The following is a 57,671-nucleotide window of genomic DNA, read 5'->3' on the forward strand; positions in this document are numbered from 1 at the left end:
CTCCTGTCGGTCCTGCTGGTCCCGCTGGCCCGGTTGCTCCTGTATCTCCTGTCGGTCCTGCTGGCCCCGCTGGCCCGGTTGCTCCTGTGTCTCCTGTTGGTCCCGCTGGCCCCGCTGGTCCCGCTGGCCCGGTTGCTCCTGTGTCTCCTGTTGGTCCTGCTGGTCCCGCTGGCCCGGTTGCTCCTGTGTCTCCTGCTGGTCCCGCTGGCCCAGTTGCTCCTGTGTCCCCTGTCGGTCCTGCTGGTCCCGCTGGCCCGGTTGCTCCTGTATCTCCTGTTGGTCCTGCTGGTCCCGTGGCTCCTATGTCTCCTTCCGGTCCAGGCGGTCCTGGTGGCCCGACTGGTCCAGGTGCTCCGACTACTCCTCTTGGGCCACGCGGGCCGGGTGGTCCGACCGGCCCTGGTAAACCGTCTCTTCCTCTTGGACCCGGCGGTCCAGCCGGTCCTATGTCGCCTACCTCTCCCGGTGGCCCCGCTGGTCCTCGAAATCCACGTGGACCTCTTGAAACGGGAAAATCTTTTACACAACATTCGAGGGTTTTACCACACTCACATTTGCAGTTAATCTCAACTGATTTTTGTTTTTCCCTTTTTCTTCTGCAACGAGCACAATTACATTTATTATTACTCATTAAAGGTACTCCCTTCTACCCCCTTTCTAAACCTTATGATTTATATGTAATTAATGAAGCTTGTCCCTCCTATGTTTGTACGAAATGGGAACTTCTAGGACAATGAGTTAGTTAAATATTCTTTCTATCCACTATTTATCAGCAAATACAGAGACATTAAAACTATACATCACCATATGATAGTTGTTCAGATTTTGCCAAAGAAATTTCAATACTTCAACAACGCATTTTTATATACAAAAAAGACCCCCAACCAAATTGATTGAGAGCCTTGGAGCGTAATTGCATTAAATTAATATCTTGAGAAATATCCTTAACAAGGTTGTTGAGCGTAGCCTAAAAGCATTCCATTTTATCAATATTTTTGTTTCCATTAAAAAAGATAGCAAAAACGCTCTTATAGTTAGTACTTGATCCTGTATAAACCAATAAACATTTGCTAGTTGACCAGATATAATTAATGCCTAATAGCTAATTGTAAAAAAATTTTCAGCAGAACATACTTTATATAAGTCTTTAACACGAGCACAAGGAAGTTCTCTGTCTGAGTATTTACAGTGATTTAGATGAAAATATGATTTAAATGTTGCTTTTTTGGCGAAAACGACAAGTTCAAATTCATTCTCCCTATCTATCATCATCAAAAATAACTGACCTCTTATCTACCGGCGCCGTATTTAAATTAAATAACTCTAGAAATTTCTCTTCATTAATTCTCAAGATTTTATTATCTCCGTTTTTATAAGTCCTTTTCCAATTTTAAAAATGGTGAACAGTTAAACACACTGATTAATAAAATAGTACAGTAGAAATAACTCTGCATTATAAAACAAATGTAAATGGGAGTGTTATTATGGGAGCTATTACTGGAACTGATTTTATTAAACGCTTAAATCAGCTGGATACTGAAATTTGGCTGGACGGAGAAAAGATTAAGGGGGAAATTTCTGAACACCCAGCATTCAAAGGAATTCTTCAGACAAAGGCTTCCCTATATGATATGCAACATAATCCGGAAATTAAAGAGGAGATGACGTTCCATTCTCCAGAAACGGGGGATGCTGTGGGGCTTTCTTTCCTGCAACCCAAAACAAAGGATGACTTAATAAAAAGACGAAAGGCAAGTGAACACTGGGCTAAACGTACAGGTGGATTGATTGGAAGAAGTCCCGATTACCTCAATACCGCTATAATGAGTTTCGCCTCTTCTTCTCCCTTATTAATTGGAAGAGCCAACTGTTTTCCAGAAAACATCCAATCTCTTTATGAATTGGCGATGAAAAAAGACCTTTCATTTACCCATACATTTGTTACACCTCAAGTAAACCGTTCCGAGTCATACTTAGAATCCTCTGAGGAAGAACCGATTGTAGCCCGGGTGGTTGATAGGAATGAAGAAGGGATTGTAATTAAAGGGGCACGCCTCTTAGCTACTCAAGGTGGGTTAACCGATGAAGTATTAGTTATTAGTACTCCTAAATTTTTGCTAGATGAAGATGAAGCTTTTGCTTTTTCCATCCCATCAGATACGAAGGGGTTAAAATTCATTTGTAGAGAGCCGTTTGTTGGTGGAGATTCTCTTTTTAATCATCCCTTAAGCTCTCGATTCGAGGAGATGGATACCATCCTTGTTTTCGACAATGTACTCGTTCCGTGGAATCGAGTATTTTATTATGACAATGCGATTGTAGCTGCAGACTTCTCCTTCCAAAGTTCTTTTCACAATTTTACGACCCATCAAGTCATAACAAGGCAAATTGCCAAAACCGAATTCATTTTAGGTCTCGCTGAGCTCCTTGTAGAGACGATAAACGTCAGAGAGTATCAACATATTCAGGAAAAGCTGTCCGAAATCATTATTGGTTTAGAAACAATGAAAGCTCTATTGGAAAAGTCGGAGAACGATGCGGAGTTGGATCAGTGGGGAGTCATGCGGCCGAATATTGTTCCGCTTAAGGTCGCCAATAACATCTTCCCTAAAATTTATCCCCGCTTCACCGAAATTATTCAATTAATTGGCGCAAGTGGTTTGGTTAGTCTGCCTACTGAAAATGCATTCAATTCCTCTATTCGAAATGATCTCGATCATTATCTTCAAGCAGCAACCAGTAACGCAGAGGATCGGGTAAAAATATTTAGATTAGCCTGGGACCTGACAATGAGTTCATTTGGTACGAGACAAACCCAATATGAGAGGTACTTTTTTGGAGACCCAATCCGATTATCCGGCCGTCTATACAATGCATATCCACTAGATGATTATGTAAAAGAAGTTAGGGATTTTTTAGACTTGGAAACGGAAGAATAACGAAATATCATTAAGAATTTAAGGACCAAATCAAAGGTTTCTAGCCAAGTCTGTTCTTTTAGATTTTAAATATAAAGGCAGTGTTTATTGCTAACCTAGGTTATGTTTTACTTTACAGAAAAATGAGGTATATTGTATATAGATAGTAATAAGATAATAAAAGACCGTCCATGGTGGTACATGGACCGGCCTAATGTGTAAAAGCCCTCCAAGGGGGCAGCTCACGATTTGAGTTAAAAAAGTAACCAACCCCAAAGCTTGCTAGGCGTTTAATGAGTGGTTACTTTTTTTGTTGTGACAGTATAGCTATTATTAAGGTTCCGAAAGATATCATCACCATTAATGTTTCAAATACTGTCATAGTATCACCGCTTTCCTAAAAAGGGGTGAACCACTCCCATGAAAGCCTTATTAAACTTTAATAAGGATAGATTTAATCCTTTATTACACTACAAAAAGACCCCCAGCCAAAATAGCTGAGAGCCTTGAAACGTAAATATGAAATTAACGTTTTAATAAGTATACTTGTCTATTTAAAGTATATTGAATCCACGATAGATGTTAGTTGAATACAATACTAAGTATTATATTACTTCTGACCATGGCTTATAAATTCTGATGTTTTCATATATTTCTCTACATAAACGATTAAGCTTTTCTTCTTCTCAAGAAGAGGAAGAACACGCCACTTAACAAAAGTAAAAACCCTGCTAATAAGTACTGATAGATCGTGGTGGCAGTTTCCGGTAGCTTTTGTCCTTCTTGTCCGTCTTGTTCTTTTTGTCCGTCATCCGTACCAGGCTGCTGTTCTATTGCTTCCTGTTCAAATACGGTATAGGTGCTAAAGTGATCGGTTTGTGCCGTCACCTTTCCATCTTGCCATTCTCCGCCAAATGCTTCCCATTCTTCAAGTTCTGGGTTCAAATAAAACAGTTGTACCTGGTCTTTATCATTTACTTTATCGCTATCAACAGAAAAAGTCAGCGTCACTTTTTCTTCAAAGGTATTTAATTGTTTTTCGCCTTGTTTGATTTCAAAGTCATAGACCACACTCAATGCTTGATCAATGTCATCTAAACGCTCTAACTGGATTGTTGCAGCCTCGGATACATTAGTGAAATTGGAGGCAGCTAGTTGCAAGCTGACATTTTTCAACTGAATGATGATCGTTATTCGATGCTCCTTCAGCCATTTTATCTGGTCAGAAGTAAAGGCGAGATTAATAGAATCATTATGTTCAAGTAAATCTATCCATAATTCACCTTGATCAGCTAGCTGATAGAGCGAGTCTGTTTCGATCGTTGCTTCGCCATTGATAACGTCAGGCGTTACGGTAACACGGGGTTGTTTCTCTGGGTCTGGGTCTTGTGAGTCCTCCGGGTCTTCGGGATCGACAGGATCTTTTGGATTTTCATGATCTTCCGGATCTTCCGGGTCTGGTGTACTTGGATCAGAAGTACCGACTGTTTTGATATGTGCAACGATATTATTATTATCATAAGTGACATTTACCTCATAATCATCTGCTGTTACATTATTAAATTTACCTTCCACCTTGTCAGCAGTCATTATCGTAATATTTGCAGCCTTGTCTATTTCATAATTAGAAAGATCCAAATTCAGATCCCCACCATCAAGATATACCAAGCCATCTACATTTAGTTGAGTTTGGTCATTATCCATAGCAATATCTAGGCTTCCAGCTTCCATTGTTAAGTTCCCATTTAAATTCAGAGGTTCATCTACATTAACTAAAACAGCACCATTTTCTACATAAAGATCACCTTCACCATAAGCAGTCGCAGAAGTAGCTTCTAACGTCCCTCCTTGCAGTAATGTGCCTCCCGTATAACTATTATTTCCTGTCAAAGTAAGTGTTCCTGTCCCTTGCTTGGTAAGCATACCACTGCCAGTTATATCATTTCTCCACCAATCTTGGGCATTAAATCTTCCTTTTGAAGCGTCCATATCCACTGTTACATTGCTTAAAAACGCACCATATCCATCAGACGCTGTTACCAAATCAATTCTTCCCCAACCATTTGATTCATCTATTACAGGGTAGCCTGAGTCAATTTCTGTCGTATATAACACTTCTCTACGTTGTTCATCAGGCAAATAAGGTTGGCGAGTTTCTAACAAAACTTCTGCCCCTGTAGGTACTACAGGAGCTAAACCTTTTACGCCCGTTTGAGGTAAACCGTATGTGAGCTTTTCCCGATAGAATGCTTTATTTGCTTCATGATCTTCCCACTTTTGTTCATCGTACGCACTTTCAAACGTATAATCCTCTGTTACTGTATGTGCATATTCGTATAAACTCATTTCTTTGGATGCAGCTAATTCACCGAATACTTCTCCAGCATTGTTATATGCCTTATCCAATACTTTTTGATTTTCTGAAAGATTGTATGCATAAGCAGTCATGGCAGTAGATTGTATTCTTCCCCCTATAATATCAAGTGGAGAGTGCATACCAGTCACTATTCTATTTTCTCCCATTTGAGCTGCTCTTGTTAAAAATTCAGTATATCTTTCCGGTGTTGCGTATGCAAATCCGAATGTTGACAAATAAGACGCACTTGTATGCCCGCTTGGAAAAGCTCCGTCTTTACCTCTCCCGTCTTCCGCTATTCTTTTTACATATTCTAATGCAGGAATTATTTCCACATTCGTTTCATATTGTTGGTAATGTCTTTCCCCTGTTTCTTTTTTTCCACCTGAAGGTAATTCTTCTACTACCTTCTCGCCGCTACCGATTGTTTCCCATTCAGGTAACCCATTCTCATCAACAACTTCTATCACTTCTCCATTTGAATTCATTCTGTAAGGTCTTGGAGAAGAGAAAAAGTACTTAGAAGGATTGGAAGAAGAAGGATTTCTAAACCTAATTAAATGAACTAAATCCAACGCATCTGATAGTACAGTTTCCTCCCACTGTCCCATTCCTTGGCTTTGGTCTTCAACAGTCGTTTCTTCCAATATCTTATTCATGTCCTCAGTCGATCTTACTACACTTGTGGTCGGATTAACGATATCTACATAGGTATTAGCCAAAGGCCCATAAGCTTCCATCATACTATATATCTTATCTCTTTGATCATCATAATAGGCTGCTAACGCCTCTTCATCTGTTCTGTTTTTGGTAACATCTTCAACATATTTAATATTAGCTTTCCAAGTCTCTAGATCTCTGATTTCTACGTTAGCATATGTATTCTTATCTGCTACTACTTTTGTCTTATCATTTTTATATCCATCAAAATAAACGGTAGGTCCGTCACCATAGTTAGCAACTTCCCCATTTGCACCTGGTATAGTTAACGCTGTTCCGTCTCTCCAATCTGGTTGATTCATAGACCACACTTGATCAAACCCATCCAAAACACTTATAAAAGGGTTAGTCGCAGCTATATTCTTTAATTGTGAATCATTGGCATTTCCGCCATTATCCAATGCTGGTAAAGGTTGCTCAACGTTAGGAGGATCTGTATTTACTTTTTCAGTAGTTCCTTGTGGCTTTGAGGGTTTAGAATGCTCCTTTTCTGAATATTGACTAGCAGCCTGAACAGGAAGCTCAAAATTTGTCATAATTAGCATTGCAAGTAGTAATATTATCGACGCTTTTTTCATGAATTTCATACTTTTTTATTTCCCCTTTTCTGCTGCATTTTAAAATAACTTAACCTCACTAGTTACACTTTAAGGACAGTATGTTAAATGAATGTAGGGAAACTGTTAAAACTTCGTTAATTTTATGTAGAAGGGCAAAGAAGTATGACGAAAATCACGGGTTCAGTTTTAGTCGAAGCAGGCACGGATCCTAACAAAGAATATTTCATTACTAACCATGAAAACGTCAAAATGCTATTACTATGACAAGTGGGGAAAGTGATGGAATACTCATGTTACCGATGAAGCGAAGGAGAAAACAGGCGAGTTGATCCAAAAGTAGCCCGGGGTAGTCAACTCCAAATTTGGACATAAAAAAACCCTCTCTGCTCCGTAAGAGCAAAGAGGGTTAACCTTTTGTATAAAAGGTTTATTAACGTTTTGAGAACTGTGGTGCACGACGAGCGCCTTTAAGACCGTATTTCTTACGTTCTTTCATACGAGCGTCACGAGTTAGGTAGCCTTCTGATTTAAGAGACCCGCGGTATTCTGGATCTGCTTCAAGAAGTGCGCGAGCGATCCCGTGGCGAATTGCTCCAGCTTGTCCTGTGAATCCTCCACCATGAACGTTTACTAAAACATCATAAGTTCCTTGAGTTTCAGTAGCAGCTAGTGGTTGGTTCAAGATTAAAAGCTGTGTATCGTATGGGAAATAGTCTTTCGCTTCACGACCATTAATTGTTACATTACCTGTACCTGGTACTAAGCGTACACGTGCAGTTGATTTTTTTCGACGACCTGTGCCGTAGTATTGTACTTGTGCCAATTGATTAACCTCCTTTTAATTACCCGCGAAGTTCGTAAACTTCAGGTTGTTGTGCTTGGTGATTGTGCTCAGAACCTCTGAATACATGCAATTTCTTACCCATTTTACGGCCAAGAGAACCTTTTGGAAGCATTCCTTTGACAGCAAGTTCAAGCATTTGCTCAGGGTATTTAGTACGCATTTCATATGCAGTACGTTCTTTCAATCCACCTGGGTGGTTTGAGTGACGGTAGTAGATCTTGTCATTGATTTTGTTACCAGTTAGTTCGATTTTCTCTGCGTTAATGATGATTACATTATCGCCAGTGTCAGCGTGTGGTGTGTAAGTTGCTTTATGCTTTCCGCGAAGGATTGCAGCAACCTCACTAGCTAAGCGACCAAGACGTTGGCCATCAGCATCCACAACAAGCCATTTGCGTTCGATATTAGATTCATTCGCCATGAAAGTTGTGCGCATGATTGTTCCCTCCATAATTAAAAATTCATTTTAAAATTCGTTTCGCTATTTCTATATTCAACACAATTAGATTCCGGGGCTAATCGTGGTTTCAGAAATAAATTGCCATAGATCATAATATACCAAAGTATAGGGATTTGTCAAGGGGATGAGCAAATGATTTGCGTAAATCCTCCATTTACATTATGAAGGCTCTTCTTCATAGACAACATTCCACAAATAAAGCCCCTGTGGTGGAATGGTTTCGCCCACAAGCTGCCGATCCTTCTGTTTCAGCAATTCATTTATGTTTTCAGGGTTACGCCGCCCCTGTCCAACATCTAGGAGCACTCCAACAATGATGCGCACCATATTATATAAAAAGCCGCTCCCCCGAAAAATAAATTCCAGCTCTGTCCCCTGCTGTTCGCAGCGTACCTGAAATAGAGTCCTTTCCTTACTTCCTTTCGTCGTTGCTTTCGCAGATGAAAAGGTTGTAAAATCATGTGTCCCTTCCAGGTAAGTGCACGCCTCTTTTATTTTCGAGACATTAAGCGCGTAGGGAAAATGATAGCTGTACTGACGCTTAAACACATCAGGCTCTTTTTCATTTGTTACGTAATAGCGATACTCTTTTTCTACTACATCATAGCGAGCATGAAATGTTTCCGAGACTTCTGTCACGTCCTTAATATAAAGATCATCCGGCAATAAAGTATTTAACGCAAGCTTCCAGTTCCCTGTTGGAATCGTATAAGGGGAATCAAAATGGATTTTTTGTCCTTTTGCATGCACACCAGTGTCGGTCCGGCCAGATGCCTGGATCCGAATGTTGCTACCCTTATGCATTTTCTTCAACGCTTTTTCCAACTCACCTTGAATTGTTCGCTTTTTGGGTTGTATTTGGAAACCGGAAAATTGGGACCCATCGTAATAAATGGTACATCGTAGTCTTACCATCGTGCTTCAGCCTTTCCTTAATAGCCTCTTGTTAGCAGCAGGCCTGCAATGACAGCGATAAATAGTAGATAAACGGCGATATCACGTGCGTTTATCTTTAATTCTCTTAATTTCGTACGTCCCTCTCCACCTTTATAACCACGAGCTTCCATCGCCATAGCCAGCTCTTCCGCCCGCTTAAAGGCACTAACAAACAAAGGAATCAGCAATGGAACCACCGCTTTTGCTCGATCTTTGATAGAGCCAGTCCGAAAGTCAACTCCGCGTGAAGCCTGAGCTTTGGAGATTTTTTCTGTTTCCTGCATAAGTGTTGGGATAAACCGAAGAGAAATAGACATCATCAGTGCAAGCTCATGAACAGGGAACTTCACTTTCTTTAATGGATGCAACATATCCTCAATAGCATCGGTTATCTCAATTGGTGTTGTGGTTAAAGTTAAAAGAGATGTAATGAGAATAAGCAAGAAGAACCGCAATGAGATAGCAATTCCTTGAAATACCCCACCAGAATAAATCTGAAAGGAGTATACCTCCAGCCATACGGTGCCTTCCTTCGTTACAATGATATGCAAGATGAACGTGAAGACAATCAGGAACCATACAGGTGTCAGCCCCTTCATAATAAATCTTATAGGTACACGAGATGTGACCATACTGGCCAGTGCAAACAATGTTAGAACACTATAACTCACTACATTATTGGCTAAAAATACGATGAATACAAAAAAGAAAATAAGTGTAATTTTAGTTCTTGGGTCTAATTTATGAACAAGGGAGGTTCCTGGTACATATTGTCCGATAATCAGGGCGTTATTCATCTATTCTGCCCCCTTGCACAACACGACGGATGTCCTCAGCCATTTCATCAACCGTCTGACCTTTAAAAGGCAGAGAGTACTTAAATCTCTCTTCAAACTTACTTAGGAATGCAACACTCTCTGGTACATCTAATTGCACCTTATGCAATGCATCCTTTTGGGTGAAAACTTCAACAGGGTTTCCCTCCATATACTTTTTCCCTTTGTTCATGATCAACACGTGGTCAGCATATTTCAGTGCATCCTCCATGCTATGGGTAACGAGAATGGTAGTAAGCCCCTGTCTTTTATGAAGCTCGTAAAACATTTGCAAAATCTCTTTCTGACCTCGGGGGTCTAAACCTGCCGTAGGTTCATCCAAAACAAGTACTTCTGGCTGTACAGCCATAACACCTGCAATCGCCACTCTACGCATTTGCCCACCACTCAAGTCAAATGGAGAACGCTCTAATATATCCTCAGATAACCCAACAGCTGGAATGATGTCTCGAATTCGCTCCTCGATTACCGCTTTCTCGACACCGAAATTTTCTGGACCAAAGGCGATATCTTTTGCAACGGTTTCTTCGAATAGCTGGTGCTCGGGATATTGGAATACGACACCTACTTTGCTACGCAGTTCTCGCATGTTCTTCGGCTTCTCTTTTGCTTTTAGGTGAAAATCACCAATCGTTACCTCGCCTCTTGAAGGCATGGCTAGACCATTTAAATGCTGGATCAGGGTCGATTTACCGGAACCAGTATGACCGATGACAGCTACAAAGGAGCCAGATGGGATATGAAAACTTAAATCCTCAATCGCCTTATGAGCGAAGGGGCTATTTTCTTGATATATATAGCTTACGTTGTTGAATGTAATGTCCATAATTCCTCCAGCAGCTCTTCATGGTTTAATGGTTCCTTTGTTAAAGCTAGTCCCTTTTCCTGCAACTCATCAGCCAAAATGGCGACAAATGGCACATCAAGGCCGATTTCTCGAAGCGCATGTTTTTTAGCAAAGATTTCTCTAGGTGTGGCTTCATCCCAAATCTCTCCATGGTTCATGACAATAACGCGATCTGACTGCACGACTTCATGTAAGTCATGCGTTATCGTGATGAGAGATAGATTATTTTTTTCTTGCACTTGATTTAATGTGTTCATAATTTCCGTTCTACCTTTAGGGTCAAGCATCGCTGTCGCTTCATCTAATATCAGGACTTTTGGGGAGACTGCCAGTACACCTGCTATGGCGACACGCTGTTTTTGACCACCTGAAAGCCGGTGTGGCTCTGTTAAATGGTAATCCTGCATACCCACGGCTGTTAAGGATTCCTCGATACGGGATATCATTTCTTCTCTTGGAATACCTCTGTTTTCCATCCCAAAGGCTACATCATCCTGGACGGTGGTACCCACGAACTGATTGTCAGGATTTTGAAAAACCATCCCTACATCTTTTCTAATATCCCAGATTGTCTCCTCTGTTACAGGTTTTCCAGCTATTAAAATCTCGCCTTCTTGAGGAAACAGTAAGCCATTAATTAGCTTTGCTATTGTAGATTTACCACTTCCATTATGGCCAATGATAGCAATAGATTCATCTTCATAGATTTCAAACGAACAGTGTTTCAAGACCCAGGGGTGCTCTTCTCTATATCGAAAGGATACATTTCTAAACTCTATTAGCTTCTCTCTCATTCTAATGCCTCCTCTAGCTCTTCTCTCCCCCTGAGGTGTGTTTGTAGGGGCAATGGATTAAATAATGTCAGAAGGGCTTTAAAAACGCTTCTGTGAGGTTATACTCTATGATGTCTCTTCCATCTAGTTGGATACAAGGCATAGTAGGCTTAAACACCCCTCAAGCAACATTAGCCAGCACTAGAGTGTTACAAGCCCACTACCTTTTTAAATTACAAAAAAAGGGCTTGGCTTCACCTCATGAAGAGATTCAGTCCTGCCCTCGACGCCTTTTTGTAAAATTAAACTAATTCTACAATTGCCATTTTTGCTCCATCACCTTGGCGTTCACCTAATTTAAGAACGCGTGTGTATCCACCTTGACGGTCTTCATAGCGTGCAGCAACGTCATTGAAAAGTTTTTGAACAACACTTTCATTTTCGTTAGCTTCTTTGTTATACAAGAATGCTGCAGCTTGACGACGTGAATGAAGATCACCACGTTTTCCAAGCGTAATCATTTTATCTACTACAGATTTAAGCTCTTTCGCTTTTGCTTCTGTTGTTTCAATCCGTTCATGAATAATCAAATCAGATGCAAGATTACGAAGTAGAGCCATACGAGAATCTGTTGTACGACCTAGTTTTCTAGCCATGGACTATCCCTCCCTTTCTTGATGACTACAGACTAAATTTAAAAATGCGAAAAACCGCAAAGAAAACCTGCGATACCTATTCTTCCTAACCTGCGTATGTCCCGGTTCCGGGACCAGGTTAAATGGGAATAGGAATGCTGGTAAAAACAATGATCAATCGTCATCACGTAAGCCTAATCCAAGATCAATTAGTTTTACTTTTACTTCTTCTAATGATTTACGACCTAAGTTACGAACTTTCATCATGTCTTCTTCCGATTTGTTTGCAAGTTCTTGAACCGTGTTAATTCCAGCACGTTTCAAGCAGTTATAGGATCTGACAGAAAGATCAAGCTCTTCGATTGTCATTTCCATTACTTTTTCTTTCTGGTCTTCTTCTTTTTCTACCATGATTTCGGCCTTTTTGGCTTCATCAGTTAAACCAACAAAAATATTAAGATGCTCCGTGAAAACTTTAGCTCCAAGAGAAACTGCTTCCTCTGGGCGAATGCTTCCATCTGTAGAGACATCCAACGTTAGTTTATCAAAATTAGCTACTTGCCCTACACGTGTATTCTCAACTTGATAGGTCACACGGGAAACGGGAGTAAAAATAGAATCGATTGGCACAACACCAATAGGTTGGTCATCTTTTTTATTCGCTTCAGCCGGACGGTATCCGCGACCACGTTCTGCGGTGATTTTCATACGCAAATTACCTTTGCTATTCAATGTAGCAATAGGTAGTTCCGGATTTAATACTTCCACATCACTATCGTATGTCAGATCAGCGGCCGTAACTTTCCCTTCCCCCTGTACATCCACTTCTAAAACCTTTTCTTCATCAGAATAGATTTTCAAAGCTAGTTTTTTCAAGTTCAAAATGATAGACGTTACGTCTTCAACAACACCATCAATTGTTGAAAATTCATGAAGCGCCCCATCAAACTGAACGGATGTAACAGCAGCACCTGGAAGTGAGGATAGTAGGATACGACGCAAGGAGTTTCCTAGAGTGGTACCATATCCACGTTCAAGCGGTTCGACTACGAATTTACCAAACGTAGCATCCTCGCTGACTTCTACCGTCTCAATTTTTGGTTTTTCAATTTCGATCATTCAATAAAACCCTCCTTTAAAACGTCGAAACCCCGGTTAGACACCGCGTCTAACCGAAATTCCTCAAATAGGCAGTTGGCGTTTCTGCACTACCTGCAATACTTTCGTACTTCTTGTCTCTCGAATGCTGTATGGTAAAGGGCGGACCTTTACATTTTTAGCTATCATAACCCATTATAGACAGGGTGACAAATTCTATACGGTATAATTATACGCGACGACGTTTTGGTGGGCGACAGCCATTGTGTGGAACAGGAGTTACATCAACAATTGCTGTTACTTCCAGACCAGCTGCTTGAAGAGAACGAATCGCTGCTTCACGGCCAGCCCCAGGTCCTTTAACTGTTACTTCTAGAGTTTTCATTCCATTATCTACAGCAGACTTCGCTGCAGTTTCTGCTGCCATTTGAGCAGCAAATGGAGTAGACTTACGAGATCCTTTGAATCCTAATGATCCAGCAGAGCTCCAGCCAATCGCATTACCTTGCGCATCTGTAATTGTAACAATTGTGTTGTTAAAAGTAGAACGGATATGTGCAATACCGGTTTCTATATTCTTTTTCACACGACGTTTACGTGTATTAGTTTTACGTGCCATTAATTAGCTTACCTCCTTCACGTTATTTTTTCTTGCCTGCAACTGCTCGACGAGGTCCTTTACGAGTACGTGAATTGTTCTTAGTTTTTTGTCCACGAACTGGCAACCCACGACGGTGACGAACACCTCTGTAAGAACCAATCTCGATTAGACGTTTGATGTTAAGGGAAATTTCACGACGAAGGTCCCCTTCAGTTGTATAAACATCGATTACTTTACGGATTTTACCAAGCTCATCTTCTGTTAGATCGCGTACACGAGTGTCTTCTGAAACGCCTGCTTCTTTAAGGACTTTCTCTGCGGTCACTTTGCCAATTCCATAAATGTAAGTCAATGAAATTACTACACGTTTGTCACGTGGAATATCAATACCTGCAATACGTGCCATAAGATTGTAACACCTCCTATTAGTTTAGCCTTGTTTTTGCTTGTGTTTCGGGTTCTCGCAAATAACCATAACTTTACCTTTACGTTTGATTACTTTGCATTTTTCACAAATTGGTTTAACAGATGCTCTTACTTTCATCTCATCTTTTCCTCCTTTTATATCGGAGCTCGCTTATTTATAACGGTACGTAATTCGTCCTCTAGTTAAATCATACGGAGAAAGTTCAACCGTTACTTTATCACCTGGCAGAATGCGGATGAAATGCATACGAATCTTGCCTGAGACATGGGCCAAAACTGTATGGCCATTTTCAAGCTCTACATTAAACATCGCATTCGGCAATGTATCGGTTACGGTACCTTCAACTTCAATTACATCGTCTTTCGCCATCGTGTTGATCTCCCTTCTTCAAATCAGTCACAACTTCATTGATAAATTTAGCTATGGCAAACCGTAGCTTACCATTTGTGACACGACCAGTTTCTAGAAGGCTTTTCTGGACTTCAGGAGAAATGTAGTCCATAACTTCAATATGATGCAAGTTCTTTTTCTTTGGTCGATCATATTTACGTTTTTCCCCATCTGCAAGCAAGACATACCGATCTTCAAGTAATTTTATGATAACCGCATATTGTCCTGCTTCCCGTCCCTGCATAATACGAACAACTTGACCTATTAGCGGAATCGAATCATCTTCGTTCAACAACGATCACCTTCACTTAGGCTATAGTTTATACTGCCACCCTACTAAATAGGGGTTATCGCTTATCCAATCCTGTGTCACTTAACTTTGAAGCAATGCACGTTCAAATGTGATTACTCCATTTTATTATAACTTTTCATCCAACGGAATGCATCCGTTGGCTATGCAACAGTTATAATAAAAGATTATTTATCGATCTTGTTTTGAATATCTTCAAAAACCTGATCAATATCTTGGTCACCGTTAACAGATACTAAGTATCCTTTGTCCTCGTAAAAGTCCAATAACGGTTGAGTTTGCTTTATATTAACTGCCAAACGGTTCTTCACTGTTTCGGCCTGATCATCTTCTCGCTGAATTAACTTGGAACCATCTTTGTCACAGATCCCTTCAACCTTTGGTGGGTTGTAAAGAACGTGATAAGTAGCTCCACATGTCGGACAAATTCTACGACCCGTTAGACGCTCCACTAATTTTTCTTTTGGTACATCTACATGCAGTACATAGTCAATGGATTGATTTAAATCGGAAAGAAGATCTTGTAAAGCTTCTGCCTGGGCAATGGTTCTTGGAAATCCATCCAATAAGAACCCTTCCTTGCAATCTGCTTTACTTAAACGTTCTTTCACAATCCCGATTGTTACTTCATCCGGAACAAGCTCACCTTGATCCATATATTCTTTAGCTTTCTTTCCAAGGTCTGTACCCTCTTTTATAGCTAATCGGAACATATCTCCTGTTGAAATATGAGGGATGTTATATTTTTCGTTTATCTTTTCGGCCTGAGTACCTTTGCCGGCACCAGGAAGACCCATTAAAATCAAATTCAACAAATTTCCCCTCACTCTCATTGGCAGCAGGATCCTACTTGATAAAACCTTTGTAGTGTCGTTTAACCAACTGGCTTTCCAGCTGTTTCATTGTCTGTAATGCTACTCCAACAACAATCAGTAAGCTTGTGCCACCAATTTGAACTGCGGTAGGTAAACCAGCCAGCCCACCCAATAGGATAGGGAGCACAGATACAGCCGCCAGGAAGAGAGCACCGACAAAGGTTAAACGGTACATCACACGTGTTAAATACGTTTCAGTATTTTTACCAGGTCGGATACCTGGAATATAACCGCCTTGTTTCTGTAAATTCTCAGCCATTTGTTCAGGATTAACCTGTACAAACGTATAGAAATATGTGAAGGCAATAATAAGCGCTACATATAAAACCATACCGATTGGCTGTGTGTAGTCAAAAATCGTTGTGATCGTTGATGCGATTTGGCTTCCTTCAAAGAAGTTAGCCACCGTACTTGGTGCAACCATAAATGCTATCGCAAAGATTACCGGGATAACTCCTGCAGCATTTACTTTTAACGGTAAATGTGTGGAATGTCCGCCAACCGGAGAGCGATTAACAAGTTTTTTTGCATATTGTATTGGTATTTTACGAAGTGCCTGCTGGATGAAGATAACTCCAACCACTACAGCCACAACTACCAAAGCAATCAAGGCAACAATTACAATGTTGATAAACAAATCATCACCAGGATTAACAAAATACTGACTGTAAAGTTGTTGAATCCCGTTTGGAACTGCGGCTACGATACCCGCAAAGATAATAATTGAAATCCCATTTCCTACACCATTTGCTGTGATCTGTTCTCCTAACCACATAAGAAATGCAGTCCCACTTGTAAGAACAATCGCTATTATGATGAACGTTAGTACACCTGGATCGGTAATCAACATACCCCCGGCCATTGCATTAAATCCAATGGACATCGCAATCGCCTGAATGAATGCAAGAACGATCGTACCATAACGCGTGATCTGTGCCAACTTCTTACGTCCCGCATCACCTTGCTTCTTCCACTCGGCAAATTTAGGAACAACATCCATTTGCAATAGCTGCATAATAATGGACGCTGTAATGTATGGCATGATCCCCATGGCAAAAATGGAGAAGTTTTGTAGTGCTCCTCCACCAAATGTGTTCAGGAAACCAAATACATTTTGTGAGTTCATGAAATCAATTGCTTGCTTATCTGTATAAGGCACAGGAATAAATGTGCCTAGACGGAAGACAACCAACATCAACAAAGTGAAGATTATTTTCCGTCTAATGTCACCTACGCGCATAAAATTGGAGATTGTACGGAACATTAAATCACCTCGGTTTTACCGCCCGCTGCCTCTATTGCTTCAATTGCTGAAGCAGAGAACTTATGAGCTTTTACTGTAAGTTTTTTTTCGATAGCACCTTTGCCAAGTACTTTAATACCAGCATTAAGCTTGCTTACGACACCTTCTTCAAGTAATAGCTCAGGTGTAATTTCTGTGCCGTCTTCAAAACGATTTAGCGCATCTAAGTTCACAATAGTAAATTCTTTACGGTGAATGTTTGTAAATCCACGTTTAGGTAAACGTTGGAATAAAGGCATTTGACCACCTTCAAAGCCCGGACGAGTACCGCCGCCTGAACGTGCTTTTTGACCTTTATGTCCACGGCCGGAAGTTTTTCCGTTACCAGATGACATACCACGACCTACACGGTTACGATTTGTGCGTGTTCCTTCTGATGGCTTCAATTCATGAAGTTTCATTCGAGCACCTCCTCTTTACGCAATTATATAATTAAAGTTCTTTAACCGCTACTAGATGAGATACTTTGTTAACCATACCGCGAACGGCATCAGTATCTTCACGTACTACGGATTGACGAATCTTTCTAAGTCCTAATGCTTGAACAGTTTTCTTTTGTACATCTGATCCACCGATAACACTACGCGTGAGGGTGATTTCTAATTTTTTAGACATAACAGTTCCCTCCTTATCCTAACAGTTCTTCCACAGACTTTCCACGTAGTTTTGCTACGTCTTCTGCGCGCTTCAAGTTTGTTAAACCGTTTAATGTTGCACGAATCATGTTAATTGGTGTATTTGAACCAAGTGATTTTGTTAAAATATCACCAACACCCGCAAGTTCAAGGATGGCACGAACCGGTCCACCAGAGATAACTCCAGTACCCTCTGCTGCAGGTTTCATCAATACATTACCAGAACCAAAACGTCCATTAATTTGATGAGGAATAGTAGTTCCGACGATCGGTACTGTAATCAGATTTTTCTTCGCATCATCAACTGCTTTTTTAATTGCTTCTGGTACTTCTTGTGCTTTACCTGTACCAAATCCTACATGGCCATTTTTATCACCGACAACTACTAAAGCAGCAAAGCGGAAACGACGTCCACCTTTAACTACTTTTGCAACACGGTTGACCGTAACAACACGTTCTTCAAGATCTAATTTGTTCGGATCGATGTTTGACATCATGTATGTCCCTCCTTTATCTATTAAAATTCAAGACCTGCCTCACGGGCAGCATCTGCTAATGCTTTTACACGTCCATGATAAAGGTAGCCTCCGCGATCGAATACAACCGATTTGTAACCTTTATCTTGGGCACGTTTCGCGATAGTTTCTCCGACTTTCACGGCAGCGTCAAGGTTGCCAGTAGCTTCTACTTTTAATTCGTTATCTTTAGTTGAAGCACTTGCAACTGTTACACCATTATTGTCATCAATTAACTGTGCATAGATGTGTTTATTTGAACGATATACGTTAAGACGCGGGCGTTGCTCCGTACCAGAAATGTTTTTTCTTACACGTGCATGCCTTCTTTTACGTACAATATTTTTGTCAGGCTTTGTGATCATTTAGGTCACTCCTTTCTGCTCCCTAACTAGTCTTACTTAGCAGTTTTACCTTCTTTACGACGTACATATTCACCTTCGTAGCGAATACCTTTTCCTTTGTAAGGCTCAGGTGGTCTGATTGCTCTAATATTGGAAGCAACTGCACCAACAAGCTCCTTATCAATTCCTTTAACAATTACTTGCGTGTTTTTAGGAACGTCAATTTCAATGCCGTCAATTGTATCAAGTTCAACTGGGTGTGAGTAACCAGCGTTAATCACAACTTTGTCTCCTTGTTTTGTAGCACGGTAACCAACCCCAATGATTTCAAGGGATTTTTCGAACCCTTTGCTTACACCTTCAACCATGTTGTTGATTAAACTACGAGTAGTTCCGTGCAGGGCACGATGGTCTTTGTGGTCACTTGGACGTGCAATTGTAACAACATTATCTTCAATATTAATATTCATATCCTGGTGTACGTTTCTTGTTAACTCACCTTTAGGTCCTTTCACAGACACTGTAGTTCCGTTAAGTTTAACTTCTACACCTTGTGGAATTTCAATCGGCTTAAGTCCTATACGAGACATTCCATACACCTCCTCATCAAAAAATGTTAATTACCAAACGTATGCTAGAACTTCGCCACCAACAGCTTGTGAACGTGCTTCTTTATCAGAAAGCACACCTTTTGATGTTGAGACAATAGCTATACCTAAACCATTAAGTACACGTGGTACTTCATTAGCTTTAGCGTAAACACGTAGTCCTGGCTTACTAATACGTTTGATACCTGTAATTACTCGTTCTTCGTTTGTACCGTATTTAAGGAAAATACGCAAAACACCTTGTTTGTTATCTTCAACAAACTCATAATCTGAAACGAATCCTTCACGCTTAAGGATGTCAGCGATCTCCTTCTTCATTGTTGAAGCCGGAAGCTCTAACTTTTCATGGCGTACCATGTTAGCATTACGAATACGAGTTAGCATATCTGCAATTGGATCTGTCATAACCATTACTAATTACCTCCTTCCCGAATCGGGGTTTACCAGCTTGCTTTTTTGACACCAGGAATTTGACCTTTGTAGGCAAGTTCACGGAAACAAATACGGCAAAGTTTAAATTTACGGATTACAGAATGTGGACGGCCACAACGTTCGCAACGTGTATATTCACGTACTTGATACTTTTGTGGGCGTTTTTGTTTCGCAATCATTGATTTTTTAGCCACAATTTTCCCTCCTTGTATTAGCTCTAAGCTTATTTTTGGAAAGGCATGCCTAGCTGAGCTAAAAGTTCACGAGCCTCTTCGTCAGTATTGGATGAAGTTACAATAACGATATCCATACCACGTACCTTGTTCACTTTATCATAATTAATTTCCGGGAATATTAGCTGTTCTTTTACACCTAATGTATAGTTTCCACGACCATCAAAAGCTTTTTTAGAGATACCACGGAAGTCACGTACACGTGGAAGTGATACCGAAACAAGCTTTTGAAGGAATTCGTACATACGCTCACCGCGAAGGGTTACTTTTGCACCGATCGGCATTCCTTCACGAAGGCGGAAACCAGCGATTGATTTCTTAGCACGAGTGATCAATGGTTTTTGACCAGAAATTAACGCAAGCTCTTCAACAGCGCTATCTAATGCTTTAGAGTTTTGAACTGCATCACCGACACCCATGTTGATAACAATCTTCTCAACAGCTGGTACCTGCATTACAGACTCATAATTAAATTTATTCATCAAAGATGGTGATACTTCATCTTGGTATTTTTTTCTTAATTCATTCATCAATGTCGCCCTCCTTTCGTCGCTAAATTATTTATCTATTGCTTCACCGGATTTTTTAGCGATGCGGACTTTCTTTCCGTCACGTACTTCATACCCAACGCGAGTTGGTTCACCGGATTTAGGATCTATTGGCATTACGTTAGAAGCGTGGATTGGAGCTTCTTGGTTTAGGATTCCACCTTGTGGATTTTCCTGTGAAGGTTTCGCATGTTTTTTCATCATGTTAATGCCTTCTACAAGAACGCGCTCCTGAGCTGGGTTCACTTCTAGGATTGTGCCTTCTTTACCGCGGTCTTTACCGGATATTACTTTAACTTTATCACCTTTTTTTACATGCATGCTTGACGCACCTCCTTGCAAGGCTAATTTTAGCTTATAGAACTTCTGGAGCTAGAGATACGATTTTCATGAATTTTGCATCACGTAATTCACGTGCAACTGGTCCGAAGATACGAGTACCTCGTGGACTTTTATCATCACGGATAATTACCGCTGCATTTTCATCAAAACGAATGTATGAACCATCTTTACGACGTGCACCAGATTTAGTACGTACGATGACAGCTTTAACAACTTCACCTTTTTTGACAACGCCTCCTGGTGTTGCTTGTTTGACAGTACAAACAATTACATCACCAATATTGGCAGTTTTACGGCCAGATCCGCCTAACACTTTAATAGTTAAGACTTCACGTGCGCCAGAGTTATCTGCAACTTTTAAGCGAGTTTCCTGTTGAATCATATCGCTGTGACCTCCCTTCGGATACCTTCCGAGCGAACTTTATTATATAATTACCGCTTCTTCAACGACTTCAACCAAACGGAAACGTTTAGTTGCTGATAGCGGACGAGTTTCCATGATACGCACAACATCTCCAGTTTTTGCCTGGTTGTTCTCGTCATGTGTTTTGAATTTCTTAGAGTATTTTACACGTTTACCGTATAGTTTATGAAACTTATAAGTTTCAACTAATACTGTAATTGTTTTATCCATTTTGTCTGATACGACACGGCCTGTATATACCTTACGATCATTACGTTCAGTCATTCGAGGCTAACCTCCTCTCAGATTTCTAGTTATTTACGCTAACTTCGCGTTGACGTACTACTGTTTTCATGCGAGCAATTGACTTTCTCACTTCACGAATACGAGCAGTGTTTTCCAGTTGACCAGTTGCAAGCTGGAAGCGCAAATTAAATAGTTCTTCTTTTAAAGATTTTACTTTTTGTTCAATTTCGGCAGTGGTTAGTTCTCTGATTTCATTAGCCTTCATTGCTTTCACCACCAATTTCTTCACGTTTTACGAATTTAGTTTTGATCGGCAGTTTGTGAGATGCTAGACGTAGCGCTTCACGAGCAACCTCTTCGGGAACTCCTGCGATTTCAAACATGATTTTTCCTGGTTTTACTACTGCTACCCAGCCTTCTGGAGCACCTTTACCGGAACCCATTCGAACTTCTAGGGGTTTTGCAGTGTATGGCTTATCAGGAAAGATTTTAATCCAAACTTTACCGCCACGTTTCATGTAACGAGTCATTGCAATACGGGCAGCCTCAATCTGACGACTAGTGATCCATGAAGCTTCTGTTGCCTGTAGGCCGTATTCACCAAAAGCTACTGTAGTACCACCTTTAGCTTGGCCTCTCATTTTACCACGATGTTGTCTACGATATTTTACGCGTTTAGGCATTAACATAATGCATTGCCCCCTTCCTTATTTGTTTGATTTAGTTGGAAGGACTTCCCCACGATAGATCCACACTTTAACACCTAGTTTACCGTAAGTAGTATCTGCTTCAGCTGTACCATAATCGATATCAGCACGCAATGTGTGTAGTGGTACTGTTCCTTCACTATAATGTTCCGCACGAGCGATATCTGCTCCACCAAGACGTCCGGAAACTTGTGTTTTGATTCCTTTTGCTCCTCCGCGCATTGCACGTTGAATTGATTGCTTTTGTGCACGACGGAATGAGATACGGTTTTCTAATTGACGAGCAATGTTTTCAGCAACTAGTGTTGCATCAAGATCAACTTTCTTAATTTCAACGATGTTGATGTGTACTCGTTTACCAGTCAAGCTGTTCAATGATTTACGTAGAGCTTCTACTTCAGAACCGCCTTTACCAATTACCATTCCTGGTTTCCCAGTGTGAATAGTGATGTTTACGCGATTAGCTGCGCGCTCGATGTCGATAGAAGAAACAGCAGCAATGCGCAAACGGTTTTCAAGATATTCTCTGATTTTAATATCTTCATGTAGTAAGTCTGCATAGTCTTTACCAGCATACCATTTTGACTCCCAGTCTTTAATGATGCCGACACGAAGACCCGTTGGATTTACTTTTTGACCCACTGACTATCCCTCCTTCTTTTCTGTTACAACCACTGTAATGTGGCTAGTGCGTTTGTTAATTTTACTTGCACGTCCTTGTGCACGTGGACGGAAACGTTTCAATGTAGCACCTTCATTTACAAATGCTTCGGAAATCACTAGATTGTCCGGGTCCATTTCGTAGTTGTGTTCTGCGTTTGCGATAGCAGACTTCAAAACCTTCTCTACGACTGGAGAAGCACCGCGTTGTGTGTGGCGTAGAATTGCAACTGCTTCGCCAACGTTTTTTCCTCGAATTAAATCAACGACTAATCGTACTTTACGAGGAGCAATACGAACCGATTTCGCCATGGCTTTAGCTTGCATACTTAGTGCCTCCTCTCATTAGCGTTTAGTTTTCTTATCATCGCCACCATGCCCTTTATACGTGCGAGTTGGCGCGAATTCACCTAGTTTATGACCGACCATGTCTTCTGTGATATAGACTGGTACGTGTTTACGTCCATCATATACAGCAACAGTGTGACCAATAAAAGTAGGGAATATTGTTGAACGACGTGACCAGGTTTTTACTACCTGTTTCTTGTCGTCTTCATTTAATTTCTCGATCTTTGACAATAGATGGTCATCTGCAAAAGGTCCTTTTTTCAAGCTACGACCCATGGATAAACCTCCTTCCGCAATTGAGAGACGGGTATATAATCCCGTCCACTACTTTCGATTATTTTTTACGTTTACGAACGATATATTTATCAGTCGGCTTATTACGTTTACGAGTTTTGTAACCAAGTGTAGGTTTGCCCCAAGGTGACATTGGTGATTTACGTCCGATTGGCGCACGTCCTTCACCACCACCGTGTGGGTGATCGTTAGGGTTCATTACAGAACCACGAACTGTAGGGCGTTTGTTTAACCAGCGTGAACGACCAGCTTTACCGATACGAATAAGCTCATGTTCTAAGTTTCCAACCTGACCAACAGTTGCGCGACAAGTTGTAAGAACTAGACGAACTTCACCTGATGCTAAACGAACAAGTGTGTACTTTTCTTCACGACCAAGAATTTGTGCTTCCGCACCAGCAGAACGAGCTAATTGACCACCGCGTCCTGGCTTTAATTCAACGTTATGAATAATTGTACCAACTGGAATGTTAGCAAGTGGAAGTGCGTTACCTACTTTGATATCCGCATCTACACCAGATTCGATTTTTTGTCCTACTTTTAGTCCTTTCGGAGCCAAAATGTAGCGTTTTTCACCATCAGCGTAATTGATTAGTGCAATGTTAGCTGAACGGTTTGGATCATACTCAATAGTAGCAACGCGTCCTGGTATACCATCTTTATCACGTTTAAAGTCGATAATACGGTATTGACGCTTATGACCGCCACCTTGATGACGAACAGTTAGTTTCCCTTGGTTGTTACGACCACCACGTTTGTACAACGGGCTTAAAAGGGATTTCTCTGGAGTGTCTGTAGTGATTTCCGCGAAATCGGACACTGACATATTACGTCTTCCGTTAGACGTTGGTTTGAATTTTTTAATCGCCATCTTGTTTTCCCTCCTTCACGAGATTTTCTAGTTAACCTTCGAAGATTTCCAGATCTTTACTGTCTTCTGAAAGTTGAACGATAGCTTTTTTGCGGTTTGGACGGTAACCACCGTATCTTCCCATCCGCTTAAATTTACCTTTAAGGTTCATTGTGTTTACTTTATCTACTTTAACGCCAAATACAAGTTCAATAGCATCTTTGATCTCTGTTTTATTGGCTTTAGTACTTACTTCAAACGTATATTTCTTTTGTTCCATTAAGTCAGCAGAATTCTCTGTAATGACAGGGCGCTTTATAATATCACGTGGATCTTTCATTATGCAAGCACCTCCCCTGCTTTTTCAGCTGCATCCTTCGTTAGGATCAGCTTGTCATGCGTAAGCAAATCTAGAACATTTACTTCTTCAACAGTTAGAACTTTAACAGATTGAAGGTTGTTTGCGGAACGGATAACCGTTTCGTCTTTCTCAGCAGTTACGATCAATGCTTTTGTATCCACATTAAGTGCTTTAAGCATGCTCACTACTTCTTTTGTTTTTGGAGCATCCATCGCTAGACTTTCCAATACTACTAGATTTTCTTCTTGTACTTTAGAAGAAAGTGCAGATCTTAGTGCTAGACGACGTACCTTTTTAGGTAGTTTGTAGCTGTAGCTGCGTGGTGTTGGACCAAACACTACACCTCCGCCTACCCATTGTGGAGAGCGAATAGAACCTTGACGCGCACGGCCAGTTCCTTTTTGACGCCATGGTTTACGACCACCACCGCGTACGTCAGAACGACCTTTAACTGCATGAGTTCCTTGACGCATAGATGCACGTTGCATTACTACTGCTTCATGTAAAACATGTGTATTTGGTTCAATTCCAAATACAGAATCATTTAATTCCAGATCACCAGCTTGTGAACCGTCTTGTTTTAATAGTGCTACTTTAGGCATGACATATCCTCCCTTCGTGTGTGTGATTAGTTAGCCTTTACTGCACTCGTAATTTTTACGAATGATTTTTTTGCACCTGGTACATTACCTTTGATCAATAGCAAGTTGCGTTCAGCATCTACACTAACAACCTCAAGGTTTTGAATTGTTACTTGTGTTCCACCCATTTGACCTGGTAGTGGACGTCCTTTGAAGACACGCATTGGGTCAACCGCACCTAGTGAACCAGGGCTTCTGTGGTAATGAGAACCATGGGACATTGGACCACGTTGTTGATTGTGGCGTTTAATAGAACCTTGGAATCCTTTACCTTTGGTTGTGCCTGTTACGTCGATCTTGTCTCCTGCTTGAAAAACTTCAACGCTGATTTCTTGACCAACTTCATGTTCGTCAAGCTTCGCGTCACGGATTTCACGAACGTAGCGCTTAGGGGCTGTGTTTGCTTTGTCAGCATGGCCTTTTTCCGCCTTGTTAGTACGTGATCCTTTTTCATCAGCAAAACCGATTTGCAGTGCTTCATAGCCATCATTTTCTAATGTTCTTTTTTGTAGAACTACGTTTGGCTCAGCTTGAATTACAGTCACAGGTACTAATTCACCAGTTTCAGAAAATAGCTGAGTCATGCCGATTTTACGACCTAAGATTCCTTTCGTCATCCGTTACACCTCCTATAGTAAAACATTTATTTATAATTTAATTTCAATGTCAACACCTGATGGTAAGTCAAGACGCATTAGTGAATCAACTGTTTGTGGTGTTGGGTTAACAATATCGATAAGACGTTTATGTGTACGCATTTCGAATTGCTCACGTGAATCCTTATACTTGTGCACCGCACGTAGTACTGTGTAAACCGATCTTTCTGTAGGTAATGGAATCGGACCAGACACACTAGCACCTGAACGTTTCGCAGTATCTACGATTTTCTCAGCTGATTGATCTAAAATACGGTGATCATAAGCTTTCAAACGAATTCTAATCTTCTCTTTTGCCATTATTTTCCCTCCTTCTCGCCCATATTATTATAGACATTCTCCACGAAAATATCTCGACAACCCGCCATGGCAAAGGGGCCGGGTGTGCCAACAACCTTCCGCTTCATCGCCTTTGATGACCAACATTCTTATTATATAGAATTTATACGGTCATTGCAACCCTTTTTGTAAAAAACATTCATTGGGTCGCACATCTATGTATTATACTAACTATCGCTACTAAATGCAAGGGTGTGTGGAAATCTCTTTAATAAATTTCTTATGTGGTATACCTTATCTTTTTAAGGGGGAAGAGAAACTAACAACTGGTACCTTTAGTTAGTTATGGATGGGCCTATTACAATGAGGTTTGTGGTATTTTACTAAGTACATCTATATACATTGGATCGCCTTATGGTTATTTAAAAATAAGTGCTTGGTTGTTTAATAGGTATTGTACCATTTCCTACGAAGATTGAATTCTTGTTTATAACCAAAAAAGGACCGCGCATAGTGCGCAGTCCTTTTGAAAAGGTATTATTTGTTGATAGAAGAAACAACACCAGATCCAACAGTACGTCCACCCTCACGGATAGAGAAACGAGTACCGTCTTCGATAGCGATTGGCGAGATCAATTCTACAGACATTTCGATGTTATCGCCAGGCATTACCATTTCAACGCCTTCTGGAAGTGTAACAACGCCAGTTACGTCAGTTGTACGGAAGTAGAACTGTGGGCGGTAGTTACCGAAGAATGGAGTATGACGTCCACCTTCTTCTTTTGACAATACATAAACTTCAGCTTTGAAGTTAGTGTGTGGAGTAATTGAACCAGGCTTAGCAAGCACTTGTCCACGGTTGATGTCTTCACGTGCTACACCACGAAGAAGTGCACCAATGTTATCTCCAGCTTCTGCATAGTCAAGAAGCTTACGGAACATTTCAACACCAGTTACAGTTGTTTTAGAAGCTTCTTCATTGATACCAATGATTTCAACTTCGTCCCCAACTTTAACTTCTCCACGTTCAACACGGCCTGTTGCTACAGTACCACGACCAGTGATTGAGAATACATCCTCAACTGGCATCATGAATGGTTTGTCTTTGTCGCGATCTGGAGTAGGGATGTACTCGTCAACTGCGTCCATAAGTTCAATGATTTTTGCTTCGTAGTCTGCATCTCCTTCGATTGCTTTAAGAGCAGAACCTTTGATTACTGGTACGTCATCACCAGGGAAGTCGTATTCAGTTAATAGGTCACGTACTTCCATTTCAACTAGCTCAAGAAGTTCTTCATCGTCAACCATATCAGTTTTGTTAAGGAATACAACGATTGAAGGTACACCTACGTTACGAGATAGTAGGATGTGCTCACGAGTTTGTGGCATTGGACCATCTGCAGCAGATACTACAAGGATAGCTCCGTCCATTTGTGCAGCACCAGTGATCATGTTTTTAACATAGTCAGCGTGACCTGGGCAGTCAACGTGTGCATAGTGACGAGTATCTGTTTCGTACTCTACGTGAGAAGTCGCGATTGTGATTCCACGTTCTTTTTCTTCTGGTGCGTTATCAATTTGGTCATATGCCATTTGAGTACCTTTACCAGATTTCTTGTGCATTACGATTGTAATAGCAGCAGTTAAAGTAGTTTTACCATGGTCAACGTGTCCGATAGTACCAACGTTTACGTGACTTTTTGAGCGATCAAACTTTTCTTTACCCATTTATAGTTCCTCCTTTAAATAAATAAAAGTATTTGTAAGATTTTATGTGTGGCTAAGAAACAATACTAGATTATTTCTTAGCCTTCACTAAAGTTATACTTTAGTTGCAGAAAAAAATCAATTATTCACCTGCATTTTTCTTGATAATTTCTTCAGAAATGCTTTTCGGCACTTCTTCGTAATGATCAAAATGCATTGTGAAGACTCCGCGTCCTTGCGTGTTAGAACGTAATGCAGTTGCATAACCGAACATTTCAGATAAAGGAACAAATCCTCTTACTACCTGTGCAGTTCCGCGTGCTTCCATACCTTCCACACGACCACGACGACTTGTTACGTCACCCATGATATCACCAAGGTACTCCTCAGGGATAACAATTTCTACTTTCGCGATTGGCTCAAGTAAAACTGGGTTACATTTGTTTTTCGCTGCTTTCAGTGCCATTGATCCAGCAATTTTAAATGCCATCTCGTTGGAATCCACATCATGGTAGCTTCCATCATATAGAGTAGCTTTAACATCGATTAGTGGATATCCAGCTAGGACACCATTTTCCATTGATTCTTCAATACCTGCTTCAACAGAACCGATGTATTCACGTGGTACGACACCACCAACAACTTTGTTTACAAATTCATAGCCGGCACCTTCTTCGTTTGGCTCAAATTTAACCCAAACGTGTCCGTATTGCCCACGTCCACCTGACTGACGTACGAATTTACCTTCGACTTCAGCTGCTGAACGGAATGTTTCACGGTATGCAACTTGTGGCGCACCAACATTAGCTTCAACTTTAAATTCACGCTTCAGGCGGTCAACAATGACATCAAGGTGAAGTTCACCCATACCAGAGATGATCGTTTGTCCTGTTTCAACGTTTGTTTCTGTTCTGAAGGTAGGATCCTCTTCAGCAAGTTTACCTAGAGCGATACCCATTTTATCCTGATCGGCTTTTGTTTTAGGTTCGATTGCAACCCCAATAACCGGTTCAGGGAAGTCCATGGATTCTAGAATAACTAGATCCTTTTCATCACAAAGAGTGTCCCCTGTAGTTGTATCTTTAAGACCAACTGCTGCAGCAATTTCACCGGAATAAACTTTTGAGATTTCTTCACGGGAGTTAGCGTGCATCTGTAGGATACGACCAACGCGTTCACGTTTGTCTTTAACAGAGTTTTTTACATAAGAACCAGAATCTAAAGTTCCAGAGTATACGCGGAAGAATGTTAGCTTTCCTACGAATGGGTCTGTCATTACTTTAAACGCTAGCGCTGAGAATGGTGCTTTATCATCTGATGGACGTGTAACTTTCTCTTCTGTTCCAGGAACAATCCCTTCGATAGCAGCAACATCAGTTGGTGCTGGAAGATACTTGATAACACCATCAAGCATTAATTGAACACCTTTATTCTTAAATGCTGAACCACAGTATACCGGGTAGAATTCTACATCCAGTGTTGCCTGACGAATTGCATTATTCAATTCTTCGTTGGAGATTTCTTCTCCTTCTAGGAATTTCATCATTAACTCTTCATCAAGTTCAGATACAGCTTCGATTAAGCTAGCGCGTAGCTCTTCTGCTTTTTCCTTGTACTCTGCAGGAATCTCGCGAGACTCTGCTTTTGTACCAAGGTCATCAAGATAGAAGTGAGCTTCCATATTTACAAGGTCAATAATACCTTCGAATTCGTCTTCAGCACCAATTGGTAGCTGTACAGGATGCGCGTTTGCACCAAGACGTTCTTTCAAAGTACCTGTAGAGTAAAGGAAGTCTGCACCAATTTTGTCCATTTTGTTAATGAAAACAATTCTTGGTACACCATACGTAGTAGCCTGACGCCAAACTGTTTCTGTTTGAGGTTCAACACCTGATTGAGCATCAAGAACCGTAACGGCACCATCAAGTACGCGTAGTGAACGTTCAACTTCAACAGTGAAGTCTACGTGTCCTGGTGTATCAATGATGTTGATACGGTGGTCTTTCCATGCAGCAGTTGTTGCAGCGGAAGTAATTGTAATACCACGCTCTTGCTCCTGCTCCATCCAGTCCATTTGAGAAGCACCTTCATGTGTTTCACCAATTTTATGAATACGTCCTGTGTAGAAAAGAATACGCTCTGTAGTAGTGGTTTTACCTGCATCAATGTGTGCCATAATTCCAATATTACGCGTCTTTTCCAAGGAGAACTCTCTAGCCATGTATTCTTCTCCTTCCTATTAAAAGCTATATTTTGAATTAACTTACCAGCGGTAGTGAGCGAATGCTTTGTTCGCTTCCGCCATTTTGTGCATTTCTTCGCGACGTTTAACTGCAGCTCCTGTATTGTTAGAAGCATCCAGAATTTCGTTAGCAAGACGTTCTTCCATTGTCTTTTCTCCGCGTAGACGAGAATAGTTTACGATATAACGTAGTCCTAGAGCCTGACGGCGTTCTGGGCGAACCTCCATTGGCACTTGGTAGTTTGAACCACCAACACGGCGTGCGCGTACTTCAAGTACAGGCATTACGTTTTTCATAGCTTGTTCAAAAACTTCCATAGCGTTTTGTCCGCTTTTTTCATTTACAAGTTCAAATGCATTATAAAGAATTTTTTGTGCAATCCCCCGTTTACCGTCAATCATGATCTGGTTGATTAAACGAGTGACAAGTTTTGAATTATAAAGTGGATCTGGCAAGACATCGCGTTTAGGTACTGGTCCTTTACGTGGCATATGTCCTCCTCCTTTCCTAATTATGATGATGCGAGACTAGTGTCTCGCTTATTTTTTAGGTCTTTTCGTACCGTATTTAGAACGGCCTTGTGCACGACCTTCAACTCCTGCTGTATCAAGTGCTCCACGAACAATGTGGTAACGAACACCAGGTAAGTCTTTTACACGTCCACCGCGAAGCAATACAACACTGTGCTCCTGTAGATTGTGACCAATCCCTGGGATATATGCAGTTACCTCCATGTTGTTAGAAAGACGAACACGCGCATATTTACGAAGTGCAGAGTTCGGTTTCTTTGGAGTTAGTGTACCCACACGTGTACAAACACCACGTTTTTGTGGAGAGTTTTGGTCTGTTAGTTTCTTTTTGAAGCTATTGTAGCCTTTGTTAAGTGCTGGAGAATCAGACTTTTTAGGCTTGCTCACACGCCCTTTACGGACAAGTTGATTAATAGTTGGCATTTTGTTTTCCTCCCTTCCGGAATAAATAATAGTCTAAAATAAACTGGCACAACCTAGAGTATAAAAGGTTGTTTGTAATACCACACAGCCAGGTGGTTCATCTTTTGGCAAAAAACAAAGCTTCAACGATTTAGTTTCGTTAAAACTATTATCTTCTGATTGCTACTGTTGAGGCACCCACTTCAATACCGCAAGCTGCACCTAGCTTTTCCATTGAATCTACTCGCTGACAAGGTATACCAAGTTCTTCAGCCAAACCTGCTACCTTTTGCGTTATTTGCCTATCAGCATCATCTGCAATAACCACTTCGCTTATTTCGCCATTTTTCATAGCTTTTAGCGTTTGTTTAGTACCGATGATTATTCGTGATTTAACCTGTGCTACTTTTTCATAAGACATTTCATATCCTCCAAAGCAACAAGTGTAATCAGAAGCACCTTGAATATTCTACCATTCACATTTTTTAATGTCAACATGATTTAAAATATTTTTTGATGCTTCTAATTGTTATCCCTTGTTTTTAACCTAAAGATCAGAGGAGCCAGTTTGCTACCAATCCGTAACAGATATCTCTATTTTCCTGACTCCCTACTTTAGGTGTTGGTAAGCTATCCCCACTATTGTATGGTTTCTGTTTCTTCTGTTTCCTCGGTTGTATCTGCTAAGTCATCCAGAGAAGCTTTCACTTTTCGGTATTTCTGCATTCCAGTACCAGCTGGAACAAGTTTACCGATGATAACATTCTCTTTCAAACCAAGTAATTCATCACGTTTTCCTTTGATCGCTGCATCTGTAAGAACCCTTGTTGTTTCTTGGAACGATGCGGCTGATAAGAAGGAATCTGTTTCAAGGGAAGCTTTTGTAATACCAAGCAGAACTGGTTTCCCTGTCGCTGGTTGCGCACCCTCGTTTAGTACCGTATGGTTGGCATCACGGAATTGGTGTAACTCAAGCAAGGATCCTGGAAGAACATTTGTGTCTCCTGAATCAATTACTCTTATCTTACGAAGCATTTGGCGAACCATTACTTCTACGTGTTTGTCACCAATTTCCACACCTTGCATACGGTAAACGCGTTGAACTTCGCGTAACAAGTAATCCTGAACGCCTTCCACACCCTGTACACGTAATAGATCTTTTGGATCAACAGAACCTTCTGTAAGTTCCTGACCAGCAATAACGGTGTCTCCAACGCTGACCTTCATACGGGCATTGTAAGGAACTGCGTAAGCACGTTGCTCTACGTCGCTTTGAACAATGATTTCCTGTTTATCTTTTACTTCTTTTACTTCCTGAACAGTACCATACACTTCACTAATTACAGCTTGACCTTTCGGGTTACGCGCTTCAAATAACTCTTGGATACGCGGTAAACCTTGGGTAATATCGTCTCCAGCAACCCCACCTGTATGGAAGGTACGCATTGTTAGCTGTGTACCTGGCTCTCCGATGGATTGTGCTGCGATAATTCCTACTGCTTCGCCAACTTCAACATCGGCTCCTGTAGCAAGGTTACGGCCATAACACTTCTGACAAACACCATGTTTCGTGTTACAAGTAAACGCCGTACGAATGGTAACTTCTTCAATGCCTGCTTCCACAATTTGCTTCGCTTGGTCCTCTGAAATCAACTCATCATGCTCTACGATGATATCACTGGTTTCAGGGTGCTTCACAGGGTGGAACGCAGTACGACCAATTAGACGGTCGATAAGTGGTTCAATTAATTCGGTTCCGTCAGTTAGAGCTGAAACAGTTAAGCCTCTATCTGTACCACAGTCATCTTCACGGACAATAACATCCTGCGCAACATCAACGAGACGACGGGTTAGGTAACCAGAGTCCGCTGTCTTCAAGGCAGTATCGGCAAGTCCTTTACGCGCACCGTGAGTGGAGATAAAGTACTCTAGTACTGTAAGTCCTTCTCGGAAACTTGACTTGATCGGTAACTCAATGATCTTACCAGCCGGGTTGGCCATTAGACCACGCATACCAGCAAGCTGTGTGAAGTTGGAGGCATTACCCCTCGCCCCTGAATCACTCATCATGAAGATTGGGTTACGTTCACTAAGTGACTTCATAAGTTTTTCTTGGATATTATCCTTCGCTTGTGACCAAACAGCGATAACTCTGTCATAACGCTCTTCATCTGTAATCAGACCACGACGGAATTGTTTTAAGACATTATCTACTTTCTTCTGTGCTTCTACAAGGATTGTTTCTTTTTCTGGTAGTACCACGATATCAGAGATACCAACAGTCATACCCGCCTTCGTAGAATAGCTGAATCCGAGATCCTTCATTCTATCAAGCATTTTAGACGTTTCACTAATCTTAAATTTCTTAAAGACTTCGGCGATGATATCACCAAGGAAACCTTTCTTGAACGGCTTGATAATCTCTCGAGATTTTATCTCTTCCTTAATGTTTGTGCCGTTAGCAACAAAGTATTTCTCCGGAGTTTCGATCTCCAGGTTACTTTGTGTCGGCTCATTAATATACGGGAAGGACTCAGGAAGAATGTTATTGAAAATAAGCTTCCCAACCGTTGTAATTAGCAACTGATTGTGTTGCTCTTCTGTGAATGTTTTATTATTTAGACTTGAAGCCTGAACAGCTATCCGTGTATGAAGATGTACATAACCGTTTTGGTATGATAGTACTGCTTCATTAAGATCTTTAAAGACAGTACCTTCCCCAATTGCACCCTCACGTTCTAGAGTTAAGTAGTAGTTTCCTAATACCATATCCTGAGAAGGTGTAACAACTGGTTTTCCATCTTTCGGATTTAAGATGTTCTGTGCTGCAAGCATCAAGATACGTGCTTCAGCTTGAGCCTCTGCAGATAGTGGTACATGGACTGCCATTTGGTCTCCATCAAAGTCAGCGTTATATGCTGTACATACAAGTGGATGTAACCTAATTGCCCGGCCTTCTACCAATGTTGGCTCAAATGCCTGAATTCCCAATCTGTGAAGCGTTGGTGCACGGTTAAGTAATACAGGATGCTCCTTAATCACTTCTTCCAATACGTCCCAAACCTCTGGGTGTACACGTTCAATTTTCCGCTTAGCAGATTTGATGTTGTGCGCAATACCTTTTGAAACGAGCTCTTTCATGATAAATGGTTTGAATAATTCTAGCGCCATTTCCTTCGGCAGACCACATTGATACATTTTCAGATGTGGACCAACGACGATAACGGAACGACCAGAGTAGTCAACACGTTTACCTAGCAAGTTTTGACGGAAACGACCCTGTTTCCCTTTAAGCATATGTGAAAGGGATTTAAGTGGTCTATTACCAGGACCAGTCACTGGACGACCACGACGGCCATTATCAATTAATGCATCTACCGCTTCTTGTAGCATCCGCTTCTCGTTTTGTACGATAATGCTTGGTGCTCCAAGATCCAACAGTCGTTTAAGACGGTTGTTACGGTTAATTACTCGACGATACAAGTCATTTAAATCAGAAGTGGCGAAACGCCCACCATCCAGTTGTACCATTGGACGGATTTCTGGTGGAATAACAGGTAATACGTCCAATACCATCCAAGAAGTATCATTACCGGAATTACGGAATGATTCAAGTACCTCTAGACGTTTAATCGCACGTGTTCTCCGTTGTCCTTGAGCTGTCTTCAATTCTTCTTTCATTGCATCGACTTCTTTTTCTAGGTCAATGTCTTGAAGAAGCTTACGGATCGCTTCTGCACCCATTTGAGCTTTAAACGTTTTTCCGTACTTGTCATAATAAGCGCGGTATTCTTTCTCTGACAAAAGCTGCTTCTTCTCTAATGGTGTGTTACCTGTCTCTGTAACAATATATGCAGCGAAATAAATAACTTCTTCCAATGCTCGTGGTGACATATCTAGCACAAGACCCATTCTGCTTGGGATTCCTTTGAAATACCAGATATGGGAAACAGGTGCTGCTAATTCAATATGTCCCATACGCTCACGACGTACTTTTGCTTTTGTTACTTCCACACCACATCGGTCACAAACAACGCCTTTATAACGAACTCGTTTGTATTTTCCACAATGACATTCCCAGTCTTTTTGCGGTCCAAAAATACGTTCACAAAACAGGCCGTCTTTTTCTGGCTTTAGTGTCCGATAGTTAATTGTTTCAGGTTTTTTTACCTCACCGTATGACCATGAACGGATCTTTTCTGGTGAAGCCAACCCTATTTTCATATACTCAAAATTATTTACATCTAGCAAGGGGCCTACCTCCCTTTTAGTGTCCAAAAATTTACCACAAGCTTATTTATGCGTTATATACAATAAAAGTGGGGGAGGTTCCTAACCCTATAGGAACCTGCCATCCAACTTTTAGTTACCTTCTACTTCTAAATTTAGCTTACTTGCCTGTTGTGTTTCCTCTTCTTCCAATTCGCGCATATCAATTTCCTCTTCATCGCTGGAAAGCATTTTAACATCCATTCCTAGACTTTGAAGTTCTTTGATTAATACTTTGAAAGATTCTGGAACGCCTGGTTCAGGGACGTTGTCACCTTTAACAATGGACTCATAAGTTTTCACACGACCGACAATATCATCTGATTTAACAGTTAATATTTCCTGTAGTGTATATGCAGCACCATATGCTTCAAGTGCCCAAACCTCCATCTCACCGAAACGCTGTCCACCGAACTGTGCTTTACCACCTAGTGGTTGCTGCGTTACAAGTGAATAAGGACCTGTTGAACGGGCGTGTAATTTATCATCAACCATGTGAGCAAGTTTGATCATGTACATGACACCAACAGACACACGGTTATCAAATGGCTCACCGCTTCTACCATCATAAAGAACGGTTTTCGCGTCACGAGGCATTCCCGCTTCTTCAAGTGTTTCCCATACATCTTCTTCTGTAGCGCCATCAAATACTGGTGATGCAACATGTAGTCCAAGCTGTCTTGCAGCCATTCCTAGATGTAATTCAAACACCTGTCCGATATTCATACGTGATGGTACCCCTAATGGGTTAAGCATGATATCAATTGGTGTGCCATCCGGCATGAACGGCATATCTTCTTCAGGTAAAATTTTAGAAATTACACCTTTGTTACCATGACGTCCTGCCATTTTATCGCCCTCATGAATTTTACGTTTTTGGACGATATATGCACGAACAAGTTGATTTACACCTGGTGGCAGTTCGTCTCCATCTTCACGGTTGAAGATTTTAACATCATGAACAATTCCACCAGCACCATGTGGTACACGTAAGGATGTATCTCTAACTTCACGAGCTTTTTCACCGAAGATAGCATGTAGCAAACGCTCTTCAGCGGATAGTTCTGTAACTCCTTTTGGCGTTACTTTCCCTACAAGAATGTCACCGTCTGTTACCTCAGCACCAATACGGATAATTCCATGCTCATTAAGGTTTTTCAATGCATCTTCCCCAACGTTCGGGATATCTCTTGTAATTTCTTCTGGTCCAAGCTTTGTATCACGTGCTTCAGACTCATATTCTTCGATGTGAATAGAAGTATAAACATCGTCTTTTACAAGTCTCTCACTCATGATGATAGCATCCTCATAGTTATAACCTTCCCAGGTCATAAATCCTACAAGAACATTACGCCCTAGCGCCAGTTCTCCATTTTCCATGGATGGACCATCAGCTAAGATTTCACCTTTTGTTACTCGGTCGCCTCCACTTACGATCGGGCGTTGGTTGTAACAAGTTCCTTGGTTGGAACGAATGTACTTCTGTAGCTTGTAACGATCTACGTCACCTTCTACTTCTTTACCATCCACTTCAGAAATACGACGTACGTAGATTTCTTTCGCTTCTACGCGTTCCACGATTCCTTCATGGCGACAAATAATAGCGGCACCAGAGTCTTTACCATCTACATATTCCATACCAGTACCAACAATCGGTGCTTCCGGGTTCATCAAAGGAACAGCCTGACGTTGCATGTTCGCGCCCATTAGTGCACGGTTGGAGTCATCATTCTCCAAGAAAGGAATACATGCTGTCGCAGCCGATACAACCTGTTTCGGAGATACGTCCATGTAATCAATTTGATCACGTGGAACAATGGTGTTCTCCCCGCGGAAACGAGCAATTACTTCTTCGTCAACAAAGTTACCTTCATCGCCTAATTTCGCATTTGCCTGTGCAACAACGTAATTATCTTCTTCATCTGCTGTCAGATAATCAATCTGCGCTGTAACCTTACCTGTTTCTGGATCTACCCGACGATAAGGTGTTTCGATAAAGCCGAACTTGTTCACTTTTGCATAACTGGACAGAGAGTTAATCAAACCGATGTTTGGACCCTCTGGTGTTTCAATCGGACACATACGACCATAGTGGGAATAGTGAACGTCACGTACTTCAAATCCAGCACGCTCACGTGTCAATCCACCTGGTCCAAGTGCAGATAGACGACGTTTATGCGTCAACTCTGCTAGCGGATTCGTCTGGTCCATAAACTGGGATAACTGTGAGCTACCAAAGAATTCTTTAATAGACGCAATAACCGGACGAATATTGATTAATTGTTGTGGTGTAATGCTAGAAGTATCCTGAATGGACATTCTCTCACGCACGACACGCTCCATACGTGACAAACCAATACGGAATTGGTTTTGCAACAATTCACCAACTGAACGCAAACGACGATTACCTAGATGGTCAATATCATCTGTGTCCCCCACTCGGTGTAATAGGTTAAAGAAGTAACTGATTGATGAAAGGATATCAGCAGGTGTAATGTTCTTCACGCTAGTATCCACATCAGCATTTCCGATTACGTTAAGCACTCTTTCACCACTAGGGTCTGTTGGATCTACGATTTTAATGGATTGTAACGTAATATCTTCTTCAAGAACGCCATCTTTTGGCTCGCTTGTAATTTCGCCAAGCTTCTCTTCCGCTTTATCAAGATAAGGGATTAGTTTATTTAATAGTTTACGTTCTAGCTTGTCGCCTTTCTCTGCAAGAACTTCACCAGTTTCCTGATCCACTACCGTTTCAGCCAACACTTGGTTGAATAGGCGGTTTTTTATGTGTAATTTTTTATTCATTTTATAGCGCCCAACATGAGCTAAATCATATCTCTTAGGATCAAAGAAACGTGATACTAATAGACTTTTAGCATTTTCAACTGTCGGTGGCTCACCAGGACGAAGACGCTCATAAATTTCCAGTAGCGCTTTTTCCGTGGTTTCTGTATTATCTTTTTCAAGAGTGTTTTTAAGGTACTCATTATCACCAAGAAGATCAATGATTTCCTGATCTGTACCAAAACCAAGGGCACGAAGAAGCACCGTGATCGGCAACTTACGTGTACGGTCGATACGAACATAGGCAACGTCCTTGGCATCTGTTTCAAACTCTAGCCAAGCTCCCCTATTGGGAATAACCGTAGCAGCTACACCCCTTTTACCGTTTTTGTCTATCTTTTCATTATAGTAGACACTTGGTGAACGTACGAGCTGGGAAACAATTACTCGTTCCGCACCATTAATTACGAAAGTACCTGTATCTGTCATTAATGGGAAATCACCCATAAATACTTCCTGCTCTTTTACTTCACCGGTCTCATTATTAATCAAACGGACCTTCACGCGAAGCGGAGCATTGTACGTAACGTCTCTTTCTTTTGATTCATCTACAGGATATTTTGGCTCACTGAGACTGTAATCCACAAACTCTAGTGATAAATTACCTGTAAAATCTTCAATAGGAGAGATGTCTCTAAACATTTCCCGCAAACCTTCTTCTAAGAACCACTCATAAGAAGCGGTTTGAATCTCGATTAGGTTTGGCAACTCTAATACCTCACTAATGCGCGCATAGCTCCTGCGTTGGCGGTGCCGTCCATACTGAACTAGTTGACCTGTCAACTGCTTCACCCCTTAAATCATGCATTCTTTATAGATTTCTCTACTCGGAATGGGTTATTATATTTAGGAAAACATACTAAAATAGCCTGCTTTCCGGTTCTAGCAAACAAACATAAAATGCCCAGTAAACATACTGAACAACTTGTAATTCGGAGTGATTACAAGTAGAATAATACGTAAAAAATGCTAGAGAAACGCAAAATAAAAATAGAAAAAAGGCTTTTTATTAAAAAAACCGTCTCTTATTTTACCCGATTTTACAAGTGTCCCCGAAGACTTATAAAATATACGTTTCAATTTTTATGAAAATACTTCTTGACAGAAGAACCCCCATGTTAGCATTTTCCTATCTTAACATAACAAAATAGAGCGGTCAAACATTAATAGCCCGCAATATAAAATAGCCTTTATCTTTCGCCATCGTTTCTACTTCTCCAAACAATGTTTCCAACTTTTTGATGGCTGATGGGGCACCTTGCTTTTTCTGAATCACAATCCAGAGCTCCCCGCCCTCAGCTAAAGCGGCACGGGCTTCTTCAAACAATTGGTGGACCACTTTTTTTCCAGCTCTTATTGGAGGGTTTGTTAATATCGCAGCAAAGTCTCTCTTGGTTACTTTTGCAAAGAGATCACTTTGGAACACTGTTGTATTGGATACATGGTTTAATTGTGCGTTTTTTTTGGCAAGCTCCACTGCTCGTTCATTCACATCTGCCATGAATACATGGCGTTCAGCGAATTCGTCTGCCAGCGTAATGCCGATCGGGCCATAACCACACCCCATATCCAGCATATCTCCGTCTACTTTCGGCTCCGTGAATTGCTCAATAAGCAATCTGGATCCAAAATCAACATCATTTTTTGAAAATACCCCGACATCGCTAGTAAAGGTGTAGGATGTCCCGCGTAATGTATAACTCCATGTCTTTGGTGAACGTTTAGAATGAGGTTGTTGTGAGAAGTAATGCTCAGACATTTGGCACCTACTTTTTAATAGTTTTGCGAAGATACGAATAGCTGGATTGCTATCGATAAGGGTTTATACATAGAGAGCCCGTCGCATGAAATACGACGAGCTCCCATTATGGAAATTACTTAACTGCTACAGAAGCGCCTGCTTCTTCTAGCTTGCCTTTAACTTCTTCAGCTTCATCTTTAGATACAGCTTCTTTGATAGCTTTTGGTGCGTTATCAACTAGATCTTTTGCGTCTTTAAGACCAAGACCAGTGATTTCACGTACTGCTTTAACAACTTTGATTTTAGATGCTCCAGCACTTTCAAGTACTACATCAAATTCTGTTTGCTCTTCAGCAGCTTCTCCAGCTCCTGCTCCACCTGCTACTGCTACTGGCGCTGCAGCTGTTACACCAAATTCTTCTTCAATTGCTTTAACTAGGTCATTAAGATCTAGAACTGACATTTCTTTAATCGCATCAATGATTTGTTCTTTAGTCATGATAAAATTGCCTCCTATTTTAAATGTAATTTTTTTATCCTGCTAGGCACAGATTATGCGCCTTGTTCTTCTTTTTGCTCCGCGATAGCTTTTGTAGCGTATGCGAAGTTTCGTACTGGTGCTGTAAGCACGCTAAGCAGCATAGAAACCATGCCTTCGTAATTCGGAAGATCTGCAAGCTCTTTGATTTGATCAAGGGTTGCAACTTTCCCTTCAATTACTCCACCTTTAATTTCCAACGCTTCGTGTTTTTTAGCGAAATCGTTAAGAATTCTTGCTGGCGCTACTACATCATCGTTACTGAAAGCTAAAGCAGTTGGTCCAACCAACACATCGCTTAGATCATTTAACTCAGCAGCTTCAACAGCACGGCGAGCCATTGAGTTTTTGTATACTTTGAAATCAATTCCAGCTTCACGTAGTTGTTTACGTAATTCTGTAACTTCCGCAACATCAAGACCGCGGTAGTCTACAACTACAGAAGTTTGGCTTGCACGGAATTTTTCAGTGATTTCATCTACAACTTGTTTCTTTTGCTCAATAATACCGGACATTCTTCCACCTCCTGTTTGACAATTGATCATACCGTAAAAAGGAAACCGAATCTGCACAGAGCCAATAAGAACAGGCCAACTGGTATTAACCAGAGAAGCGCAACTTCTTATTGTTCTTGTTTTATAAACAAAAGAAGCTCCCGCGCAGACACGGGAGCTTACTATAACATACGATAATCATAAGGATTCATCGATCTGTTTTATAAACACCTCGGCAGGATATTAAGCGGATGGATCCGCCCCTACTGTCTACGGTACAACGTATTCTTTTATTCAACGCCTCTTAGTATACCTCAGGTTTCCCCGAGAGTCAACCACTAATTAACGACGAGTGTAAGTTGTTACATCTACTTTAACTCCAGGACCCATTGTAGAAGCTATAGAAGCATTCTTCATATAAGTTCCTTTAGCAGCCTGTGGTTTAACTTTTACAAGCTGTTCTGTAAGAGCCACGAAGTTTTCGATTAATTTATCGTTGTCAAAAGAGATTTTTCCGATTGGAACGTGGATGTTAGATTGTTTATCAACGCGGTATTCTACTTTACCTGCTTTGATATCCTTCACTGCTTTTTCAACTTCAAACGTTACAGTTCCAGTTTTCGGGTTTGGCATTAAGCCTTTTGGTCCCAATACGCGACCAAGTTTACCAACTTCAGCCATCATGTCTGGAGTAGCAACGATTACGTCAAACTCGAACCAACCTTGGTTGATTTTATTGATGTAATCAGATTCTCCAACATAGTCAGCTCCAGCTGCTTCTGCCTCTTTTGCTTTTTCGCCTTTTGCGAAAACTAATACACGTTGTGTTTTACCAGTACCATGTGGAAGTACCATTGCTCCACGGATTTGCTGGTCTGCTTTCTTAGGGTCTACTCCCAAACGGAAAGCGGCTTCTACTGTTTCGTCAAAGTTAGCTTTAGCTACCTCTTTCACAAGAGAAACTGCTTCTGCTACTTCGTATGATTTTGAACGATCAACAAGCTTTGCAGCTTCTTGATGCTTTTTACCTTTTTTAGCCATTTTATTTCCTCCTCTATTGTGGTTATAACGGTAATACCTCCCACTTACAAAAGCCGACTCGCTTCTGTAAAGCTGTGAGCCCACCCCTCAAGATGGGTCACATTCACGAAAAAGGTTGCGAGTATGGCATACTATTCGCAACCTGTACCGTATTTGTTCTTAAAAAGAACCGTTTAACGGGCACTTCCGCTAATTAGTCCTCGATTGTAATACCCATGCTGCGCGCAGTTCCTTCAACCATGCGCATCGCTGCTTCAACATCAGCGGCGTTTAAATCAGGCATTTTTGTTTCTGCGATTTCTTTTACTTTATCGCGTTTAACAGTAGCGACTTTATTACGGTTCGGCTCACCTGAAGCAGTTTCAATACCTGCTGCTTTTTTCAACAACACTGCTGCTGGTGGAGTTTTCGTAATAAATGTAAATGAACGGTCTTCGAAAACCGTGATTTCAACAGGGATAATCATACCCGCTTGATCTTGAGTACGTGCGTTGAATTCTTTACAGAATCCCATGATATTAACACCCGCTTGACCTAGTGCAGGTCCTACTGGTGGTGCCGGATTCGCTTTCCCAGCTGGAATTTGTAGCTTTACTAGCTTGATTACTTTTTTAGCCACGAGACACACCTCCTTAAAGTCCGTGATGTGGTAATAGGGGATTTTCCCCTCCCACTCCTATTTTCCATTGCTCTCGATTTAGAGTGCATGAATAACAAAAGAATTTTAGCATGAATTTAAAAATATTGCAAGGTCTTGTCTTATTATTTCTACCAAAACAGACTCTAGGATAGTTTTTCGACCTGTGAAAAATCTAATTCTACAGGTGTTTCCCTGCCAAACATATTAACATGTACTTTGACCTTTTGTTTATCGATGTCGATATGTTCAATTGAACCAGTAAAGTCTGTAAACGGTCCGTCGGTTACGCGGACATTTTCTTTCAAGTCAAAGTCTACTTGTACAACAGACTCTGCCACACCCATACGTTTTAGCACGGTTTCCACTTCGTCTGGTAATAGTGGTGTTGGCTTCGTTCCGCCCCCACTAGACCCAATAAATCCTGTAACCCCAGGTGTATTTCGAACAACATACCAAGAGTCGTCCGTCATAACCATTTCAGTTAGAACATAGCCAGGGAAGAATTTTTTCTTCGTTACTTTCTTTTTCCCGTTTTTGATTTCGGTTTCTTCATCTTCAGGAACAATGACACGGAAAATCTTGTCTTCCATACCCATTGTCTCTACACGCTTTTCTAAGTTCATTTTTACTTTATTTTCATAACCAGAGTACGTATGAACCACATACCAATTTTTCTCCATTTTCACAGGACAATATTGCTTGTCCTTCCCTCCCTTTATTTAAAAGTTATAGATGTCGAATTTATCCCGGTGTAACCGTCCGTAAAACTCCCACTTTAAAACATGAAATGAAACCGTAACGTTTAAGTGGGCGGAAACGGACGCTAACACCCCGATTCGTTCAACTATCAATCAGTGGGCGAAGAACGAAAGCCTCCACCGATTGAAGTTTCACTTTATGTTTGTGCTACTTTTTAAGACAATTTAAAAAACCCGTTGAGACGGGTTTCCTGAAATGTACTATTAATTTCCATTATAGCATAATTATATTGTAATTATTCAACAAATATTATAGCAGATTCAAAATTTGAGTTATTCCAAGGTCAATCAGAAAGAAAAACACTGCCACAAAGGCTACCGTAGAAATAACCGTTATGGTGTAACTTGTTAGTTCTTTTCCTTTCGGCCAGCTGACTTTCTTCATTTCTCTAGAAACATTTCGCAAAAACTTAAACATGCTTGTAACCCCCATCGTTTACCGGAATCTCCAATATGCTGATAAACATTTATTTATTTTGTTTCTCGGTGCAACGTATGCTTCCCACATGTTTTGCAGTATTTACGCACTTCTAAGCGATCTGCATTTGTGGATGCGTTTTTATTTGTTGAATAATTTCTACTTAGACAAACTGCACACGCCAACGTTATCTTTTTATTCATCTATTCACCCCATATGTGAGGTTGTCCCATCACAAAGCGTCATCTTTTACAAAGGTACAAAATATACTAATAATGTAGCATGGTTATAGCTTTGTGTCAACGCGCCCTTAGTAGGAGACGTCGTTTGCTTCTAGTAATTGCTCTAATTTTTTCTTCACCCGCTGGAGCGCGTTATCAATTGATTTCACGTGCCGATTCAACTTACCGGAGATCTCCTGATAAGTGCAACCATCAAGGTAAAGATGAAGCACTTTCTTTTCTAACTCGCTTAATAATTCAGATAATTTCAGTTCCATGTCGCCGAACTTTTCTCTGTGCAAAAGCATTTCCTGTGGATCAATTGCCTTGGAACCTGCTATTACATCGAGTAGCGTTCGTTCGGACTCCTCATCGTACATTGGCTTGTCCAACGACACATAGGAGTTGAGCGGGATATGCTTTTGCCTTGTCGCTGTTTTTATAGCCGTAATGATTTGTCTTGTAACACATAGCTCAGCAAAAGCTTTAAAGGAAGATAGCTTGTCCCCATCGAAGTCACGAATCGCTTTGTAAAGGCCAATCATTCCTTCCTGAATAATATCCTCTTTATCCGCGCCAATTAAGAAATAGGTGCGCGCTTTAGCACGTACAAAATTACGATATTTATGAATTAGGAAATCAAGCGCATGACTATCTCCGGCATGCACTAATTGTAGTACCTCATCGTCATCAAGCGTTTGAAAGTTCACTGTATCTGTCTGTAATGGCTTGACATTCACCAAGTTTGACCCCCTGACTACAACGCAGTCACTATAACGAGAGTATAGCGGTTTGAAACAATTGCTAATCCATTGCAACAATGTAAGGGCTATTACTTGTTGGATTTCCTAACCGCGCTATTTCCGTTACTATTATGAATAGTATACAGGAAGCGTTTTATCTTAGTCAATACAAGGCAGGAAGAATTTAGAAGCTTCTTAAAATAAAATCGTAACGAAAGGGTGATTAGGACGGTCTTTTGGTTGATTGGACTGCTCTTTTGATCGAATGGCGCGCTCTTCCGGTTGATTTGACCGCTCCCTCTAAGCCGGCAATCAAAAAAGACGGCTTTAAAAGCCGCCTCTTCTCCACTTCTCGAATTTTTCCATGATTTCTTCGTTCAGAACAATTTTACTTTTAGACTGCACTTTTTTGTGCTGCTCAATTGTCGCTTCAATATCTCGTTCAATATTTTTTAATTCAATTTGTAATTCTCTTGCGGACTTTCTAAGTGCACCTTGTCCAAAAATTGTCCGTTGTTCAGCATAATCAGATGTAGCGACATAGACCTGTGTTTGTACATTCTTTAACGTCTTTACCAACTTTTCGATACATTCGTCTGCTGTTTCTTTTTCCTTTGTATAGATCACTTCAACTTTAAATGTTTTGGTTTTACTTGTGATCCCTCTAACATAATAAGCGTCAAATACCACGATAACCCGATGCCCTGAATAGGCTTGATATTCAGCCATTAGTTCAATGAGCCTATCTCGGGCTTGTCCAATTTCTTTCTCCTTGAGCTGCTTCAGTTCCTCCCAGTCGCCAATGATATTATACCCATCTACCACAAGAACGATCATTCTTAACCACCAGCCGGGTGTCTTTTACGGAATACCTCATATAGCAACAGGCCACATGCTACCGAAGCATTCAGGGAGGAAACTGCTCCAACCATCGGCAGGCTCACAGTCCAATCACATTTTTTACGAACTAAGCGACTTATTCCTTTTCCTTCATTCCCAATCACAAGAGCAATTGGCATAGCCCCATCTAAGTGACGATAATCTTCGGTTGCTTCCGCTTCTGTTCCGACCACCCATACATTCCGTTCTTTCAGTTCATCGATTGTGTTAGCAATATTCGTCACACGCGCAACTGGTATATGCTCTATCGCACCAGCTGACGTTTTTGCTACAGTTGCCGTTAACCCTACTGATCGCCGTTTTGGAATAATGACACCGTGCACGCCCACTGCATCTGCCGTCCGGAGGATAGAACCGAGGTTATGCGGGTCTTCCAACTCATCTAAAATGATGAAGAACGGGGCTTCCTGCTTTTCTTCCGCCTTATTAAATAAGTCATCCAATGAGGCGTACTGGTATGAGGCAACATACGCAATAACACCCTGGTGGTTCTCCTTAGATAGCTGATCCAATTTGTTCCTTGGTACCTTCTGCACGACAGTTCCCGCTTCTTTTGCTGCTTGATTGAGTTTCCCTAGCATGTTGCTGTTTAATTGCTCTGAAACCATCACTTTATTAACCGATCTCCCTGACTTTAATGCTTCCATTACAGGGTTTTTCCCAATAATCATTTCTTGATCCACTTTTACTCCATCCTCGCTTCTGTCCATTCAATCGCCTCCTGCAAGAGCTCTTGTAATCTTGCTTCATTTTTCATTAAGTAATGATAGCCAATTAACGCTTCAAATGCTGTACTGTAACGATAGGTTTGTACACTTATATTTTTAGGAATCGTGCCCGACTTGGCATTCCGCCCTCGGGCTACGATTTTTTCCTCTTCTTCCGTTAAATGCTTTACCTCAAGCCAATTCAAGATTATATTTGCTTGCGCTTTTCCAGAGACAAACCGTATTGCCCGCTGATGGAGCTGATGTGGTTTCACCTGGCCGGAATCTAGGAGATGCTCACGTACATAAACTTCATAGATCGCATCCCCCATATAGGCAAGAGCCAGACTTTTCATTTGCTTTACATTCCGCTCCATTGTTAACCCCTCTTCCAGCGTACTCCTTGTGGTGTATCTTCAAGAATAATATTCTGTTCCTTCAAATTGTCTCTAATTTCATCAGCTCTTGCAAAGTTACGGTTTTTTCTGGCTTCATTTCTTTCCTGGATTAAAGAGTCTACTTCTTCATCTAATAAACCAGCTTCCTCGTTCAGCTCTATCCCAAGTACCTTTAGCAAGGATGCAATCGCCTCTTGGAATGCTTCAATAACATGAGTGGACGTTTGCTTAGATTCCAAATAAACATTCGCATCTTTTGCTAAATCAAATAACACGGAAATGGCATTTGCTGTATTAAAGTCGTCCTCCATAGATTGCTCAAAGGCTTTTTTATGTTCTTGGATCTGCTTTAGCCATTCTGTATTATTATCCAAATTCATACTAGAAGCTTTTCGATGCTCAAGATTAAAGTAGGAAGTCTTAATACGTTCCATACTGTTTTTGGCGCTTTCTAAAAGCTCTTCTGTAAAATTAATCGGATTACGATAATGCACACTTAGCATAAAGAAGCGAAGTACCTGGGGATCATGGTGATTAATCAAATCCCTTGTCAGAACAAAATTCCCAAGTGATTTAGACATTTTTTCGTTTTCAATATTAATATATCCATTATGCATCCAGTATCTTGCAAAGGATTTACCTGTCATAGCTTCTGATTGTGCTATTTCATTTTCATGGTGTGGAAAAGCAAGGTCCTGCCCACCAGCATGAATGTCGATCGTATCCCCAAGGTATTTCTTAACCATTGCCGAGCATTCAATATGCCAGCCTGGTCTACCTTTCCCCCATGGCGTTTCCCAGGCAATTTCATCCTCCTTGGCACTTTTCCAAAGAGCGAAATCAAGCGGATCCTCTTTCTTCTCGCCAATTTGAATTCTTGCCCCGGAACGGAGCTCATCAATTGATTGATGCGATAGCTTTCCGTAGCCATCAAATGCACGAGGTTTGAAATACACATCGCCATCTACCACATAGGCATACCCTTTATCTATAAGCACCTGAATAAATGCAATGATATCGTCCATTGTCTCCATTACCCTTGGATTATGGGTAGCTTCTTTCACACCTAATGCGCCAACATCCTCAAGGTACGCATTGATAAAGCGGTCAGCAATGGATGGTACCTCTTCCCCTAGTTCCTTAGCTGTTTTGATGATTTTATCATCTACATCCGTAAAATTAAGTACATAGTCGACTTTAAAGCCTTCGTATTCAAAATATCTCCTCACCGTATCAAACACAATTGCCGGACGGGCGTTTCCAATATGAATGTAGTTATAGACAGTTGGCCCGCAGACATACATGCTGACCTTTCCTTCTTCTAAAGGTTTAAATTCTTCTTTTTGTCGTGTAAGTGTATTATAAATTTTTATCGCCATTGCTATTCCCTTCCTTCAATTGAGCTAATTCGAGTTTCAGTGCATCTATTTGCCCCTGTAAGTGCTGACAGCGATCCTGTACAGGGTCCGGTAAGTTATTATGATCAAGCTCTCTACTTACTTTCTCCCCATTTTGTTTTACTATTTTACCTGGGATTCCAACAACGGTTGCATGATCTGGGACATCTATCAGGACCACAGAACCAGCACCTACCTTTGCACTTTCCCCAATGGTAATCGATCCAAGAACCTTAGCCCCTGTTGCAATAAGGGCATGATCTTTTAATGTGGGATGTCGCTTCCCCTTTTCCTTGCCAGTCCCTCCTAGGGTTACGCCTTGAAAGATGGTCACATTATCTCCAATATCACAGGTTTCCCCGATAACAACACCCATACCATGGTCAATAAATAGTCGTCTGCCAATATTGGCCGCAGGGTGTATTTCTATACCTGTTAAAAACCTTGCCACCTGCGAGATAACCCGCGCAATAAAATATAGCTTTCGCTTATAAAAAGCATGTGCGATGCGATGTGCCCAAACGGCATGTAAGCCTGAGTAGGTTAAAAGCACCTCTATATAGCTACGTGCAGCCGGATCTTGTTCAAACACAACATCCATATCTTCCTTCATCCGTTTAAACATCCCCAAGTAAGCCGAACCTCCTTTGCCAATTCGTGTCATGCCTTCATTAGAAAAACTCGCATTCGCTCGTCCTTTAGCCAATGTGAAAGTTTTTCTTATACCTGGAACTTCAAAATTTTCACTGCGTCGACTTTGCTTCCTTGCTGATTCTTAACGTGCAATAAAATACGTTTTCAACGTAAAAAAAGCGCCCCTGTGCATGTATACACAGAGACGCTTTAGCGCGGTCCCACTCTGTTTGGAGGAAAGATCCTCCCAACTCAAATCTCTCGTAACGGGAGAGTACCGCCGTTATGTACTTATATTCCATAACGGACTCCGAGGAGCACTTCAAAAACAACGCCCAAAACCACTCACAGCCAAGGTGGTTCTCTCTGGATAAGCAGCTTGTTTTTTACTTTCCCTCTTCAACGTTCTATATGAATAAGCAGAAAGGACAATAAACGTTGAAGCAACGTAGCACAGCTAGGTATTAGCAAAATGAGCTAAACGCCGCTTACATTGTCTCTTCCCCCAAGATAATTAAATCTGTAATACTTATTCTATACTATATTATATTTGCCTAAAGTTGTGAATCATTACGCTCCTAATTGTTTAAGAACTTTATCCAATCGTTGCAAAATAACTTCTTTGCCAAGCAGTTCAATAGCCATTGGAAGCTCTGGACCATGTGTCTGACCAGTAGTAGCTACGCGAATTGGCATAAATAACTTTTTACCACGATGGCCTGTTTCCTTTTGGGTCGCTTTAATTTGGGCTTTTATATCGTCCTTGTTAAAACTATCCAAATGAATAAGCTTGTCTGCAAAAACCTGTAATACTTCCGGTACCTGCTCTTCTTGAAGAACATCCATTGCTCCTTCATCATAATTCAGTGATTCATTGAAGAATAGCTCAGTAAGCTCAACAATTTCAGCACCGAAACGTAATTGCTCACGATATAGGGAGATGACAGCTTCAGCCCATTCCCGCTTCTGTTGATCCATATCCTCTGGGAGTTTACCCGCTTTGATTAGCTGTGGCATCGCTAGGTCGATTACCTTATCCAGATCCATTGCTTTGATATATTCATTGTTCATCCATTTCAGTTTATGACGATCAAAGATCGCAGCAGAAGTAGATAAACGCTCTGGATCAAAGATTTCGATTAATGTTTGCTTATCAAATATTTCTTCCTCACCAACAGGTGACCATCCAAGCAATGTAATAAAGTTAAACAATGCTTCTGGAAGGTATCCCAGGTTGCGGTATTGTTCAATAAACTGCAGGATATGCTCGTCCCGTTTACTAAGCTTTTTCCGCTCTTCATTCAAGATTAAAGTCATATGTCCAAATGTTGGCGGCTCCCAACCAAATGCGTCATATACCATCATCTGTTTTGGTGTGTTAGAGATATGCTCTTCACCGCGCAACACATGAGAAATTTCCATTAAGTGATCATCAATCGCAACAGCGAAATTATACGTAGGGATGCCGTTTTTCTTCACGATAACCCAGTCACCAAAATCTTCTGATTCAAACGTAATATTATCTCGAACTAGATCCTTAAAAGTGTATGTTTTCCCAGCTGGAACACGCATGCGAATGCTCGGCTTCCGTCCCTCTTTTTCAAATTGCTCTATTTGTTCTGGGGTTAGGTTGCTATGTTTACCGGCATATTTCGGAACCTGTCCATTGGCCCGTTGTTCTTCACGCTCTGCTTCGAGCTCATCTTCTGTCATATAACATTTATAGGCAAGGTCTTTTTCAAGAAGCTCTTTCACATATTTATTATAAAGGTCAAGGCGCTCAGTCTGGCGATACGGACCATAGTTTCCACCAATATCCGCTCCTTCATCCCATTCAATGCCAAGCCATTTTAGAAACTCAAGCTGACTTTCTTCTCCACCTTCTACGTTTCGTTTATCATCTGTATCTTCAATTCTAATAATAAACTTCCCATCAAAGTGTTTGGCATATAGATAGTTAAATAATGCGGTACGCGCATTTCCAATATGCAAATGGCCAGTTGGACTTGGTGCATATCGAACACGAACTTGATTTGTCATCATAAGTGCCCCCTAATTATTCCTTTTTAGTGTGTATGTTATCGTATTAATTAAAAGCTATTAAATGGCTGTATTGGTAAGTATTAGTTTCTTCCAATCCCATAACTTCTAAACACTTTTCCTAAGTATATCAAAAAGTGATAACAATTTCTGTTATCACTTTACTAGTTATACCCTTTTTATAAAGCTTTTTCAAGTAATTTTGGTTTCGCAAAGATCATGCGACCGGCTGATGTCTGCAGGACACTGGTTATCAGCACTTCTATCGTTTTTCCGATATAATCCCTGCCCTCTTCTACTACAATCATCGTCCCATCATCAAGGTAAGCAACCCCTTGATTATGTTCTTTACCATCCTTAATCACTTGTACTACTAATTCTTCACCAGGTAGAACAACCGGCTTTACGGCATTGGCAAGGTCATTGATATTCAGAACGGCAACGCTCTGCAGATCACAAACTTTATTCAAATTAAAATCGTTTGTTACGACAATACCATCCATCACCTTAGCAAGCTTAATCAGCTTACTGTCTACTTCTTGTATTTCTTCAAAGTCTCCCTCGTAAATTTGCACCTCTACAGGAAGCTCTTTTTGAATGCGATTTAGTACATCCAAGCCACGTCGTCCTCTATTGCGTTTTAAGACATCCGAGGAATCAGCTATATGTTGAAGCTCACCAAGCACAAATTGCGGAATAACAATTGTGCCTTCCAAAAACTTCGTCTGACATATGTCAGCAACACGTCCATCAATGATGACGCTTGTATCCAGAATTTTAGGTTTGGGATGATTGTTAGCAAGCAGTTCTTCATCAGGTGTTTTCCGCTTATCACGTTCTCTTTTATTAATGTTCATGAGATTAACAAACTCTTCTCTCCGTCTAAAACCAACCTGGAATCCAAAGTAGCCTAGAAGAATCATAATAAATAGCGGTAAAACCTGTGAGACTACTTCAATGTTAATATCCTGTAACGGAGCACTAATAAAGTATGCGATCACTAACCCAACGATTAAGCCAACACTTCCAAAGAATAAATCTCCTGCCGGCAATTTAATGAGAGACTCTTCTACCCATTTCAAAAACCCGACAATGTAATCTCCCAACCAGTAGGAAAGGAAAAATAGAATAATGGCTCCTATAACCGTACCTAAGTAGGGCGATGCTACCCAACTAGCATCCGTAAAATCTAATAAATTTATAATTACTGGTATATACAAATATCCAATGGTTCCACCCAATACAATAAAAAACAAATGAACAATTCTTTTGAGCACCACTGTCACCTCCTAACCCTTATTATTACCTTTTTCATTAATTCTAACCGTTATATAAGAAAAAAAGCTTACTACCATTTATTGCCGAACACCGGTACACTGCGTTAGAAAGTTTAAGTCTAAGAAGCATCTAGTAATTAAGCAAATACAGTTTATGGCAGTTATCATAGCATATTTTTTTGTGATAATCAATTTGTTAAACGTATAATGGTACCATACTCCTAATTCTATTTCAAACCTTTTTTACTAGTTTTCAATTTTAATGGTACTCTATTGACCTAGCCCTACCTTAAGCGCTTCTTGTACAGTATCAACACCAATTACTTCTATCCCTTTTGGTGCAGTCCAGCCATCCAGGTTTTTCTTAGGACAAATAACCCGTTTAAAACCCAGCTTTGCTGCTTCCTGTACCCGTTGCTCTATGCGGGAGACTCTTCTAATCTCTCCCGTTAAACCGACCTCTCCCACAAATATATCTTCACCTTTTGTTGGTTGATCGCGGAAACTTGAGGCTATACTTACCGCAATTGCTAGATCAATTGCTGGTTCATCAAGCTTAACTCCGCCTGCAACTTTTATATAAGCATCCTGGTTTTGCAACATAAGGCCAACGCGTTTTTCTAATACTGCCATTAATAATGGCACACGATTGTTATCAACGCCTGTTGCCATACGCCGAGGGTTTCCGAAACTTGAAGGAGATATAAGTGCCTGAATTTCCACAAGTACTGGTCTTGTTCCTTCCATGGAAGCGACGACTGTTGAACCTGCTGCTCCCTGTGACCGCTCCTCTAGAAAAATTTCGGAAGGGTTCATTACTTCACGAAGTCCTTGTTCCTTCATTTCAAAAATACCCATTTCATTGGTGCTACCGAACCTGTTTTTCACGCCACGTAAAATGCGATAGGTATGATGTCGTTCGCCCTCGAAATACAAGACGGCATCTACCATGTGTTCTAAAAGTCGAGGGCCGGCAATGGATCCTTCTTTCGTAACATGTCCTACAATAAAGATAGGGATACCGTTGGATTTTGCTAGTTTCATTAATTCGCTCGTAGACTCCCTAACCTGGGAGACACTCCCCGGGGCACTTGAAATCTCTTCACGAAATATCGTTTGAATGGAGTCTACCACGACAAACGATGGTTTTATTTCTTCAATCTGTTTTGCTATATCAAATAAATTTGTCTCGGATAATACATATAATAAGTCTGATGTTACCCCGAGTCGATCTGCACGCAGCTTAGTCTGACGTGTAGACTCCTCTCCAGAGATATAAAGCACATTTAATTGTTTATCTGCAAGTTGGGAAGCAATTTGCAATAGTAAGGTTGACTTCCCAATACCTGGGTCTCCTCCAATTAGAACAAGAGATCCTGGTACAATACCTCCACCAAGCACACGGTTAAATTCTTTCATCGCCGTTGTGATCCTTGGCTCTTTTTGTGATTCGATTGCTGTTATCTTTTCTGGCTTACCTGCTGATTTGGACCCTATATTGAATGTATGCTTTCCTGCTGAACCAGATGCTTCTATTTCTTCTACAAGTGTGTTCCAATTGTTACAGCCAGGGCACTTGCCCATCCATCTGGCAGATTCATATCCACATTCTTGACATACAAATTTTGTTTTTCGTTTTGCCATCTCTTTATTCCCTTCTTTGTTTCTATTATATACGTTTTGAACCGTTATAAAGTTACAGATTCCTATCAATTCAATTAAAAATTACCATATTCATGCCACATTTAGCTATAGACTGGGAAGGAAAACTACTAACTAAGTCCTACAAATAATGTAGCGCATTGGGTAAACACCCCTCATGTTGGCTTCAGATTAAAAAAAGCCTTGTGAAAAGAGCTAGAAGATGTCTTGTTAATCTTCTAGCTCTTTCCATAGGCCATGCTAAGTTAGCAAACTGCTTTTACCATGTCTCATACGACTAATTTATGGCAGTAAGGTGTATTCCCCTTTACTGTTCAGCCCTATTTTTATTTTTTGACCTTTTTCTATGGTCCCCTTCAATAACTCCTCAGATAAGAGGTCTTCTATATTTTTTTGAATGGAACGTCTTAGCGGTCTGGCACCGTATTCTGGATCAAATCCTTCATTCGCAATTTTTTCTACTGCCTTATCAGTAAGAGAGAAATTGATATCTTGCTCTTTTAGTCTACTTTGTAGTTGATTGACCATTAAGGTAACAATATCTTTCATATGCTTCTTCTCAAGAGAATGGAAGACAATCATTTCATCAATACGGTTAAGAAACTCCGGACGGAAGGCTTTCTTCATTTCCTCTGTTACTTTTGCCTTCATATCTTTGTAGTCCTGGCCTTCTTCCCCAAGGGTAAAGCCAAGGTTTTTACTCCGTTTCAGCTCGCTTGCTCCTACATTGGATGTCATAATGAGCACCGTATTACGGAAGTCTACTAAACGTCCTTTAGAATCGGTTAACCTTCCATCTTCAAGGACTTGTAATAGAATGTTAAATACTTCTGGATGTGCTTTTTCCACTTCATCAAGCAGAACAACAGAGTAAGGTTTTCTGCGGACTTTTTCGGTTAACTGTCCACCTTCATCATATCCCACATAACCTGGAGGTGACCCAACAAGCCTTGAGGTGGAATGCTTCTCCATATACTCGGACATATCAATTCGAATCATAGCATCCTCATCAGCAAACATGGTCTCAGCTAGCGCACGGGCAAGCTCCGTTTTCCCAACCCCTGTTGGTCCTAAGAAGATAAAGGAACCAATTGGTCGCTTCGGATCTTTCAATCCAGCACGCGCTCTGCGAATTGCCTTGGAGATAGCATTTACTGCTTCCTCCTGGCCAATCACGCGTTTGTGTAAGGTATCTTCCATGTTTAACAGACGGTCACTCTCATCCTTCGTTAGTCTGGAAACGGGCACTCCAGTCCAGATGGAAACGACACTGGCAATGTCTTCTACTGTTACTTCAGAATCTGTTTGTCCCTGCTTTTCTTTCCATTGGTTTTTCGTTTCATCTAGCTCTTCCCGTAGGCGTTGCTCAGAATCTCGTAAAGAAGCTGCCTTTTCAAATTCCTGGCTTTGAACAGCTGCGTCTTTTTCTTTACGTACTTCTTCTAGCTTTTGTTCAAGATCTTTTAGATTTGGTGGAACGGTGTAGGAACGCAAGCGTACCTTGGAACCAGCCTCATCAATTAAATCAATTGCTTTATCAGGTAAAAAGCGGTCCGTAATATAACGGTCAGAAAGATTTGCTGCTGCCTCAATCGCTTCGTCCGTTATCGTTACCCTGTGATGTGCTTCATATCTATCACGCAAGCCACTCAAAATTTGAATCGTCTCATCCAATGTTGGTTCATCCACTTGGATTGGTTGGAAACGACGCTCAAGGGCTGCATCTTTTTCAATGTATTTACGATACTCATCCATCGTTGTGGCACCAATACATTGCAGTTCACCACGTGCTAGGGATGGTTTCAGAATATTGGAGGCATCGATCGCCCCTTCTGCACCACCAGCACCGATTAGGGTGTGTAATTCATCGATGAAAAGTATAATATTGTTCGCCTGGCGAATTTCTTCCATCACCTTTTTAAGGCGATCTTCAAACTCACCACGATACTTTGTACCTGCAACAACTGTACCCATATCTAGGGTCATAACGCGTTTATCACGTAATGTTTCTGGTACCTCATTGTCTATAATTTGCTGTGCTAAACCTTCCGCAACAGCTGTTTTCCCGACACCTGGTTCACCTATAAGAACAGGGTTGTTCTTCGTACGACGGCTAAGCACTTGAATGACACGTTCAATTTCTTTACTACGGCCGATAACAGGGTCTATATTCCCTTCCTTCGCACTTACTGTTAGATCTCTTGCTAGTGAATCTAATGTCGGTGTATTGGCACTAGACTGTTGCCCACGGCCTTGGCGACCTGCCTGAGATTCATTGCTTCCAAGTAATTGAAGCACCTGTTGTCTCGCTTTATTTAGGCTCACACCTAGATTGTTAAGTACTCGGGCTGCTACACCCTCTCCTTCACGAATAAGACCGAGAAGAATATGCTCTGTTCCTACATAGGAGTGTCCCAGCTTTCTTGCCTCATCCTGTGACAGCTCTACTACCTTTTTTGCTCGTGGTGTATAGTGAATAGATTGCATTGGTTGTTTGCCCACACCAATTAGTTTTTCTACTTCTTCTTGAATCTTTGCGACTTCCAATCCGAGGGACTGCAAAGCTTTCGCTGCGATGCCTTCCCCTTCACGAACCAGCCCTAGTAAGATATGCTCTGTTCCAATATTGTTGTGCCCGAGACGGACCGCTTCTTCTTGTGACAAGGCAAGCACTTTTTGTGCTCTCTCTGTAAATCGTCCAAACATCATATTGTATTCCTCCTAACTATTTTTCCAATTGCAGTCTTTCTCGGATCAATGAAGCGCGAAGTACATCCCGTTCATTGGCGGTAAGTGTGCGCTTCGCATATTGTTGTAGAAACCCTGGTTGAGTTAAAATCATTAGTTCATTTAATATATTCCGCGATACGTTTTCAATGAATCCTAAATCAATACCAAGTCGTACATTGGAGAGACAAACAGCTGCTTCTTTTGATTCGATTACTCTGCTGTATTCCAATACTCCATATGAACGGAAAATTCGATCCTCCAATGAGGTCCTCGATTGCTCCATAATTCGACTGCGCGCTTTTCTCTCATGATCAATTAGCTGCTTTACAACACTCTGGAGGTCCTCGACAATGTCTTCCTCTGTCTTACCAAGTGTAATTTGATTAGATATTTGGAAGATGCTCCCTATTGCTTCACTGCCCTCACCATAGATTCCTCTAACTACAAGGCCGAGCTGGTTAATTGCAGGAATCATCCTATTAATTTGCTTGGTCATCGCCAGTGCGGGCAGATGCATCATAACAGAAGCACGCATGCCAGTGCCGACATTTGTCGGGCAGCTTGTTAAGTAGCCTCTCGTTTCATCAAAAGCATAATTGACTTTTTCTTCAAGGAAATCATCAAACGTAAAAGCTTTCTGCAATGCATTTTCCAGTTGGAAACCTGGGAGGTACAACTGGATACGAATATGGTCCTCTTCATTGACCATTAGGGAAACCTGTTCATTTTCCGAAATTAAAGCTGCAGCGATTTCTGCGTTTTCCGCAAGATGGGGGCTAATTAAATGCTTCTCCACCAGTACTCGTTTCTCAACAGGGGATAAATCATCTATCGCCACAAAAGCGAAATCTTTATATTCCTCAAATGATTGATTCTCATAATTGTCACGAAAGAAATCACGTATCTCTTCCAATTTATCCTTGTCTGCAATAATTGGATAGGACACATTCGCAAAATTCCGCGCCAGACGTATACGGCTACTTAATACAATGTCACTGTCAGGTCCTTCCTCACGCATCCAAGGACTAATTGCTTCATTCATAAAATTTTGTAGTGTCATGAAGGATCACCCTCTTCCGGATCCTGTGTATTATTTTCCAACGCCTTTATTTTATCTCTTACTTCAGCAGCTTCTTCAAAGGCTTCATCTTCAATCAGTCTTCTTAATTTGGACTTGTAATCTTCCATTAATTTCTTATTATGCAGGTCTCCACCTTGGCGTTTGGGGATTTTACCTTGATGCTTTGTATTCCCTGCATGAACACGACGGAATATAGGGTCCAGGCGACTGGAAAACGTGTCATAGCATACAGCGCAACCGAATTTCCCCACCTGTTTGAATTC

Annotated in this window: 66 protein-coding genes, 1 pseudogene and 2 other annotated features (1 of these 69 running past the window's edge); of the genes and pseudogenes, 1 reads left to right on the forward strand and 66 read right to left on the reverse strand. The window is 41.0% G+C overall.

Going from position 1 to position 57,671, the window contains the following annotated elements; genetic code table 11:
• Positions 1–631 (reverse strand): annotated as a pseudogene (locus AC6CHS_RS18820) (hypothetical protein); the annotation flags it as partial.
• An 853-nt stretch (positions 632–1,484) separates the two neighbouring features.
• Here AC6CHS_RS18820 and hpaB point away from each other — a divergent pair.
• Positions 1,485–2,939 carry a 4-hydroxyphenylacetate 3-monooxygenase, oxygenase component gene (gene hpaB, locus AC6CHS_RS18825; protein ID WP_498238249.1) on the forward strand — a complete coding sequence of 485 codons (1,455 nt, stop codon included), beginning with the start codon at positions 1,485–1,487 and terminating at the stop codon, positions 2,937–2,939.
• A gap of 280 nt (positions 2,940–3,219) precedes the next feature.
• Here the strand turns inward: hpaB and AC6CHS_RS18830 are convergent, their stop codons facing one another.
• From AC6CHS_RS18830 to mcsA, 65 genes are all read right to left on the reverse strand, one after another.
• A complete protein-coding gene (locus AC6CHS_RS18830) occupies positions 3,220–3,300 on the reverse strand; it encodes a putative holin-like toxin (protein ID WP_404459448.1) in 81 nt (26 codons plus the stop codon).
• A 287-nt stretch (positions 3,301–3,587) separates the two neighbouring features.
• Positions 3,588–6,530: a phosphatase PAP2 family protein gene (locus AC6CHS_RS18835; RefSeq protein WP_498238250.1), complete on the reverse strand. Its 2,943-nt coding sequence runs from the start codon at positions 6,528–6,530 to the stop codon at positions 3,588–3,590.
• A 454-nt stretch (positions 6,531–6,984) separates the two neighbouring features.
• Positions 6,985–7,377 carry a 30S ribosomal protein S9 gene (gene rpsI / locus AC6CHS_RS18840; protein WP_036578626.1) on the reverse strand — a complete coding sequence of 131 codons (393 nt, stop codon included), beginning with the start codon at positions 7,375–7,377 and terminating at the stop codon, positions 6,985–6,987.
• A gap of 19 nt (positions 7,378–7,396) precedes the next feature.
• Positions 7,397–7,834, reverse strand: a complete 438-nt coding sequence (gene rplM, locus AC6CHS_RS18845) for a 50S ribosomal protein L13 (RefSeq protein ID WP_498238251.1) — start codon at positions 7,832–7,834, stop codon at positions 7,397–7,399.
• A 183-nt stretch (positions 7,835–8,017) separates the two neighbouring features.
• Positions 8,018–8,773 (reverse strand): tRNA pseudouridine(38-40) synthase TruA, encoded by a 756-nt coding sequence (gene truA / locus AC6CHS_RS18850; RefSeq protein ID WP_498238252.1) that lies wholly within the window; start codon positions 8,771–8,773, stop codon positions 8,018–8,020.
• Between the two features lie 17 nt (positions 8,774–8,790).
• Complete coding sequence (locus tag AC6CHS_RS18855; RefSeq protein WP_498238253.1) at positions 8,791–9,591, reverse strand: energy-coupling factor transporter transmembrane component T family protein; 801 nt, start codon at positions 9,589–9,591, stop codon at positions 8,791–8,793.
• Positions 9,584–10,456 carry an energy-coupling factor ABC transporter ATP-binding protein gene (locus AC6CHS_RS18860; RefSeq protein WP_498238254.1) on the reverse strand — a complete coding sequence of 291 codons (873 nt, stop codon included), beginning with the start codon at positions 10,454–10,456 and terminating at the stop codon, positions 9,584–9,586. Before AC6CHS_RS18860 ends, AC6CHS_RS18855 begins: the two co-directional genes overlap by 8 nt.
• Positions 10,432–11,271, reverse strand: a complete 840-nt coding sequence (locus AC6CHS_RS18865; RefSeq protein ID WP_498238255.1) for an energy-coupling factor ABC transporter ATP-binding protein — start codon at positions 11,269–11,271, stop codon at positions 10,432–10,434. Before AC6CHS_RS18865 ends, AC6CHS_RS18860 begins: the two co-directional genes overlap by 25 nt.
• A gap of 281 nt (positions 11,272–11,552) precedes the next feature.
• The gene (gene rplQ, locus AC6CHS_RS18870; RefSeq protein ID WP_036578635.1) at positions 11,553–11,906 is read right to left on the reverse strand and encodes a 50S ribosomal protein L17; all 354 of its coding nucleotides are present in this window, start codon (positions 11,904–11,906) and stop codon (positions 11,553–11,555) included.
• Between the two features lie 153 nt (positions 11,907–12,059).
• Positions 12,060–13,004: a DNA-directed RNA polymerase subunit alpha gene (locus tag AC6CHS_RS18875; RefSeq protein ID WP_036578636.1), complete on the reverse strand. Its 945-nt coding sequence runs from the start codon at positions 13,002–13,004 to the stop codon at positions 12,060–12,062.
• A gap of 208 nt (positions 13,005–13,212) precedes the next feature.
• Entirely contained in the window at positions 13,213–13,602 is a 390-nt protein-coding gene (gene rpsK / locus AC6CHS_RS18880) for a 30S ribosomal protein S11 (RefSeq protein WP_036578637.1), read from the reverse strand.
• A gap of 22 nt (positions 13,603–13,624) precedes the next feature.
• Positions 13,625–13,990 carry a 30S ribosomal protein S13 gene (gene rpsM / locus AC6CHS_RS18885; protein ID WP_036578638.1) on the reverse strand — a complete coding sequence of 122 codons (366 nt, stop codon included), beginning with the start codon at positions 13,988–13,990 and terminating at the stop codon, positions 13,625–13,627.
• A 24-nt stretch (positions 13,991–14,014) separates the two neighbouring features.
• On the reverse strand, positions 14,015–14,128 hold the full coding sequence (gene rpmJ / locus AC6CHS_RS18890; RefSeq protein WP_010095733.1) for a 50S ribosomal protein L36: 114 nt from the start codon (positions 14,126–14,128) through the stop codon (positions 14,015–14,017).
• A 33-nt stretch (positions 14,129–14,161) separates the two neighbouring features.
• Complete coding sequence (gene infA / locus AC6CHS_RS18895; protein WP_036578640.1) at positions 14,162–14,380, reverse strand: translation initiation factor IF-1; 219 nt, start codon at positions 14,378–14,380, stop codon at positions 14,162–14,164.
• Complete coding sequence (locus tag AC6CHS_RS18900; protein ID WP_036578642.1) at positions 14,358–14,693, reverse strand: KOW domain-containing RNA-binding protein; 336 nt, start codon at positions 14,691–14,693, stop codon at positions 14,358–14,360. Before AC6CHS_RS18900 ends, infA begins: the two co-directional genes overlap by 23 nt.
• Before the next feature lie 185 nt (positions 14,694–14,878).
• Positions 14,879–15,523 carry an adenylate kinase gene (locus AC6CHS_RS18905; protein ID WP_106895425.1) on the reverse strand — a complete coding sequence of 215 codons (645 nt, stop codon included), beginning with the start codon at positions 15,521–15,523 and terminating at the stop codon, positions 14,879–14,881.
• Positions 15,524–15,557: 34 nt separating this feature from the next.
• Positions 15,558–16,850 (reverse strand): preprotein translocase subunit SecY, encoded by a 1,293-nt coding sequence (gene secY / locus AC6CHS_RS18910; protein WP_498238256.1) that lies wholly within the window; start codon positions 16,848–16,850, stop codon positions 15,558–15,560.
• On the reverse strand, positions 16,850–17,290 hold the full coding sequence (gene rplO, locus AC6CHS_RS18915) for a 50S ribosomal protein L15 (protein WP_036578646.1): 441 nt from the start codon (positions 17,288–17,290) through the stop codon (positions 16,850–16,852). The genes secY and rplO overlap by 1 nt, the downstream gene beginning before the upstream one ends.
• 31 nt (positions 17,291–17,321) lie before the next feature.
• Entirely contained in the window at positions 17,322–17,504 is a 183-nt protein-coding gene (gene rpmD / locus AC6CHS_RS18920) for a 50S ribosomal protein L30 (RefSeq protein WP_036578647.1), read from the reverse strand.
• A 13-nt stretch (positions 17,505–17,517) separates the two neighbouring features.
• On the reverse strand, positions 17,518–18,018 hold the full coding sequence (gene rpsE / locus AC6CHS_RS18925) for a 30S ribosomal protein S5 (RefSeq protein WP_036578733.1): 501 nt from the start codon (positions 18,016–18,018) through the stop codon (positions 17,518–17,520).
• Between the two features lie 23 nt (positions 18,019–18,041).
• On the reverse strand, positions 18,042–18,404 hold the full coding sequence (gene rplR, locus AC6CHS_RS18930; protein ID WP_106895423.1) for a 50S ribosomal protein L18: 363 nt from the start codon (positions 18,402–18,404) through the stop codon (positions 18,042–18,044).
• A 32-nt stretch (positions 18,405–18,436) separates the two neighbouring features.
• Positions 18,437–18,973 carry a 50S ribosomal protein L6 gene (gene rplF, locus AC6CHS_RS18935; RefSeq protein WP_498238257.1) on the reverse strand — a complete coding sequence of 179 codons (537 nt, stop codon included), beginning with the start codon at positions 18,971–18,973 and terminating at the stop codon, positions 18,437–18,439.
• A 30-nt stretch (positions 18,974–19,003) separates the two neighbouring features.
• A complete protein-coding gene (gene rpsH / locus AC6CHS_RS18940; RefSeq protein WP_036578652.1) occupies positions 19,004–19,402 on the reverse strand; it encodes a 30S ribosomal protein S8 in 399 nt (132 codons plus the stop codon).
• A gap of 29 nt (positions 19,403–19,431) precedes the next feature.
• Complete coding sequence (locus AC6CHS_RS18945) at positions 19,432–19,617, reverse strand: type Z 30S ribosomal protein S14 (RefSeq protein WP_019375521.1); 186 nt, start codon at positions 19,615–19,617, stop codon at positions 19,432–19,434.
• Between the two features lie 29 nt (positions 19,618–19,646).
• Positions 19,647–20,186: a 50S ribosomal protein L5 gene (gene rplE, locus AC6CHS_RS18950; protein WP_036578655.1), complete on the reverse strand. Its 540-nt coding sequence runs from the start codon at positions 20,184–20,186 to the stop codon at positions 19,647–19,649.
• Between the two features lie 27 nt (positions 20,187–20,213).
• Positions 20,214–20,525 (reverse strand): 50S ribosomal protein L24, encoded by a 312-nt coding sequence (gene rplX / locus AC6CHS_RS18955; RefSeq protein WP_036578657.1) that lies wholly within the window; start codon positions 20,523–20,525, stop codon positions 20,214–20,216.
• Positions 20,526–20,559: 34 nt separating this feature from the next.
• On the reverse strand, positions 20,560–20,928 hold the full coding sequence (gene rplN, locus AC6CHS_RS18960) for a 50S ribosomal protein L14 (RefSeq protein ID WP_036578659.1): 369 nt from the start codon (positions 20,926–20,928) through the stop codon (positions 20,560–20,562).
• 42 nt (positions 20,929–20,970) lie between these two features.
• Positions 20,971–21,234, reverse strand: a complete 264-nt coding sequence (gene rpsQ / locus AC6CHS_RS18965) for a 30S ribosomal protein S17 (RefSeq protein WP_036578661.1) — start codon at positions 21,232–21,234, stop codon at positions 20,971–20,973.
• Positions 21,235–21,259: 25 nt separating this feature from the next.
• Positions 21,260–21,460 (reverse strand): 50S ribosomal protein L29, encoded by a 201-nt coding sequence (gene rpmC / locus AC6CHS_RS18970; RefSeq protein WP_036578662.1) that lies wholly within the window; start codon positions 21,458–21,460, stop codon positions 21,260–21,262.
• Positions 21,450–21,884, reverse strand: a complete 435-nt coding sequence (rplP, locus tag AC6CHS_RS18975) for a 50S ribosomal protein L16 (protein WP_036578664.1) — start codon at positions 21,882–21,884, stop codon at positions 21,450–21,452. Before rplP ends, rpmC begins: the two co-directional genes overlap by 11 nt.
• Before the next feature lie 18 nt (positions 21,885–21,902).
• Entirely contained in the window at positions 21,903–22,544 is a 642-nt protein-coding gene (gene rpsC / locus AC6CHS_RS18980; protein WP_036578666.1) for a 30S ribosomal protein S3, read from the reverse strand.
• 3 nt (positions 22,545–22,547) lie between these two features.
• Entirely contained in the window at positions 22,548–22,889 is a 342-nt protein-coding gene (rplV, locus tag AC6CHS_RS18985; RefSeq protein WP_036578667.1) for a 50S ribosomal protein L22, read from the reverse strand.
• A gap of 18 nt (positions 22,890–22,907) precedes the next feature.
• Positions 22,908–23,186 carry a 30S ribosomal protein S19 gene (gene rpsS / locus AC6CHS_RS18990; protein ID WP_036578668.1) on the reverse strand — a complete coding sequence of 93 codons (279 nt, stop codon included), beginning with the start codon at positions 23,184–23,186 and terminating at the stop codon, positions 22,908–22,910.
• Between the two features lie 58 nt (positions 23,187–23,244).
• The gene (gene rplB / locus AC6CHS_RS18995) at positions 23,245–24,075 is read right to left on the reverse strand and encodes a 50S ribosomal protein L2 (protein WP_036578670.1); all 831 of its coding nucleotides are present in this window, start codon (positions 24,073–24,075) and stop codon (positions 23,245–23,247) included.
• A 31-nt stretch (positions 24,076–24,106) separates the two neighbouring features.
• Entirely contained in the window at positions 24,107–24,394 is a 288-nt protein-coding gene (gene rplW, locus AC6CHS_RS19000; RefSeq protein ID WP_036578671.1) for a 50S ribosomal protein L23, read from the reverse strand.
• Positions 24,394–25,017, reverse strand: a complete 624-nt coding sequence (rplD, locus tag AC6CHS_RS19005) for a 50S ribosomal protein L4 (protein ID WP_036578672.1) — start codon at positions 25,015–25,017, stop codon at positions 24,394–24,396. The genes rplW and rplD overlap by 1 nt, the downstream gene beginning before the upstream one ends.
• A gap of 26 nt (positions 25,018–25,043) precedes the next feature.
• Positions 25,044–25,673, reverse strand: a complete 630-nt coding sequence (gene rplC, locus AC6CHS_RS19010; RefSeq protein WP_036578674.1) for a 50S ribosomal protein L3 — start codon at positions 25,671–25,673, stop codon at positions 25,044–25,046.
• 30 nt (positions 25,674–25,703) lie between these two features.
• Positions 25,704–26,012, reverse strand: coding sequence for a 30S ribosomal protein S10 (gene rpsJ, locus AC6CHS_RS19015; protein ID WP_036578675.1), 309 nt, complete (start codon positions 26,010–26,012; stop codon positions 25,704–25,706).
• A 516-nt stretch (positions 26,013–26,528) separates the two neighbouring features.
• Complete coding sequence (gene tuf, locus AC6CHS_RS19020; protein ID WP_036578677.1) at positions 26,529–27,719, reverse strand: elongation factor Tu; 1,191 nt, start codon at positions 27,717–27,719, stop codon at positions 26,529–26,531.
• Positions 27,720–27,840: 121 nt separating this feature from the next.
• Positions 27,841–29,919, reverse strand: a complete 2,079-nt coding sequence (gene fusA, locus AC6CHS_RS19025) for an elongation factor G (RefSeq protein ID WP_036578678.1) — start codon at positions 29,917–29,919, stop codon at positions 27,841–27,843.
• 42 nt (positions 29,920–29,961) lie between these two features.
• Entirely contained in the window at positions 29,962–30,432 is a 471-nt protein-coding gene (gene rpsG, locus AC6CHS_RS19030; RefSeq protein ID WP_036578679.1) for a 30S ribosomal protein S7, read from the reverse strand.
• 48 nt (positions 30,433–30,480) lie between these two features.
• The gene (gene rpsL / locus AC6CHS_RS19035; protein ID WP_036578680.1) at positions 30,481–30,894 is read right to left on the reverse strand and encodes a 30S ribosomal protein S12; all 414 of its coding nucleotides are present in this window, start codon (positions 30,892–30,894) and stop codon (positions 30,481–30,483) included.
• A 148-nt stretch (positions 30,895–31,042) separates the two neighbouring features.
• Positions 31,043–31,294 (reverse strand): 50S ribosomal protein L7ae-like protein, encoded by a 252-nt coding sequence (locus AC6CHS_RS19040; protein ID WP_036578682.1) that lies wholly within the window; start codon positions 31,292–31,294, stop codon positions 31,043–31,045.
• 218 nt (positions 31,295–31,512) lie between these two features.
• Positions 31,513–35,124: a DNA-directed RNA polymerase subunit beta' gene (rpoC, locus tag AC6CHS_RS19045; RefSeq protein ID WP_498238258.1), complete on the reverse strand. Its 3,612-nt coding sequence runs from the start codon at positions 35,122–35,124 to the stop codon at positions 31,513–31,515.
• Positions 35,125–35,235: 111 nt separating this feature from the next.
• A complete protein-coding gene (gene rpoB / locus AC6CHS_RS19050; RefSeq protein WP_498238259.1) occupies positions 35,236–38,772 on the reverse strand; it encodes a DNA-directed RNA polymerase subunit beta in 3,537 nt (1,178 codons plus the stop codon).
• Between the two features lie 373 nt (positions 38,773–39,145).
• Positions 39,146–39,748, reverse strand: a complete 603-nt coding sequence (locus tag AC6CHS_RS19055) for a class I SAM-dependent methyltransferase (protein ID WP_498238260.1) — start codon at positions 39,746–39,748, stop codon at positions 39,146–39,148.
• Positions 39,749–39,863: 115 nt separating this feature from the next.
• On the reverse strand, positions 39,864–40,229 hold the full coding sequence (rplL, locus tag AC6CHS_RS19060; RefSeq protein WP_106895415.1) for a 50S ribosomal protein L7/L12: 366 nt from the start codon (positions 40,227–40,229) through the stop codon (positions 39,864–39,866).
• Between the two features lie 53 nt (positions 40,230–40,282).
• Entirely contained in the window at positions 40,283–40,783 is a 501-nt protein-coding gene (gene rplJ / locus AC6CHS_RS19065; RefSeq protein ID WP_058950408.1) for a 50S ribosomal protein L10, read from the reverse strand.
• Positions 40,784–40,904: 121 nt separating this feature from the next.
• Positions 40,905–41,056 (reverse strand) — a sequence feature (ribosomal protein L10 leader region).
• 48 nt (positions 41,057–41,104) lie between these two features.
• Complete coding sequence (gene rplA / locus AC6CHS_RS19070) at positions 41,105–41,803, reverse strand: 50S ribosomal protein L1 (RefSeq protein ID WP_036578691.1); 699 nt, start codon at positions 41,801–41,803, stop codon at positions 41,105–41,107.
• Positions 41,804–41,996: 193 nt separating this feature from the next.
• On the reverse strand, positions 41,997–42,422 hold the full coding sequence (rplK, locus tag AC6CHS_RS19075; protein ID WP_019375547.1) for a 50S ribosomal protein L11: 426 nt from the start codon (positions 42,420–42,422) through the stop codon (positions 41,997–41,999).
• 164 nt (positions 42,423–42,586) lie between these two features.
• Positions 42,587–43,123: a transcription termination/antitermination protein NusG gene (nusG, locus tag AC6CHS_RS19080; RefSeq protein ID WP_036578692.1), complete on the reverse strand. Its 537-nt coding sequence runs from the start codon at positions 43,121–43,123 to the stop codon at positions 42,587–42,589.
• A gap of 328 nt (positions 43,124–43,451) precedes the next feature.
• The gene (gene secE / locus AC6CHS_RS19085) at positions 43,452–43,619 is read right to left on the reverse strand and encodes a preprotein translocase subunit SecE (protein WP_036578693.1); all 168 of its coding nucleotides are present in this window, start codon (positions 43,617–43,619) and stop codon (positions 43,452–43,454) included.
• Between the two features lie 53 nt (positions 43,620–43,672).
• Positions 43,673–43,822 carry a 50S ribosomal protein L33 gene (gene rpmG / locus AC6CHS_RS19090; RefSeq protein WP_498238261.1) on the reverse strand — a complete coding sequence of 50 codons (150 nt, stop codon included), beginning with the start codon at positions 43,820–43,822 and terminating at the stop codon, positions 43,673–43,675.
• A 107-nt stretch (positions 43,823–43,929) separates the two neighbouring features.
• Positions 43,930–44,580 (reverse strand): RNA polymerase sporulation sigma factor SigH, encoded by a 651-nt coding sequence (gene sigH, locus AC6CHS_RS19095; RefSeq protein WP_119578411.1) that lies wholly within the window; start codon positions 44,578–44,580, stop codon positions 43,930–43,932.
• Between the two features lie 330 nt (positions 44,581–44,910).
• Complete coding sequence (locus AC6CHS_RS19100; protein WP_106895410.1) at positions 44,911–45,420, reverse strand: NYN domain-containing protein; 510 nt, start codon at positions 45,418–45,420, stop codon at positions 44,911–44,913.
• 2 nt (positions 45,421–45,422) lie between these two features.
• Positions 45,423–46,166 carry a 23S rRNA (guanosine(2251)-2'-O)-methyltransferase RlmB gene (gene rlmB / locus AC6CHS_RS19105; RefSeq protein WP_119578409.1) on the reverse strand — a complete coding sequence of 248 codons (744 nt, stop codon included), beginning with the start codon at positions 46,164–46,166 and terminating at the stop codon, positions 45,423–45,425.
• Between the two features lie 2 nt (positions 46,167–46,168).
• Positions 46,169–46,567, reverse strand: coding sequence for a Mini-ribonuclease 3 (locus tag AC6CHS_RS19110; protein WP_498238262.1), 399 nt, complete (start codon positions 46,565–46,567; stop codon positions 46,169–46,171).
• 2 nt (positions 46,568–46,569) lie between these two features.
• The gene (cysS, locus tag AC6CHS_RS19115; protein WP_498238263.1) at positions 46,570–47,967 is read right to left on the reverse strand and encodes a cysteine--tRNA ligase; all 1,398 of its coding nucleotides are present in this window, start codon (positions 47,965–47,967) and stop codon (positions 46,570–46,572) included.
• Positions 47,948–48,610 (reverse strand): serine O-acetyltransferase, encoded by a 663-nt coding sequence (cysE, locus tag AC6CHS_RS19120; protein ID WP_106898441.1) that lies wholly within the window; start codon positions 48,608–48,610, stop codon positions 47,948–47,950. Before cysE ends, cysS begins: the two co-directional genes overlap by 20 nt.
• A 206-nt stretch (positions 48,611–48,816) precedes the next feature.
• Positions 48,817–49,030, reverse strand: a binding site (T-box leader).
• A gap of 158 nt (positions 49,031–49,188) precedes the next feature.
• Positions 49,189–50,658: a glutamate--tRNA ligase gene (gene gltX / locus AC6CHS_RS19125; RefSeq protein WP_498238264.1), complete on the reverse strand. Its 1,470-nt coding sequence runs from the start codon at positions 50,656–50,658 to the stop codon at positions 49,189–49,191.
• A 179-nt stretch (positions 50,659–50,837) separates the two neighbouring features.
• Positions 50,838–51,935 carry a PIN/TRAM domain-containing protein gene (locus AC6CHS_RS19130; protein ID WP_036578701.1) on the reverse strand — a complete coding sequence of 366 codons (1,098 nt, stop codon included), beginning with the start codon at positions 51,933–51,935 and terminating at the stop codon, positions 50,838–50,840.
• Positions 51,936–52,205: 270 nt separating this feature from the next.
• Positions 52,206–53,579: a DNA repair protein RadA gene (gene radA, locus AC6CHS_RS19135; RefSeq protein ID WP_498238265.1), complete on the reverse strand. Its 1,374-nt coding sequence runs from the start codon at positions 53,577–53,579 to the stop codon at positions 52,206–52,208.
• Positions 53,580–53,879: 300 nt separating this feature from the next.
• A complete protein-coding gene (gene clpC / locus AC6CHS_RS19140) occupies positions 53,880–56,306 on the reverse strand; it encodes an ATP-dependent protease ATP-binding subunit ClpC (protein ID WP_498238266.1) in 2,427 nt (808 codons plus the stop codon).
• Positions 56,307–56,322: 16 nt separating this feature from the next.
• Positions 56,323–57,387, reverse strand: a complete 1,065-nt coding sequence (gene mcsB, locus AC6CHS_RS19145) for a protein-arginine kinase McsB (protein WP_498238267.1) — start codon at positions 57,385–57,387, stop codon at positions 56,323–56,325.
• Positions 57,384–57,671: the 3' portion of a protein-arginine kinase activator protein McsA gene (mcsA, locus tag AC6CHS_RS19150; protein ID WP_498238268.1), read on the reverse strand. It continues 261 nt past the right edge of the window; the window shows 288 of its 549 coding nt (coding positions 262–549); the start codon falls outside the window, past its right edge; it ends in the stop codon at positions 57,384–57,386. Before mcsA ends, mcsB begins: the two co-directional genes overlap by 4 nt.

It is taken from the genome of Oceanobacillus sp. GQ8, from assembly GCF_059758495.1.

Bases quoted from the DNA above. Each gene is read 5' to 3' on its own strand.
- rplA (WP_036578691.1), bottom strand. From the start codon at position 41,803: ATGGCTAAAAAAGGTAAAAAGCATCAAGAAGCTGCAAAGCTTGTTGAT.
- fusA (WP_036578678.1), bottom strand. From the start codon at position 29,919: ATGGCTAGAGAGTTCTCCTTGGAAAAGACGCGTAATATTGGAATTATG.
- rplW (WP_036578671.1), bottom strand. From the start codon at position 24,394: ATGAAAGATCCACGTGATATTATAAAGCGCCCTGTCATTACAGAGAAT.
- rplO (WP_036578646.1), bottom strand. From the start codon at position 17,290: ATGAAACTTCATGAATTGAAGCCATCAGAAGGAACACGCACAAATCGT.
- AC6CHS_RS18865 (WP_498238255.1), bottom strand. From the start codon at position 11,271: ATGAGAGAGAAGCTAATAGAGTTTAGAAATGTATCCTTTCGATATAGA.
- AC6CHS_RS18875 (WP_036578636.1), bottom strand. From the start codon at position 13,004: ATGATCGAAATTGAAAAACCAAAAATTGAGACGGTAGAAGTCAGCGAG.
- rplV (WP_036578667.1), bottom strand. From the start codon at position 22,889: ATGCAAGCTAAAGCCATGGCGAAATCGGTTCGTATTGCTCCTCGTAAA.
- AC6CHS_RS19110 (WP_498238262.1), bottom strand. From the start codon at position 46,567: ATGGAGCGGAATGTAAAGCAAATGAAAAGTCTGGCTCTTGCCTATATG.
- rplF (WP_498238257.1), bottom strand. From the start codon at position 18,973: ATGTCTCGTATAGGACTTAAGCCGATTGAAATTCCACAAGGTGTAGAA.
- rpsS (WP_036578668.1), bottom strand. From the start codon at position 23,186: ATGGGTCGTAGCTTGAAAAAAGGACCTTTTGCAGATGACCATCTATTG.
- rplM (WP_498238251.1), bottom strand. From the start codon at position 7,834: ATGCGCACAACTTTCATGGCGAATGAATCTAATATCGAACGCAAATGG.
- rplB (WP_036578670.1), bottom strand. From the start codon at position 24,075: ATGGCGATTAAAAAATTCAAACCAACGTCTAACGGAAGACGTAATATG.
- rplN (WP_036578659.1), bottom strand. From the start codon at position 20,928: ATGATTCAACAGGAAACTCGCTTAAAAGTTGCAGATAACTCTGGCGCA.
- rplJ (WP_058950408.1), bottom strand. From the start codon at position 40,783: ATGTCCGGTATTATTGAGCAAAAGAAACAAGTTGTAGATGAAATCACT.
- secY (WP_498238256.1), bottom strand. From the start codon at position 16,850: ATGTTCCGTACAATCTCCAATTTTATGCGCGTAGGTGACATTAGACGG.
- secE (WP_036578693.1), bottom strand. From the start codon at position 43,619: ATGTTTAAGTTTTTGCGAAATGTTTCTAGAGAAATGAAGAAAGTCAGC.
- rpsL (WP_036578680.1), bottom strand. From the start codon at position 30,894: ATGCCAACTATTAATCAACTTGTCCGTAAAGGGCGTGTGAGCAAGCCT.
- rplQ (WP_036578635.1), bottom strand. From the start codon at position 11,906: ATGGCTAGAAAACTAGGTCGTACAACAGATTCTCGTATGGCTCTACTT.
- rpsM (WP_036578638.1), bottom strand. From the start codon at position 13,990: ATGGCACGTATTGCAGGTATTGATATTCCACGTGACAAACGTGTAGTA.
- infA (WP_036578640.1), bottom strand. From the start codon at position 14,380: ATGGCGAAAGACGATGTAATTGAAGTTGAAGGTACCGTAACCGATACA.
- rpmG (WP_498238261.1), bottom strand. From the start codon at position 43,822: ATGAATAAAAAGATAACGTTGGCGTGTGCAGTTTGTCTAAGTAGAAAT.
- AC6CHS_RS19100 (WP_106895410.1), bottom strand. From the start codon at position 45,420: ATGATCGTTCTTGTGGTAGATGGGTATAATATCATTGGCGACTGGGAG.
- rpsK (WP_036578637.1), bottom strand. From the start codon at position 13,602: ATGGCACGTAAAACTAATACACGTAAACGTCGTGTGAAAAAGAATATA.
- tuf (WP_036578677.1), bottom strand. From the start codon at position 27,719: ATGGGTAAAGAAAAGTTTGATCGCTCAAAAAGTCACGTAAACGTTGGT.
- AC6CHS_RS18860 (WP_498238254.1), bottom strand. From the start codon at position 10,456: ATGGACATTACATTCAACAACGTAAGCTATATATATCAAGAAAATAGC.
- rplE (WP_036578655.1), bottom strand. From the start codon at position 20,186: ATGAATGAATTAAGAAAAAAATACCAAGATGAAGTATCACCATCTTTG.
- rplD (WP_036578672.1), bottom strand. From the start codon at position 25,017: ATGCCTAAAGTAGCACTATTAAAACAAGACGGTTCACAAGCTGGTGAT.
- nusG (WP_036578692.1), bottom strand. From the start codon at position 43,123: ATGGAGAAAAATTGGTATGTGGTTCATACGTACTCTGGTTATGAAAAT.
- rplP (WP_036578664.1), bottom strand. From the start codon at position 21,884: ATGTTAATGCCTAAACGCGTAAAATATCGTAGACAACATCGTGGTAAA.
- rplX (WP_036578657.1), bottom strand. From the start codon at position 20,525: ATGCATGTAAAAAAAGGTGATAAAGTTAAAGTAATATCCGGTAAAGAC.
- rpsQ (WP_036578661.1), bottom strand. From the start codon at position 21,234: ATGACTGAACGTAATGATCGTAAGGTATATACAGGCCGTGTCGTATCA.
- gltX (WP_498238264.1), bottom strand. From the start codon at position 50,658: ATGACAAATCAAGTTCGTGTTCGATATGCACCAAGTCCAACTGGCCAT.
- rpsG (WP_036578679.1), bottom strand. From the start codon at position 30,432: ATGCCACGTAAAGGACCAGTACCTAAACGCGATGTCTTGCCAGATCCA.
- rpmJ (WP_010095733.1), bottom strand. From the start codon at position 14,128: ATGAAAGTAAGAGCATCTGTTAAACCAATTTGTGAAAAATGCAAAGTA.
- rpmD (WP_036578647.1), bottom strand. From the start codon at position 17,504: ATGTCTAAAAAATTAGAAATCACCCTCACGCGTAGTGTTATCGGTGGA.
- hpaB (WP_498238249.1), top strand. From the start codon at position 1,485: ATGGGAGCTATTACTGGAACTGATTTTATTAAACGCTTAAATCAGCTG.
- rpsH (WP_036578652.1), bottom strand. From the start codon at position 19,402: ATGGTTATGACAGATCCAATTGCAGATATGCTAACTCGTATTCGTAAT.
- cysS (WP_498238263.1), bottom strand. From the start codon at position 47,967: ATGGCGATAAAAATTTATAATACACTTACACGACAAAAAGAAGAATTT.
- AC6CHS_RS19055 (WP_498238260.1), bottom strand. From the start codon at position 39,748: ATGTCTGAGCATTACTTCTCACAACAACCTCATTCTAAACGTTCACCA.
- cysE (WP_106898441.1), bottom strand. From the start codon at position 48,610: ATGTTTAAACGGATGAAGGAAGATATGGATGTTGTGTTTGAACAAGAT.
- AC6CHS_RS18855 (WP_498238253.1), bottom strand. From the start codon at position 9,591: ATGAATAACGCCCTGATTATCGGACAATATGTACCAGGAACCTCCCTT.
- truA (WP_498238252.1), bottom strand. From the start codon at position 8,773: ATGGTAAGACTACGATGTACCATTTATTACGATGGGTCCCAATTTTCC.
- radA (WP_498238265.1), bottom strand. From the start codon at position 53,579: ATGGCAAAACGAAAAACAAAATTTGTATGTCAAGAATGTGGATATGAA.
- AC6CHS_RS18835 (WP_498238250.1), bottom strand. From the start codon at position 6,530: ATGACAAATTTTGAGCTTCCTGTTCAGGCTGCTAGTCAATATTCAGAA.
- rplR (WP_106895423.1), bottom strand. From the start codon at position 18,404: ATGATCACAAAGCCTGACAAAAATATTGTACGTAAAAGAAGGCATGCA.
- mcsB (WP_498238267.1), bottom strand. From the start codon at position 57,387: ATGACACTACAAAATTTTATGAATGAAGCAATTAGTCCTTGGATGCGT.
- rpsJ (WP_036578675.1), bottom strand. From the start codon at position 26,012: ATGGCAAAAGAGAAGATTAGAATTCGTTTGAAAGCTTATGATCACCGT.
- clpC (WP_498238266.1), bottom strand. From the start codon at position 56,306: ATGATGTTTGGACGATTTACAGAGAGAGCACAAAAAGTGCTTGCCTTG.
- AC6CHS_RS19040 (WP_036578682.1), bottom strand. From the start codon at position 31,294: ATGTCTTATGAAAAAGTAGCACAGGTTAAATCACGAATAATCATCGGT.
- rpsE (WP_036578733.1), bottom strand. From the start codon at position 18,018: ATGTCAAACATCGATCCGAACAAATTAGATCTTGAAGAACGTGTTGTT.
- rpmC (WP_036578662.1), bottom strand. From the start codon at position 21,460: ATGAAGGCTAATGAAATCAGAGAACTAACCACTGCCGAAATTGAACAA.
- rplL (WP_106895415.1), bottom strand. From the start codon at position 40,229: ATGACTAAAGAACAAATCATTGATGCGATTAAAGAAATGTCAGTTCTA.
- AC6CHS_RS18830 (WP_404459448.1), bottom strand. From the start codon at position 3,300: ATGACAGTATTTGAAACATTAATGGTGATGATATCTTTCGGAACCTTA.
- rplC (WP_036578674.1), bottom strand. From the start codon at position 25,673: ATGACGAAAGGAATCTTAGGTCGTAAAATCGGCATGACTCAGCTATTT.